This is a genomic window from Loktanella salsilacus (assembly GCF_024206795.1).
In the GTDB taxonomy this organism is placed as follows: Bacteria; Pseudomonadota; Alphaproteobacteria; order Rhodobacterales; family Rhodobacteraceae; genus Loktanella; species Loktanella salsilacus.
Genome location: NZ_CP072994.1, coordinates 1,842,742 through 1,899,352, shown reverse-complemented (window position 1 = coordinate 1,899,352; position 56,611 = coordinate 1,842,742). Strand labels below are relative to the sequence as shown.

Sequence of the window (56,611 nt, the reverse complement as noted above, 5' to 3'; positions counted from 1 at the left end):
TGCACACCCGCGACATCGACGCTTATGGCGGTCTGGTGAACCGGATGCCGGCCTATGCGCTGATTTTCATGTTCTTCACCATGGCCAACGTCGGCCTGCCGGGCACATCTGGCTTCGTGGGTGAATTCTTGGTCCTGATGGGCATCTTCCAGGTGAACACCTGGGTCGCCGTGATCGCCACCTTTGGCGTGATCCTGTCGGCGTCTTACGGTCTGTGGCTGTATCGCCGCGTCGTCATGGGCGATCTGATCAAGGAAAGCCTGAAGTCGATCACCGATATGACAACCCGCGAGCGGGCGATCTTTGCCCCGCTGGTGGTGATGACCTTGTTGCTGGGCGTCTATCCCAGCCTTGTTACCGATATCATCGGGCCGTCGGTTGGCGCGCTGATCGATCAATACGACACGGCGACCGCGGCGTTTACCGCAGCCACTCAAGTCGCTTTGCACTAAGGAAACGGACCCATGATTTCTGCCGATATCCAGATTGTCCTGCCGGAAATCGCACTGGCGGTCTATGCGATCATCGCCTTGCTGGCGGCCGTTTACACCGTCAAAGACGGGGCGGCGTCGCTGCTGGTCTGGCTGACCTCTGGCATCTTTGTGCTGGTGGCCGCTTGGCTGATGACGAACGGCGCTGATGCGCAGACAGCGTTTGACGGCATGTTTGTCGCCGACAGCTTTTCGCGCTTTGCCAAGGTCACGATCCTGCTGTCCGCCGCCGCCGTCTTGGTGATGAGCGAGCAATACATGGTCGCGCGTAACCTGTTGCGGTTCGAATATCCGCTGCTGGTGGTCTTTGCCGTCGTCGGCATGATGGTCATGGTTAGCGCTGGCGATCTGATGTCGCTTTACATGGGCCTAGAGCTGCAGTCGCTGTCGCTTTATGTCGTCGCGTCCTTGCGCCGTGACAGTGTCAAATCGACCGAAGCTGGCCTGAAGTACTTTGTGCTGGGCGCGTTGTCTTCTGGTCTGCTGCTTTACGGTGCCTCGCTGACCTATGGTTTCACTGGCACGACTTTGTTCTCTGGCATCATGGCCGGCGTGCAGGATCAGCCGTCGCTGGGTCTGCTGTTCGGCCTCGTGTTCCTGATCTCGGGTCTTGCGTTCAAGGTCAGTGCCGCGCCGTTCCACATGTGGACGCCGGACGTTTACGAAGGCTCGCCCACGCCGATCACTGCGTTCTTTGCAACGGCCCCCAAGGTCGCGGCCATGGCGCTGTTTGCCCGCCTGATGTTCGATGCCTTCGGCGGCATCACGGGCGACTGGCAGCAGATCATTGCCTTCTTGTCCGTGATCTCGATGTTCCTTGGATCGATCGCGGCGATTGGCCAGCGCGATATCAAGCGTCTGATGGCTTACTCGTCCATCGCGCACATGGGCTATGCTTTGATGGGTTTGGCGGCTGGCACTGCGCTGGGTGTGCAGGCGATGCTGATCTACATGGCGATCTATGTCACCATGAACATCGGTACCTTTGCCTTTATCCTTGGCATGCAGCGCGATGGTCGCCCGGTGACGGATATCCAAAGCCTGAAGATGTACGCCAAAGACCAGCCCACTCGGGCATTGGCCATGCTGGTGCTGATGTTCAGCCTTGCTGGTGTGCCGCCGATGGTCGGCTTCTTTGGTAAGCTGTATGTGCTGCGTGCCGCCTATGACGCGGGCCTTGCGTGGCTGGCTGTGGCCGGTGTGGTCGCATCCGTGATCGGCGCGTATTACTACCTGCGCATCGTCTACTACATGTACTTCGGCGAAGAGACCGAAAAGCTGGACGCCCCGTCGCAGCCCATCCTTGGCGCGTTCCTGATCGCCTCTGCGCTGATCATGGTCGTCGGCGTGGTCAACCTGTTCGGCGTAGAGCCGATTGCGGCTGCTGCCGCTGCGGCCCTTGTCAACTGATCCAACACAGCACGCCCTCTGGCCAGAGGGCGTGCTGTGCCACCACCTGACGCAGGTGGATAGCACGATGGCAGAGGCGGTGCGCATTGCGCCAACCCTGCAAGCGCCGACTTGGGTGATCGCTGATATCCAGACCGGCGCACGCGGTCGCCGGGGCCGCGCATGGCAAAGCCCGCCGGGCAACTTTGCCGCCACCCTGATTTACCGCCCCAACTGCACCCCGCAACAGGCCAGCCTGCGATCCTTTATGGCCGCCGTCGCCCTGTTCGAGGCGCTGGCGATGTATATTGACCGCACCAAGCTCAGCCTAAAGTGGCCCAATGACGTGCTGCTCAACGGCGGCAAGATCGCTGGCATTCTGCTGGAAACCAGCGGGCAGGGGCCTTACGTCGATTGGCTGTCTGTTGGCATCGGCGTTAACCTTGCTGCTGTGCCCGACGACGTCCGCGACGCGGCCTTTGCGCCCGTGTCCCTGCGCGGCGAAGGCGGGCCAGAGGTCACGCCGGGTGATTTCCTTGTGCGTCTTGCCAATGACTACGCCACGCAAGAGGCGAAGCTGTGGGAATTCGACTTTGACATTATCCGCAGTGACTGGCTCCGCCATGCGGCCCGTCTGGGCGAGGTGATTACCGCCCGCACCAGCCGTGAAGAGATCACCGGCACATTTGACACCATCGACACCGACGGCAATCTGATCTTAACCACCCCCGAGGGGCGCAAGGTCATTCCTGCCGCCGACATCTATTTCTAAAGGGGCGCTGCCCATGCTTCTGGCCATCGACTGCGGCAATACGAATACGGTGTTTTCCATCTGGGACGGCACCCGCTTTTTGGCGACCTGGCGGACCAAGACGGACTGGCAGCGCACGGCTGACCAGTATTTCGTCTGGCTGACGTCCCTGATGCAGATGCAAAAGGTTGATGTGACCATCAACGAAGTCATCGTCAGTGCGACAGTGCCGCGCGTGGTGTTCAACCTGCGGGTTCTGGCCGACCGCTATTTCAACTGCCGCCCCATTGTCGTGGGCAAGCCTGAATGCAAACTGCCCACGCTGCCGCGCGTCGATCCCGGCACCGCCGTTGGTCCGGACCGGCTGGTGAACACGGCTGGTGCCTTTGATCGCCACGGCGGCAACCTGATCGTGGTGGATTTCGGCACGGCGACAACGCTGGATGTGGTCGACGATGACGGCGCCTATGTCGGCGGCGTGATTGCCCCCGGCGTCATGGTCAGCCTAGAGGCATTTCACATGGCCGCCGCCGCGCTGCCGCACGTCGATGTGACCAAGCCAGAGCGCGTGATTGGCACGAATACCGTCGCCTGCATGCAGTCTGGTGCGTTCTGGGGTTACATTGGCCTCGTGAAAGAGATAACCGCACGGATCAAAGCCGAACGCGGCAGACAGATGACCGTCATCGGAACTGGTGGACTGGCCTCTCTGTTTGCACAAGGCGACCAATTATTTGACCGGGTCGAGGATGACCTGACGATGCACGGGCTGACCGTGATTCATCAATACAACAAGGACCTTACATGAGTGCTGCAAAAGCAAACGACCGACTGATCTATATGGCGCTTGGCGGCGCCGGTGAAATCGGCATGAACTGCTACGTCTACGGCTATGGCCCCAAAGGCAAAGAGCGTCTGATCGTCATCGATCTGGGCGTCACCTTTCCCGACATGGATGGCACGCCCGGCGTTGACCTGATTTTCCCCGATATCACCTGGCTGAAAGAACGCCGGGCGCAGATCGAGGGTATTTTCATCACCCACGCCCACGAAGACCACGTCGGCGCGGTTGGCCTGCTGTGGGAACAGCTGGGCGCGCCGATCTATGCGCGTAAATTCACCGCGAACATCGCGCGGCGCAAGCTGCAGGAAAAGGGCCACCCCGACAACGTCGTCACCGTGGTTGAACCTTATCCTGCCGTGATCGACTGCGGCCCGTTCAAGGTATCCTACGTCCCGATCAGCCACTCGATCCCCGAAAGCGCGGGTCTAGTGATCGACTCGGCCGCTGGCCGCATTGTGCACACCGGCGACTTTAAGGTCGACATGACCCCCGTGGTCGGCGACCCGTTCAACACCGCCCTATGGGAAGAGATTGCCAAGGACGGCGTCAAGGCGCTGGTCTGCGACAGCACGAATATCTTCTCTCCGCACGCGGGCCGTTCGGAAATGTCCATCGGTCCAGCGATCACGGAACTGATGCGCAATGCCACCGGCATGGTCGCGGCGACGACCTTTGCGTCGAACATCGCGCGCCTAAAGACACTAGCTGACGCCGCTGTGGCCGCTGGCCGCACGGTTTGCCTGCTGGGCCGGTCGATGAACCGCATGGTCGAAGCGGCCAAGGAAACCGGTCTGCTGACCAATTTCCCCGCCACGATCGGGCCAGAGGATGCGGTCAACGTGCCGCGCAATCAGCTGATGTTGCTGGTCACCGGCTCTCAGGGTGAACGCCGCGCTGCGTCTGCCCAGCTGTCGCAAGGCAGCTATCTGGGGCTGAAGCTGAAAGAAGGCGACACCTTCCTGTTCTCGTCCAAGACGATTCCGGGTAACGAAAAGGGTGTGATCCGCATCATGAACCAGCTGAGCGAGCTGGGCGTGGATATCGTCGACGACGATGGCGGCAAGTATCACGTCTCTGGCCACGCGAACCGACCCGATCTGGAAACGATGCACCAGATCATCAAGCCGCAGTTCCTGATCCCGATGCACGGCGAGCACCGTCACCTGCGTGAACACGTGAAGGTCGCAGGTCAGTTCGGCCTGCCCGGTATCGTGGCCGTCAATGGTATGATGATCGACCTGTCGGGCAACCAGCCCACCGTTGCTGAATACGTCGAAACCGGTCGCACCTATCTGGACGGCTCGGTTCAGATTGGCGCGATGGACGGCGTTGTACGTGACCGGATCCGGATGGCCTTGAATGGCCTCGCCGTGGTCACGGTGATCATCGACGAAAACGATGAACCGCTGGGCGATCCTTGGGTCGAACTGTCGGGTCTGACGGAAACCGGACGCTCCGACTCTGCCCTTGCAGAAATCATGGAGGCCGATCTGGCGCAATTCATTGGCCGCGCAGACGCCAAGACGATCCGCGATGATGTGAAGCTTGAAAAAGAGCTGAAGAACGTCGCGCGCCGCTCTGCCCAAGGTGAGATTGGCAAAAAGCCCGAAGTCATCGTTGTGATCAGCCGTCTGGGCTGATCACCGCATCAGGTAAAGCAAAAGGGCGCTGGATCAGATTGATCCAGCGCCCTTTTTTATGTCCGAACAGACCGTTGCTGTCCTTCATTTCCTCGGTTGAAAATATATCGGGTGGCTGTTTGGTACGCCAATGGTTCATGAACCAGCCAGCGATGGGCAGCGCCCCGGCGGATCGACTGGGCAAAACCCAGTCGATCCATTTTGCTTAACCGTTGCTACGCTCTTGAAAGCTTTTCGCAATGAATTCAGGTGTGTCGTCACCCATACCAATCACATTGTCAGCGCGCCCGCCACGGTCGCGGTTGCCGCGGTCGTTACCATTGCGATTGTTGTCATGCCGTTCGTTCCGGTCGTTTCCGTTCCGGTCCGATACATTGCGATCTTGCGGCCCGCGATCTTGGGGGCCACGGTTGCGGCCGCCACGGCGATTGGCTTGCGCCGCGTCAGGCGCTTGCGCAGGTTCTTGCTCTGCAACAACGACCGGCGTTGGTGTTGCAACAGCTTCTGCGACAACTTCTGGCGCTGCGGGCACTGGGTTTACAGCCTCTGGCGCAGTGTCCCGGCGCGTGCGGCTGCGCCGTGTGCGGCGTTCGGGGCGCGGTGCGTCGGTTGCTTCTGCCGCAGGTGCGGCTTCGGCTTGCGGTGCAGCCTCGGTCGTTTGATCTGCAACCGCTTCTACCGGGGCAGTGGCTGCTTTGCGTGGACCGCGTGTGCGCGAGCGGCGCGGCTTTTCCTCGCGCGGGGCATCAACGTCGTCAATCGGGGACGTCGTCGTCGGCGGTGTCACATCGCCCATCAGGTTTTCAAGCCGCGGGATCGGGGCTTGTACCAGACGTTCGACGTCAGCCAGGTTCTTTTCATCGCGCGGCGCGCAAATCATGATCGCAACGCCGGACCGACCAGCACGGCCGGTGCGGCCAATCCGGTGGACGTAATCCTCGGCGTGGCTGGGCACGTCGAAGTTAAAGACGTGTGTCACGGCGGGAATATCAAGCCCGCGTGCGGCGACATCGGATGCCACCAGAAAGCGGATCGACCCATCGCGAAAGCCGTCCAGCGTACGCGTGCGGTGCGACTGGTCCAGATCGCCGTGGATCGGTTCGGCGTTCATGCCGTGCTTTTTCAGCGACTTGGCGACCACGTCCACGTCGGACTTGCGGTTGCAAAAGATGATCGCGTTGGAACAGGCGTCGCCTTCGGCGGCGATCAGGCGGCGCAGCAGCTCGCGCTTTTCCGCATCGGCCTTGGTCTTGTTGGAACCTTGAAACAGCACCACGCCTTGCTTGATATTCGCACCAGTCGAGGCTGCACGTGCGACTTCGATCTTGGCAGGATTGGACAAGAAGGTATTGGTAATGCGCTCGATCTCCGGTGCCATCGTGGCCGAGAAGAACAGCGTCTGACGCGTGAAGGGCGTCATTTGGAAGATACGTTCAATATCCGGGATGAAACCCATGTCCAGCATGCGGTCAGCTTCGTCGACGACCATGATTTTCACGTCGGACAGAATCAATTTGCCACGCTCGAAATGGTCGATCAGGCGGCCGGGCGTCGCGATCAGCACATCGACACCTTTGTCGATCAGCTGGTCTTGCTCTTTGAACGAGGTGCCGCCGATCAGCAGCGCCTTCGTCAGCTTGGTGTATTTGGCATAGGCGTCAAAGTTTTCCGCAACCTGCGCCGCCAATTCCCGCGTTGGGGCCAGCACCAGCGACCGGGGCATCCGCGCCCGGGCACGTCCGCGGCCCAGCATGTGGATCATCGGCAGGGTGAAACTGGCGGTTTTGCCGGTGCCCGTCTGGGCGATCCCAAGCACATCGCGCCCTTCAAGGGCGGGGGGAATCGCGCCAGCCTGAATCGGCGTCGGCGTCTCGTAGCCCGTATCGGCAATTGCCTTGAGCACTTTGGGATCGAGGTTAAGGTCAGAAAACTTGGTCATGTAGCCCTTTCAGAAATGCGGCTTATCCGGCCGCAGAACTGCGCGGCCCGCCCGACCGGATTGTCGGGGCGTTCGACAGGCATCGCGTTACGCCAATAATGCCCAATCGTCAAGGTTTAGGCGGAACAGCACCGTCTTTGAAGGCGTTGAGGTGCAAATAACACCGAAAGGACACGACATGATCAAGAAGCATGGCACGGCAAACTGGCAGGGCACGCTGAAAGATGGAATCGGCAAGGTGTCGACTCAGACGGATGCGTTGAACGATCATCCCTATGGTTTCAAGGCCCGGTTCGAAGATGGCCCCGGCACTAATCCCGAAGAACTGGTCGGCGCAGCCCATGCCGCGTGTTTCGCGATGGCGATGTCGCTTAACCTTGGTGAAAAGGGTTATACAGCAGATAACATCGACGCCAAATCAACGGTGTCGCTCGAAGAGGTCGATGGCGGTTTTGCTGTCACAAAGGCACATATCGAGGTCACTGCGACAATCCCCGGAATTTCGGACGCAGACTTTTTGGCTGTTGCGCAGGCTACGGAAAAAGGCTGCCCAATCAGCAAGTTGCTGAATGCTGAAATCACGATGGATGCCAAGCTCGTCTGATTTTCGACTTTGTGCGTATGATGATGGGGGCAGCATATTGCTGTCCCTTTTCGTTGGGACGGTCCCACTATCCGTCATCCACTTTCGCTAAAACGCGGGCAAATGCCTCTGCCGGGACGGTGCCGTCATAGCGTCCACGCAGTCCCCAAACGCGCAGCGGCAGGCCGGTTTGCGCGGCAATGCTGAACGCAGTTTCGCTGAGTGTAATCACGCCCACTTCGGCCGGTTGGCAGCCGTCTATGCAATGGGTCAGAAGGCGATCATGGGCGGTATAATCCAGCGTATGCCCGCCAGAGGTTATGCGGTCGATCCGCGGGCCATTCGCGTCCCGCCTTCGGACATTGGTGAAAACGCCAAAGGCACGCCCATCCGGCCCCAGGGTAATGACCGGCCGCGCGGTCATCAGGCCATTGCCATCCGCGCCGCGGAACACTTCCCTTTCCTGCGTTGTAAATGTCGTCGTGCCGCGCCAGCCATCGTAGGATTGCAAGACGTCATCCCTGATCGGGATGCAGGCGGACAAAAACAGGATCAAACACAACCATCGCATACCGTCACTTTGGACGTATCGGGTTAACTATTACTGAACGAATCTAAGACAAAAAGGTCGTGTGATAGGCGACCAGCCGATCGAAATGAGCTTGCAAAGAGCGTTTGAGGTGCCGCTCGTCCTTAACGGTTTGAATATAGTCCACCAGCGATAGGTAATGCGCGATCTGGCGGGGCAGGCGCTGCGCGGGGCGCAGGCGGTCTTGGCGTTCGTCTTCGGCGATGACCTGCACGATCTGCGGCGCGGGCAGGTCGGCGGACAGGTCGGTGTCGCTGGTCATGGCCTTGCCATTCATCAGCTGGTTCTGGGCGTCGAATGTTGCGAATAGATAAGCCTCTAGCGCGGGAATGGCGCTTGGGTCCGCGACGGGCCACGCCTTGACATAGGCGATTTCCCAGACGTCGATCATGCGGTTGGCGATGATGTCTGACCGAGCAGATGTCAGGTGTCGCCGCACGCGGGACCGGATGCCGTCAACGGATTGGCCGACGTAGATCGGCACGCCGTCCAGATCGCACAGGGCGTAGACGCCGATTTGGTCGGTCAGATCCTTGATCTGGCGCGCGCGGTAAGCCTTGGGATCGATCACGCGGCGGACCGGATGCGACGCGTATGGCGGATCAGCGGCTGGAAAATATGGGTGTCCAAATGGCGCACGACGGGCACAGCCACGCCGTCACCGGACAGGCGGTAGGCGTCGTTAAACCGCGCGGGCAGGCGGTAACTGTCGGGCAGGCCCATCAGGCGCGCGGCCTCGCGTGTTGAGAGCAAGCGGGCGGTGACAGTGCCGTCGCGCACGATCAGGACAGTCTGCCGGGATGATCCGCCACCCGGCGTGCGCAGGCAGCCTGCGATGCCGTCAAAGCGGACCTCTGCCCGCTGCACGGTTTGGCCCAGCCCATCAGGACGGCCGCGTTTATAGACGGTGCCGACGTGCAAGCCGCCCGCGTCGACCGCATCTTGCACGCGGGCGCGGTGGGGGGCGGTCATCAGGCTCAGCAAGCGGTCCAGGCTGGTGGGCGTCATCACGTCGGGCGCGGCGGTGTCGATCAGGTCGGCCAGCGCTGCATTAGGACGTGCGGGGTCGGGCAGGGTCCACCAGATCCAGCGCTGCGCCAGTTTGCGTGGCAATGCGGCATGGGCGGCGCGGATGCGGTCCGTATGAAAGGTGCCGCTGGGGGCATCTTGGGTCAACCCGGCGGGCAGGTCCAGATCATCGCGCACGGCGATGACAAAGACGCGGGGACGGCTTTGCGGTAGGAAATGGCGAGCGTCAATCTCCATCGCGCCGCAGCGATAGCCGCAGGCAGCGAAGGCGTCGACGACCGCCTGAAAATCCCGGCCCCCGTGGCTGGACAGCAGGCCCGTGACGTTTTCAAACGCAAGAATGCCGGGCGCAAAGCCGCCCGCGCGCGCCGCGCGAACGTGTTCGATCCATGCAAAAAACGTCGATGACCGCGCACCCGCAAGGCCGGACCGGTGGCCAGCAAGGCTGAGGTCCTGACAAGGGCTGCTGGCCCAATATAAATCAATCGGTTGTTGCAAAAGGGCAGGGTCAAGCGCCGCGATATCACCGCAGATCAAACCATCCGGCCCCCAATTTTCCGCATAGGCTGCGCATTTGCCCGCATCAATGTCATTGGCAAAAGCTAAATCCCAGCCGTCCGACAAGGCCGCCCTGACCATGCCCGCACCCGCGAAAAATTCGGCAAATCTGGGGGTGGGCGGGGTCATTTCTGTCCTTTCAGCTTCGAACAGAATAGGAACGGGGCGGGTTTTTCACAAGGCAAAACCCGCCCCAATCGATGTCCTTTAGACCATCATTTCCTTGGTCGCCGACAGCTTGATATCCGGGTAATCGCGGCCCACGCGGTCGATGTCCCATTGTAGGCGGGTCAGGAACACGGTGTCGCCGTCGTTATCCAGCGCGATGTGCTGTTTGTTGGCGGCGGCGAATTTATCCACCGCGTCGCGTGTGCCGTGCACCCAGCGGGCCGATGTGAATTGCGAGCCTTCAAAACGGACGGGCAGGCCGTATTCCATCTCGATCCGGCTGGCGAGCACTTCGAACTGCAGGGCACCGACGACGCCGACGATAAAGCCGGAACCAAAGGTCGGTTTGAACACCTTGGCCGCGCCTTCTTCGGCAAACTGCATCAGCGCCTTTTCAAGGTGCTTGGCCTTCATCGGGTCGCCCGCGCGGGCGGTTTGCAACAGCTCCGGCGCAAAGGACGGGATGCCAGTCACTTTCAGCGCTTCGCCCTCGGTCAGGGTGTCGCCGATGCGCAGCTGGCCGTGGTTGGGGATGCCGATGATATCGCCGGCCCAGGCCTCTTCGGCCAACTCGCGGTCGGCGGCGAGGAACATCACCGGGTTGGTGATTGCCATCTGCTTTTTGCTGCGCACGTGGGTCAGCTTCATCCCGCGTTCAAAGTGGCCCGACGACATGCGGACAAACGCCACGCGGTCGCGGTGCTTTGGGTCCATATTGGCCTGCACCTTAAAGACAAAGCCGGTGACAGGCGTCTCCTCTGGCGCGATCATGCGGGGTTCGGCGCGCTGGATCTGCGGCTCTGGTCCGTAGGTCGCGATTCCTTCCATCAGTTCCTTAACGCCGAAAGAGTTGATGGCAGAGCCGAACCAGATCGGGGTCATGGTGCCCGCCAACATCGCGTCGTGATCCAGCTTTGGCATCAGTTCTTGCGCCATCTCGATCTCTTCCAAGAAGGTACCAAGCAGCTCTGCGGGGATCAGTTCCTTGAGTTTCGGATCAGACAACCCGCTGATGCGCACGGATTGCGCGACCTTGTTGCGGTCGGCGCGGTCCATCAGGTCCAGCCGGTCGTTCAGGATGTCATAGGTGCCGATGAATTCACGGCCCTTGCCGATTGGCCAAGACGCAGGCGTCACGTCAATCGCAAGATTTTCCTGAATCTCGTCAATGATTTCAAAGGTATCGCGGCTTTCGCGGTCCATCTTGTTACAGAACGTCAAGATCGGCAGATCGCGCATGCGGCAGACTTCGAACAGCTTTTGCGTCTGGCTTTCCACGCCCTTTGCGCCGTCGATCACCATGACGGCGGCGTCCACGGCGGTTAGCGTGCGATAGGTGTCTTCGGAAAAGTCAGAGTGGCCGGGCGTGTCCACCAGATTGAACCGGTAGCCGTCAAAATCGAACGACATGGCAGAGGCCGAGACGGAAATGCCCCGGTCCTTTTCCATCTGCATAAAGTCAGAGCGCGTGCGCCGTGCTTCGCCCTTGGCGCGCACCTGTCCAGCCATCTGAATAGCGCCGCCATACAGCAGGAATTTTTCAGTCAGCGTCGTCTTACCAGCGTCCGGGTGCGAGATGATCGCAAAGGTCCGGCGGCGGGCGATTTCGGGCGGAAGGGCAGGGCGATTTGTCATGGCTGATCCTGTAACCTGCGGCAGGGGTAAGGGCAATGCGGGGCTGTGGATCACGCGCTGCATCCCTGTCATGCAAAGAAGTTAGCCTAAATCAACCTGTGGGCTGCTTTCGCCATATTCTTGCCGAACCATTTTGTGATTAATCATTTAGCAACTATTGGAAGAACCAAGAGAGATTCTTTGATGAAATTAGTAATGAGTGCGATCGCTTTGGCTAGCCTTGCAGCCTGCGGCGGAGCCGGGACAGACTTGTCACCGCAAGTGCCGACATTATCGCAGTTTGAAACCAGCGTCCGCAGCTTTGGCGCGACGGCTGACAATATCGACAGCATGACGGATACGGTGCCGCGCAATATTCCCTCTACGGGCACGTCGACGTTCAGTGGTCCCGCGCTTTTGTCGGTGGACGGGTTCACAAACAGCTATGCCATGACGGGCGATTCGCGTTTGACCGTCAACTTTGCCAATGACGACATGAGCGGCGGTGTCACGAACTTCAGGGGCGTGGATGAAAACGGTCGCGGTGTGAATGTCGGGGGGCAGATCGCCTTTACCGATGGTCTTGTCGGCTCGGACGAGACGTCCGGGCTGTTTGCGGTCGATTTCAACGGCAACCTGACCGCCGGTTCAGACCGGATTGCACTGGACGGGATTGCCATTGGCTATTTCGAAGGCAACCGCACGTCAGGGTCCATCCGCACGCGGGCTATTCAGGCCTTCAGCGGCACCAGCGGCTCCTTCTTCGCCGACCAGGGGTTTCGACCGTCGATGACCGCGACGATGAACGGCAACTCTGCGGTTGCCGACTTTGCTTTCGTGGGCGAAAACTAAGGCCGCTATACGATAGCACACCCCCCGTCATCGCATGACGGGCCGGGTCTGGTGCAAGGATTGGGGCAAGGCCGCGCGGTTTGCGGGGCTTTGCCCTTTTTGTTTTCAACAGGATCACTGCCATGACCGTCAATCCCCTTCGCACCGCGATCAGCGTAACCGCCCTTGCCGTCATGACAGCCTGCGGCGGCGCTGGCGTGCCCGTGACGACCTTGCCGCAGGTGCCGGATAATAGCCGGCTTAGCCTTGCGGAAATTCAAAGCGTGCAGGAGCAGATTGCGCCCGCCTACGATAGAAACGACCCGACACTAAAGCAGCAGGTGCCGGTCAGCGGCGGGTCCAATTATCTAGGTTATGTGACCGGCGATCTGAGCGTGCCGGGCCGCCGCACCGATGTTGCTGGCGTCATGCAGATGGGCGTTGATTTCAGCACGGACCGCGTGGGCGGCACGGCGGGTAATTTTGTGACCTCTCAAGGGGCCCCGATTGACGGCGTGCTGACCTTGTCGAACGGCCGGCTTGACCGCGATTTGAACCGCTCTCAGGTGACGATCCGGTCCGACGTGGATGGCACGCTGCGCACTGGCGCAGGAGAGACGGTCCGCGTTGACGGCGTCATAACCAACGGCGGCTTCAAGGGCTCCAGCGGTCAGTTCATCGGCGCGCCAATGTATGGCGATATCACTGTCAGCAATGGCAATGCGGTCGAAGGCGGCACCTTTGGCCTGACCGGCATTCTGGCCCGCGAATAATCCTGCGGGGCTTGGCGGATTAATCTTTGATTAACCGCGAGGCGTCAGTTTAGCCCCCATCAGATCATGGGGGCTGAACAGATGATCACGCGGTGCTTGGGCGGTGCGATGCTGCTGTGTTTAGCCGGTTGCGGTGGTGGCGGGGGCGGCAATGAAAACGGCGGGCCGACGCCGGGGCAGATTGACGGCCAAATTGACGGACAAGATGTCAGCGACCCGAGCTTGCTGCCGACGACAGGCCGCGCCAGCTATGACGGTTATATGCGCGCCGCCCTGCCAACAGGAGAGGACGGCGCGCGCGTCGAATACCTCGCCGATCTGACGCTGGCGATGAATTTTGGCGCGGGCTTTGACCAGATCCGCGGCCAAGCCAGCGGGTTCGAGGCGCGCGACGGCGTCCCTTTGTCCGGCGGTCTGGCGATTACCGATGGCAGCATTTTTCGCGGCACGGACAGCAGCGCCGCTTATAGCTTTGACGCTGATTTGGACGGCACCCTGTCGGACGGCAGGGCCAGTTATACCATCGATGCCAGTATGGACGGCGAGTTTATCAACCAGACCCAAACCGCCGTGCGCGGGCTGGTGTTTGGCGATATCACAGGACCGGCAGGGCAGGATATTTTTGACGGCACCTTTGCCGGAACGCGCATTCCAGAGTGATCAGTCGCGCGACGCCTGGCGCAGCAACGACACCGCATCGCCTGACGACAGCAAGGACTCGCGCACTTCATAGTCATGATGCGGCCGGTGCCCATGCCCCCGGCGCACTTCTTCGTCCAGATGGTCGGGCAGGGCCGCGCGGGTGCGCGGGTCGATCAGCAGGGATTCTGCGGCGATCCCCTCGGCATAGATGATCTGGTGCTGATCAAACAGCAGCTGGAAATAGTCAACAAAACCGCCGGCTTGCTGGAATACCGTCTCTCCGTTGATCAGGTGGCGGACCTTGACCAGCACCTCGTTCCGGCCCGCGCCTAAACGGTCTTGCCGTTGGTAGACGAACAGGCGGTGGTCGGGGCTAAGGATCAGGTCATTGGCGTTATGCAGCGCGCCCCTGCGGATCACGACGGGGGCAAATTCACCGACGGCGCGCAGGGTCGATTCGCCGACCCAGCGCACGGGCTGGGGGCCGTCATCGCGGGTCAGAACCTTGTCGCCGACGCGGACGTCTTCAATCGGAACCTGCGCACCCGATGACATGGTGATCCGGGTGCCGCGGGTAAAGGATACGCTGGCGACCTCTGCAAAGCGCATGGGCGCGATCTGCCGGTCGACGCCGACAAGGCGATAAGGCGTGCCCGATTTCAGGTTCGCAAGCGGCAGCATATAGACGGCTTCGACACCGCCAGCGACCACCTCGACCAGGATAAGCGCCTCGTAGGTTTTGCCATCGACGGCCATCAAGGTGATGCAGCAATCCAGAAACACATCGCTGTCCGGCATCCCGGTTTGCCCGCCCGGTGCGACCTTAAACTGCCCGCTGACGTCCGTCGCGCTAAGCGATAGGGCCAAAGCGCGCGATACGGGTGACATTTCATAGATGTCGTCCAGCACCAATTCGTCAGCAAAGGTCAACGGCTCGCCAAAGGCGACGCCATCAGTCACGCAAAACGTGGTGGCAGAGAGCACCTGCACGCTTTGAACCTGGGCCGTTTTTTGCGTCATGGACAATCTTAAACAATTAGATGCAAGTTAACGAGTCTGCATCTGGGGTCAATGTTATCGCAGTCAATCTATGATCGCCGAGCGATTGCTGTATGTTAACCGATGTAGTGTTAATAAACCGGCTTATTGCTGGATAGGGAGTGACAGGATGGACCTGAACATCAAGGGGAAAACCGCGCTGGTTTGCGCATCTTCGCGTGGACTTGGGCGCGGCTGCGCCGAAGCCTTGGCCGAGGCTGGTGTTGATCTGGTGCTGAACGCTCGCGGCGCGCAGGCGCTAGAGCAGACCGCGCAAGAGATCCGCGACCGCTGGGGCGTCAAGGTGACAACCGTCACAGGCGATGTGTCGAACGAGGACGACCGCGCCGCATTGATCAAAGCGGCGCAGGGCGTTGATATCCTTGTGAACAACGCTGGCGGCCCGCCCCCGGGCCTGTGGTCCGATTGGAACCGCGACGATTTCATCAAGGCGCTGGACGCCAATATGCTGGCCCCCATTGCGCTGATGACGGCCCTGCTGCCAGGCATGATCGACAAGGGCTGGGGCCGGGTCGTGAACATCACCTCTGGTTCGGTCAAGGCACCGATCCCGCAACTGGGCCTGTCCAACAGCGCCCGCGCGGGCCTGACCGGCTATGTCGCCGGCACCTCGCGGCAGGTTGCGCCATTTGGCGTGAACATTAACAACCTGCTGCCCGGTATCCACGACACCGACCGCGCCGCATCGCTTGATGGTGGCGTGTCCAAGGCGCAGAACATCTCGGTCGAAGATGCCCGCGCGCAGCGGATCGCGACGATCCCGGCCCGCCGCTACGGCACGGCCGAAGATTTCGGCGCGATGTGTGCGTTCCTGTGCTCTGACCGGGCGCAGTTTATCGTCGGGCAGAACATCCTGCTGGACGGCGGCGCGGTCAACGCGACGCTGTAAAACATTTGGCATGCGCGGCGCTTTGACAGTGCCGCGCGTGCTGCCTTGCCCTTGGGGGCAGGGATTGCTAGGCCATGCCTTAGTATTTCGCTAGAGTATGCCATGACCGCCACGCCGCGCCTTGAAATCAGTCACATCGCCAAAAGCTTTGGCGGCCAAAAGGTCGTCGATGATGTCAGCCTGAGCGTGATGCCGGGGCAGGTGACCTGCCTGCTGGGCCCCTCTGGCTGCGGCAAATCCACGACATTGCGGATGATCGCTGGGGTGGAATCGCCCGATGCGGGGCAAATCCACGTCGATGGCCAGCTGATTTGCGGCGACGGGCGCGACGTGCCGCCTGAAAGCCGGTCGATCGGTCTGATGTTTCAGGATTTCGCCCTGTTTCCGCACCTCAGCGTCGCGCAAAACGTGGCTTTCGGCCTCAAGCTTGACCGCCGCGCGGCCCGCGCCCGCGTCGAAGAATTGCTGGGCAAAGTCGGCATGGGCCGCCATATCGACCGCTTCCCGCACGAGCTGTCGGGCGGCGAGCAACAGCGCGTTGCACTGGCCCGCGCACTGGCACCGCGGCCCAAAGTCATGCTGATGGACGAGCCGTTTTCGGGCCTTGATGACCGTCTGCGCGATGACATCCGGGATGAAACCTTGGACGTGCTCAAGGCCGAAGGCACCGCCGTCCTGCTGGTCACCCACGAGCCGGGCGAGGCGATGCGCATGGCGGACGAGATTGCGTTGATGCGCGATGGCCGGATCGTGCAGCGCGGCGCGCCTTACAACATTTACAACACGCCGGTTGATCGCAAGGCGGCTGCATTCTTTAGTGATATCAACGTGATTCGGGGCGAAGTGCGCGGGGCGTTGACCGACACGCCCTTCGGCCAATTCCTTGCCCCCGGTGTGCCGGACGGCACGGCGGTCGATATTTGCATTCGTCCGCAGCACCTGAAAATCGACTTTGACCGCGCGGGCCGTGGCCCGAACCCAACCCCGATGGAAGGCACACCCGCGCGCGGTGTCGTGCAGCGGGCGCGGTTCATGGGATCAGAATCCTTGGTGGAATTCCGCATGGATTACGATGGCACGATCTTGCGGGCGCAAATCCCGTCGGTGTTCCTGCCCAAACCGGGCACGCCGCTATGGATCATGATCCGCCGCGATCGGTGTTTTGTGTTTCCGGCAGCAGCGTAAAAAGTCTTCGTCCAAAGTCGTTTAAGGCCCTAAGGCTTTTCGCCTGACATATCTTTGCCCAGCCGCGCCGCGCGCCCGCCGCGCCGCTGGGTGATCTGACCGGACCTGTTTGGCAGCTCTTCCATCACAGCGCGCCGCGCGTCAGGCATCATGCGCGACCACGATCCGATTTCGTCGATCGTGCGCAAACAGCCGGTGCACAGCCGGCTGGCCGGGTGGATGACGCAAATCTTGATGCAGGGGCTGTCGATTTCGTCGCGTTTCCAGACATCGTCGGTCATGGGTTAGCCTTCATATGGGTGATCCGGTCCAGCGCGCCTTGCAGGATATAGGCGGCGGCGACGTGGTCAATCACTTCGGCGCGGCGCTTGCGGGATGTGTCGGCTTCCAGCAGGGCGCGGGTGGCGGCGACGGTGGACAAACGCTCGTCCCAATAGGTGATTGGCAGCGGTGTCAGCCGTTCCAGATTGCGGGCAAAGGCGCGGGTGGCTTGGCAGCGCGGCCCTTCGCTGCCGTCCATGTTCAGCGGCAGGCCCAGCACCAATCCGGTGATCTGGCGCTTTTCGCACAGCGCAAGCAGCGCGGCGGCATCCAGCCCGAATTTCTTGCGCTTAATCGTTTCCGTCGGGGTGGCCACGCCGCGCATCACGTCGGACACGGCAACGCCAATCGTCACGGTCCCAAGGTCCAGCCCCGCCAGTGCGCCAAAGGCGGGGACGTTGCCCAAAAAGCTGCTGACGTCTTCGCAGATCATTCCGCGACCCCAGCAGATTGCGCTGCGGTTTCAATTGTTTGCAAGGCGATGTTGTCACCGGCAAAGGCGGTTTGCGCCTCCGTATAGACGGTGCGCGCTTCCTCGGTCTGGCCCAGCACGCCGTAGGCAGAGATCAGCCGCGCCCAGTCCGCAGCAGGCCCGCCTTCGGCGGCCAGACGGCCTGCAAGTTGTGCCACCATGCCGCCGATCATCGCGGTGCGGTCTTCTTCTGTCATGTCTTCGGCGGCTGCGATATCCGCCGCGCCGGGACCGCGCAGATCGGGCAATTCATATTCCACACCCGCGCGGGCGGCGGCACCTGCAATCTGGGACCGGATTAACTCGCCGTGAAAGGACGTGTCGCCGCTGTTGGCAATGGGGCGCCAAAAGCGCAGCGCAATGTCGGATCGTCCGGTTTGGTCATAGATCGCGCCGATGTAATACCGCCCAGCGACGTTTGCTTCGTCCCGGGTCAGGATCGCGCGGGCGACGGTTTCAGCCTCTGGCGACACGATGCCATTCGCGGCGGCCACCATCAGGTCAATTTCGCGTTCCAGGTCTTCCATCGGAACGTCGTCACCCTTCAGCGCAACCACGCGCGCCTGTGCGCGGGCCGCCGCGCCATAGTTGCCAAGACGGGTTTCGTGAAAGGTCAGCAGCGTCCAGCCTTGCAGATCATCGGGACGGGTCGGGACCATCGTGCGCAACTGGTTGATCTGCTCTAGGTAGTCGGTGGGTGCATCGACCGGGGGCAGGGTCGGGGCTGCAGCCTCGAGCGCGGCCTGATCGGGGCGGGTGTCCCGCATCACCTCGGCCTCGGCAAGGCGGGCAGCGAGGGGCTGATCGGGATCGCCGGGCGCACCCAGTTGCAGGTAGGTGTAGCCGCCAACGCCAAGCAACATGACGCCCACAACGCCCGCAACCGCGATGTTTGCACTGCGCGGCGCGGTGCCTGTGACCTGATGCGTGCGGCTGACGGCCAGCAGACGGCGGGCGATCTCGGCGCGGGCGCGCTCTGCCTCATCGGCGTTCAGCACGCCGCGGGTGATGTCGCGGTCGACCTCTTCCAGCTGGCCTTTGTAGATCGCCACCTGCGGGTGGTCATCGCGCGCAACTGCCGGGCGCAGTAACGGCGCCGCAAGTAGCGACGCAAGGCCAAGCGCCATGACAATGCAAATGATCCAGAACATGCTGTTCCCCCTTGGGTTCGCGCCTTACCTAAGCGGTCACGGCCCCTGTGAAAACCCCGCGTAAGGCCCCCTGCGACAACGCGGGCATTGCCCAACCGCAGGGGATGTCGCAAACCTCGTCTGTCTTGCCGCTGGCGCACAGCTTCGGTATGTCTGTTTTGTTCAGGAAAGGCGGGTAAGACCCGCACAGGCCTTGAAGGATTCGAGCCTCATGAAACGCTATTCCGCCTTTGCCATCGCCCGCGAAGCTTTTCGTCAGCACAGCGGCTGGACCCGCGCATGGGGGCAGGCCGAACCAAAGCCGCGCTATGATGTGATTATCGTCGGTGCTGGCGGCCACGGGCTGGCGACGGCCTACTACCTTGGCAAGAATTTCGGCATCACCAATGTCGCGGTGCTGGAAAAGGGCTGGCTGGGCGGCGGCAATACGGGCCGCAACACGACGATCATCCGCAGCAACTATCTGCAGGACCCCTCTGCCGCGATCTATGAAAAGGCGCGCAGCCTGTACGAGGGGCTGTCTCAGGACCTGAACTATAACGTCATGTTCAGCCCGCGCGGCGTGATGATGCTGGCGCAAACCCAGCACGAAATCCGCGGCTATCAGCGCACGGTGCATGCCAACAACTTGCAGGGCGTGACGACGGAATGGATCAGCCCCGCGCGGGTGAAAGAGCTGTGCCCGATCATGAACATCGACGGCCCGCGCTATCCGGTGCTGGGCGCACTGTGGCAAGCGCGCGGCGGCACGGCGCGCCATGACGCGGTCGCGTGGGGCTATGCCCGCGCCTGCGCCGATATGGGCATGGATATCATCCAGCAGTGCGAAGTCACGGGCGTCACGACTGAGGCTGGCAAAGTCACCGGCGTGAACACCACGCGCGGCGATATCAAATGCGGCAAGCTGGGCATGGTCGTCGCAGGCCACGCCAGCGTTTTGGCGCAAAAGGCGGGCTTTCAGCTGCCCATCGAAAGCGTCGCGTTGCAGGCCTTGGTCAGCGAGCCGATCAAGCCTTGCATGGATGTCGTCGTCATGGCGAACACGGTCCACGGCTATATGTCCCAGTCCGACAAGGGCGAGATGGTCATCGGCGGCGGCACGGACGGCTATAATAACTACACCCAGCGCGGCAGTTTCCATCATATCGAAGAAACCGTCCGCGCCTTGGTCGAAACATTCCCCATCGTCGGGCGGCTGAAAATGCTGCGCCAGTGGGGCGGGATCGTGGATGTGACGGGGGATCGGTCGCCGATCCTGTCGAAAACCCCGGTGGAAGGCATATTTGTCAACTGCGGCTGGGGCACGGGCGGCTTTAAGGCGATCCCGGGCTCTGGTTGGGCCATGGCAGAGCTGATGGCCAAGGGCGCATCGCCGCTGACCGAAGAGTTTTCGATGAACCGTTTCCGTCATGGCAAGTTCATCGACGAGAGCGTCGCCGCTGGCGTGGCGCATTAATCATGCAGTTTAAGAGCATGACGCAAGATCAGCCTGATATTTGTGCAAACCATGGGAACCAATGGCAAGGTTGCGACGTTTTGTCGCCAAATAGACCTTATCAGGAGCCCGCAACATGTCGGACTACAACAACAACACTGACCCAACCCGCCCGAACACGACAAACATCCACAACACGACCCCTGTCGTGGAAAAGTCCGGCAGCGGCACAGCCGTCATTCTGGGCATCGTGGTCATCGTTCTTGCCGTTCTGGCATTCTTGTTCTTTGGCGGCGACGGCGCTGGCACAACAGCCACGACCGACACCTCTGCTGCGGCCACGGCTGATGCAGTTGGCGATGCAGCGGCTAGCACCGCTGACGCAGTTGGCGACGCTGCTGCTGGCGCAGCCGAAGCGACTGGCAATGCTGCCGAAGGCGCGGCTGACGCGACGACTGGCAACTAAGACACCACAGATTACCCGCGACGCATTGGCCGCTCGGTTCCCCATGGGACCGGGCGGCCTTTCGTCGTTTTCGGCCCTCACTTCAAAGGTTATCCCATGCTGATCCTGCATTGCCCGCACTGCGACCGGATGGTCGATGAAACCGATCTGCACGCCGGCGGAGAGGCGCATGTGAAACGCTTTGGGCCCGGATCAGAGGCGGAGGAGTTCGAGAACTACCTCTTCATGCGCGAAAACCCAAAGGGTGTGCATTTTGAACGCTGGCGTCATGTTTACGGCTGCGGCAAGTGGTTTCTGGCCGCCCGCAATACGGCGACGCTAGAAGTCTACGGCACCTATTCCGCGCAAACGACGGAGCCGCCGCAAGCGATCCGCGACGCGATATCCGCAAAGCAACCGGGCTGGTCGTGGGGGACATTCCAATGAGGCTGCGCACAAACGGCAGGCTGGTCGCCAAAAACCGGCCAGTGCATTTTACCTTTAATGGCAAACGGTTGCAGGGCTATTCTGGCGACACGCTCGCCTCTGCCTTGTTGGCGAACGATCAACTGCTGGTCGGCCGCTCATTCAAATACCACCGCCCGCGCGGCCTTGTCGCCGCTGGCGCAGAAGAGCCGAACGCGCTGGTGGAACTGGGACGCGGCGACCGGCAGGAACCCAATGCGCGTGTCACGCAGGTCGAGCTGTTTGACGGCCTCGCTGCCCGCAGCCAGAACCATTGGCCAAGCCTTGAATTCGACGTCGGCGTCATCAACGCAAAGCTGTCGCGCTTTCTGCCCGCAGGTTTCTATTACAAGACCTTCATGCAGCCGCAGGCGTTCTGGAAACATGTGTACGAGCCGATCATTCGCGCCTCTGCCGGCCTTGGCCGTGCGCCGGAAACCGGCGACGATCACACCTACGAGCACTTTAACGTCACTGTGGATGTCCTTGTTGTTGGGGGCGGAATTGCGGGTCTGGCTGCGGCGTTGTCTGCGGGCCGTGCGGGTGCGCGGGTGCTGCTGGTGGAACAAACCTCTGGCTGGGGTGGCCGGGCTGTTGTGGACCGGCCCAGCATTGAAGGCATCAGTGCGCAGGACTGGGTGAATGCGACGCTGGCAGAGCTGCACGCCATGCCCAACGTCGATATGCGACTGCGCTGTCAGGGCGCTGGCGTGTTCGATCACGGCTATGCGCTGGCGCACGAACGTCTGACCGACCACGCGCCCAAACAGGGCGGTCCGCGTCAGCGGCTTTGGCGGATCAGGGCCGGACGCATCGTCACAGCGACGGGCGCGATTGAACGGCCTTTGTCCTTTGCTTACAACGATGTGCCGGGCGTTCTTCTTGCGGCTGCCCTGAGGGATTACGTCGTAAACTTTGGCGTCGCTGTCGGCGAACGCACTGTGATTGTCACCAATAACGACGATGCCTACCGCACCGCGATTGCCCTGCATGACGCAGGGCTAGACGTGCCCGCCGTGATCGACGCACGCACATCTGCGAAGGGCGAGCTGCCAGAGCAAGTGCGCGCCCTTGGCATTAAAGTGCTGACAAACAGCGGTATCGCAGCCGTCGATGGCGGTAAGCGCGTCACCGGGGTGCAGGTCTGCGCGCAGGACGGCGAAGGCACGGTCACGGAAACGATCCCCTGCGACTGCGTTGCCATGTCGGGCGGCTGGTCCCCCGTGGTGCACCTGTGGTCCCACTGCGGCGGCAAGCTGGTCTGGGACGAGCCGCATGCCTTTTTCCGCCCCGACGCGGATCGCCCGCCGCTGGGCGCGGACGGCGAAGGCTTCGTCATCGCGGTTGGCACTGCCAACGGCCATTTGTTCACCGCCGAGGCGATTGCCGACGGCTTTAGCGCCGGGCGCAAGGCAGCCAAGGTGGCGGGTCATACGCGCAAACCGGGCCAAGCCCCGATGGGCGACGATGTGGCAGAGGATGCGCTGACCCCGGTCTGGATCATGCCCGCGCAGGCCCCGTACAAGCTGCGGTCCAAGATGTGGCTGGATTACCAAAACGACGTCAAAGTCAGCGACGTGCAACTGGCCGCGCAAGAGGGCTTTCAATCCGTTGAGCACGCCAAGCGATACACCACGCTAGGCATGGCAACGGATCAGGGAAAGCTTAGTAATATCAATGGACTCGCGGTGCTTTCTAATGCATTAGGTGAAGCAATCCCGCAGGTCGGCACCACGACCTTCCGTCCGCCTTATACGCCGCTGCCGCTGGCCGCGATCACAGGTGTGGCGCGCGACGAGCTGTTCCAGCCGATCCGCAAAACGCCGGTCCACGCATGGCACGATGCGCAGGGCGCAGAGTTCGAGCCGGTCGGCCAGTGGCGCAGGCCCTATGCCTATCCGCGCGGGGACGAGACCGCCCATGACGCGGTCACGCGCGAGGTGGTGAACACCCGCGAAAACGTCGGCCTGCTCGACGCGTCCACCCTTGGCAAGTTGATCGTCAAAGGGCCGGACGCGGGCAAGTTTCTGGACATGATGTATACCAACATGATGTCCAATCTGGCCGTCGGCAAATGCCGCTATGGTCTGATGTGCAGCGAAAACGGCTTCTTGATGGACGACGGTGTTGTCGCCCGGATGGATGACGACACCTGGCTTTGCCACACTACCACCGGCGGCGCCGATCGTATTTTGGCGCATATGGAAGACTGGCTGCAGTGCGAATGGTGGGATTGGCAGGTCTATGTGGCCAATGTCACCGAGCAATACGCCCAATTCGCCGTTGTTGGCCCAAAGGCACGGCAGCTGTTGCAGGCGATTGGCGGCATGGCGCTGACCAAGGATGACCTGCCGTTCATGCAATGGGCAAGCGGGCAGATCGGCGGCTTTGACGTGCGGGTGTTCCGCATCAGTTTCTCTGGCGAGCTGTCGTATGAAATCGCCGTCGCCGCGGGCCAAGGGGCTGCGTTCTGGGATCTGCTGGTCAAGCAGGGCGAGGCTTTCGGCCTGATGCCCTACGGGACAGAGGCGCTGCACGTTCTGCGGGCCGAAAAGGGCTTTATCATGATCGGTGATGAAACCGATGGTACGGTCATTCCGCAGGACTTGAACCTGAACTGGGCGATTTCCAAGAAAAAGGACGACTTTTTGGGCAAGCGCGGCCAGCTGCGCAGCCATATGGTCGACCCGGATCGCTGGAAACTGGTCGGGCTGGAAACGGTGGATGGCTCGGTCTTGGCAGATGGCGCTTATGCGATGGCAGAGGGCGTCAATGCCAATGGCCAGCGCAACACGCAGGGGCGCGTCACATCGACCTATTATTCGCCGACGCTGAAAAAGGGCATCGCGATGGGGCTGGTGAAACACGGCCCCACCCGTATGGGCGAAGTGATCGCCTTTACCAAAGAAGACGGCGGGTTTGTCGATGCGCGCATCGTCGATCCAGTGTTCTATGACAAGGACGGAGAGAAGCAGAATGTCTGATCCCATCAGCGCCCTCAGCCTGCGGGCCACGCACGGCAGCGTCCAAGTCAGCGATACCGGCGTGCACGGCATGATTACCCTGCGCGGCGATCTGGCGTCCTCGAAAATCCGGTCGCTTTGCAAGGATCTGGTGGGCTTGCCAGCCCCTGCGCCGCGTGAAGTGCAGGTCAAAGGCGACGCCGCCGTGCTGTGGATGTCCCCGGACGAGCTGCTGTTCGTGCTGCCTTATGTCAGTGTGGCCGATAGCTTGGCCCGCATCGCCAAAGTGCTGAAAGGCCAACATCATCTGGCGGTCGACGTCTCTGATGCGCGCACCATGCTGCGGGTGGACGGGCCGTTCGCCCGCGAAGTCATCGCCAAGCTGGCCCCCGTTGATCTGTACCCCGGCGCATTCGGCGAAGGCCAAGTGCTGCGGTCCAGACTTGGGCAGATCGCGGCGGCTTTTTGGATGAGCGGTCCGCAAACGTTTGAAGTCATCTGTTTCCGCTCTGTCGCCGAATATGCCTTTGATTTGCTGGCTGCATCGGCGGCTGCGGGGCCAGTTGGGCACTTTCCACGCGGAACTTGATCCGCTTTCAGGGGTTGACCCTGCAGCTAATCGCGCTTCCATTCGCGGCAGCGAAATACACTTTATAAAAGGGGTCACATCATGGCTTTTGAACTTCCCGATCTTCCCTACGCCCACGACGCGCTGGCATCCAAGGGTATGTCCGCAGAGACGCTGGAGTATCACCACGATATCCACCACAAAGCCTATGTCGACAACGCCAACAAGCTGTTGATTGCCTCTGAATACGAAGGCATGTCGTTGGAAGACGCGATTACCAGCACCTACCAGTCCGGTGCCGTGGCGCAGAGCGGTCTGTTCAACAACCTGTCGCAACTGTGGAACCACAACCAGTTCTGGGAAATGATGACCCCCGACACTAAGGCAATGCCAAGCGAGCTAGAGCTGGCACTGGCCGAAAGCTTTGGGTCCGTCCAGAAGTTCAAGGACGAGTTCGCGGCTGCTGGCGCGGGTCAGTTCGGCTCTGGCTGGGCATGGCTGGTCAAGGACACCGATGGCGGCCTGAAGATCACCAAGACCGAAAACGGCGTGAACCCGCTGTGCTTTGGTCAGACCGCGCTGCTGGGCTGCGACGTGTGGGAACACTCCTACTACATCGACTTCCGCAACAAGCGTCCGGCTTACCTGACCAACTTCCTCGACAACCTGGTGAACTGGGAAAACGTCGCAGGCCGGATGTAATTCGCCTGCACTTAGACTAACAAGGGCCCGCGTTTTGTGCGCGGGCCTTTTGCTTTGGATGATGCCATGACCGACGTAAGCCTGCCCACCTTTGATCAAATCGCCGCTGCCGCCGCCGACATCGCGGCAGAGACGATCCGCACGCCTGTGCTGGCGCTGACCTCTGACCGCTGGCGCGGGATTTTGCCGGATGCGGCCAGCATCACGGTCAAGCTGGAACTGTTTCAGCAGGCCGGATCGTTCAAGGCGCGCGGTGTTTTGCTAGGGCTGCGCCGGCTCGACGCGGTGCAACGGCAGGTTGGCGTGGTGGCGGCGTCGGGCGGCAATCACGCGCTGGCGGTTAGCTGGGCGGCGCAGGCGGCAGGCGTTAGTGCCCGCATCGCCATGCCATCGACGGTGGACCCGCTGCGTATCGAAGGCTGCCGCGCGATGGGGGCCGAAGTCACGCTGTGCGACGACATGCCCGCCGCCTTTGCCGAAATGGACCGCGTTGTCGCGCAGGAGGGACGCGCGATCCTGCATCCGTTTGACGGCGCGCATATGACCCTTGGCGCAGCCGTCTGCGGCGCGGAATACGCGGCCCAAGCCCCCCAGATTGACACGCTGGTCGTGCCTGTCGGCGGCGGCGGCTTGATCGGCGGGCTGGGGCATGGGTTTAAGCTGGCGAACCCTGCTGTGCAGGTCATCGGGGTGGAACCGACCGGCGCTGACAGCATGACTCGCAGCCTTGCGGCAGGCCATCCTGTTGCGCTGGACAAGATCGCCACGATTGCTGACAGCCTGAGCGCGCCCAAGGCGATGCCTTATTCCTTTGCCGTGGCGCAGCAAGTTGTGGACCGCATGGTGCATGTGACTGACGCGCAGATGCGCGCCGGCATGGGGCATTACATGGACGTGCTGCGCCTGCTGGCGGAACCCGCCTGCGCCGCATCCCTTGCCGCAATCTGCGGGCCGCTGCGGGATGAATTGGCTGGAAAGCACGTGGGCATCATCGCCTGCGGATCCAACGTGTCTGTGGCGCGGTGGCAGACGGTGATGGCCGGGTAGGGCGGAACAATGCGCCCGCGCGGATCGTTGGTTTCCCAAGTGATAACCAAAGGAGATCCGAGCATGACACAGATCAAAAATGGCACATGGGTTGTGGTGGCTGACGGCGAAAAGGCACTCTTTTTGCGCAACATCACCGACGGGACCAACCCAAACCTAGAGGTGATCCGCAAAGAGGAGCAGGATAACCCCAAGGATATCGACCAATCCGCCAACCGCCCCGGCCGTGTTGGCCAATCCGCCAATCCGGGCAAGTCGGCCTATGACGACACCGATTGGCACGAGCTGGCCAAGGACCGCTTTGCCGCTGATCTGGCAGATATCCTGTATGAGCGCGCCCATAAGGGCAAATTCGACAGTCTTGTGCTGGTCGCCAGCCCCGGCGTGCTGGGCGAATTGCGCGGGCAGTTGCATCAGGAAGTCACCGACAAAATCGTCGGAGAGATCCCCAAGACCCTGACCAACCATCCGGTCAAGGATATCGAGGACATCGTGAAGGCCGACCTCGTCGCCTAATCCGACCTTGTCGCACCAACAGATCAGAGGCCGCCTGCGAAACACGCGGGCGGCCTTGTCGTTTCGCCTTGTGACCGCCGCCGATTTCGAAGCAGATGGGCGCGACTGATCAAGGCCGTTCCCATGCGATTTTCCCCAAGCGTTCAAGGCGTGCTCGCCCTTATTCTGGCCTGCACGGTCTGGGGGCTGTCACCGCTGTATTATCACCTGCTGGCCCATGTCCCCCCGCTAGAGGTGCTGTGCTATCGCACGGTCTGGTCGCTGATCTTTCTTGGCGCATTGCTGGCGGTGCAGGGGCGGCTGGGTCTGGTCGCGGCCGCATTGCGCGACCGGCGCACCATGTTGCTGATCGTGGCCTCTGCTGTGACCATCTCTTTGAATTGGTTCGGCTTTATCTACAGTATTTCCATCGGCAACGCGCTAGAGGCGTCACTTGGCTATTACATTTTTCCGCTGGTCGCCGTCGTGCTGGGCTGGCTCCTGTTTCGCGAAAGCCTAAGCCGGGCGCAGATCGCGGCCGTCCTGCTGGCCGCTGTCGCCGTGATCGTGCTGACAATCGGCCTTGGCGTCGCGCCGTGGATCGCGCTGGGGCTGGCGCTGACCTTTGGTGCCTACGGCGTGCTGAAAAAGGGCCTTGATCTGGGCGGCGTGGTGTCGGTCACGGCAGAGGTCGCGGTGCTGGCCCCGCTGGCGCTGCTTTGGCTGATCTTTCGCGGCACCGAAATTGGCAATCACGCGATGAACTGGCCCGATATGGCGCTGCTGGCCTTATCGGGCATCCTGACCGGGGTGCCGCTGATCCTGTTCAGTTTTGCCACGCGGCGGCTGCGGCTGTCGACGGTCGGCCTGCTGCAATACCTGAACCCGACGCTGCAATTTGGCTGCGCCGTGCTGTTCTTTGGCAATGTGCTGACGCCGTGGCACGCCATCGCCTTTCCGATGATCTGGGCGGCGTTGGCGCTGTATTCGGTGTCCACTATCGCATCGGATCGCCGCGCACGGCGGCGGGCGCGGGCGGTGATCTGACCGCGCAAATGTGTGTTGCGCGCGCCATCGCTTGAAATCCTTGCACCGACGGACGCTTGCAGCGGCCAGCGCTTTGCGCCAGCCTGTCTTTGGGCGGGATTCCGCCAAGACGGGATCGCTGGGGGGCGAAGGATTATGGCAAATAACACAGCACGGTTGATTGGCGGCGCAGGGGCGGCGGTGGCGCTGGCCGTCTTCGTGATTGCGCTTTTCCCCCGCGATGTGCCGCAGGTGGACGATGTGCCCGCTGCCGCGCCAGCTCAAGCGGCAGACACCGTTCCAGAGGCCGCGCCTGTGATGCAGGCGGCTGGCCCCACCGTCGATACCTTTTTGCTAGGCCCGGACGGGGTCGCGGTTGTCGCTGGCCACGCCGCGCCCGGCGCTGAAGTCACCTTGCTGCTAGAGGGAGAGGCGATTGCAACCGCGACCGCCGACGGCGCGGGCAGTTTTGCCACCACGGCAGAGGTCACGGCATCGGATACGCCCCGCAGCCTGACATTCGCTGAAAACGGCGCGGCCCCCAGCGGTGAAGCTGTGCTGGTCCGCCCCGGCACCGGCGCACCAGTAGAGCCAGTTGTGGTCGCAGAGGCTGAGGCTGCAATTGTCGAAGCGCCGGTCGCGGAAATTGCGGTGCCATCAGAGCCAGCAGAGGCCGCCGTCGCTGAGGCCGCGCCAACCGCGACTGAAACGCCCGCCATCGCCAGTGCAGATGCGCCTGCCGCAGCAGAGGCGACAGCGGCCGTCGCAGAGGCCCCCGCGCAACCCACCGTCGTCGTCGATAATCAAGGCGCGCGGGTCTTAGGGCCGGGGCCGCAGGTTATGGACCGCGTCGCGCTGGACGCGATCACCTATGACACGGCTGGCGGCGTGCAATTGGCGGGGCGTGCGCCCGGCGATGGGAACTTGCAGGTCTACGTCGATAACGAACCTGTCGTCGCTGGCCCCGTGGGCCCGCAAGGCGACTGGCGCGTGACCCTGCCGGACATCAACGCTGGCACCTACACGCTGCGTATCGACGAGGTTGCACAGGACGGCACCGTCGCCAGCCGCGTGGAGACGCCATTCCGGCGCGAGGAGCCGGGCAATGTTGCCGCGCTTCAGGGGGATACGGGCGCTGCCACGCAGACTGTGCAGCCGGGCAATACGCTTTGGGCGATTGCCCGCGACAACCTTGGCGACGGCATCATGTATGTCGATCTTTTTGCGGCGAACGCCGATCAAATCCGCGATCCTGACCTGATCTATCCGGGGCAGGTCTTTGTCATCCCGGGCCGCTAGGGCGCTGGCCATCGCCCGCCCACCTGCCTAGGTAAGGGCATTAGCCAAGGAATTTTCATGCGCCGCCTGTCCAAAACCGATGCCAATTTCGACCCTAACGCCAAAATCGAAGGCTGGAACGTCATCAGCCGGGTTGCGCCATACCTTTGGCCCGCGGGCGACAAGAACACCAAAATCCGCGTCGTTGCCGCCATCAGCGTTCTGTTGGTTGCCAATGCCATCGCAGTCGGCACGCCGTTTTTATACAAAGCCGCCGTCGATGCGCTAGCGGCAGAGGCGCGGGATGATACGTGGCTGATCGCCCTAGGGGCCGTTTGGTTGACCGTGCTTTACGGCGTATCGCGGCTGGCCACGACAGGCCTGACGCAGTTGCGCGACGTGATTTTCACCCCGGTTGGCCAGCGGGCGCTGCGCACATTAGCGCTGGAAACCTTCACCCATATTCACCGCCTCTCCATGCGCTATCACATCACGCGCAAGACGGGCGGGCTGTCCCGCATCATCGAGCGGGGCGTCAAAGGCGTTGATTTCCTGATGCGATTCCTCATCTTCTCGATGGGGCCGCTGCTGTTGCAGCTGATCATGATTTCCGTGGTTTTGTTCTTTAATTTCGACGTCTGGTATATGGTCGTCGTTGTGGTGACGATCGCGCTTTACGTTTGGTTCACCTTTGCGGTGACAGAATGGCGCGTGAAGATCCGCAAGGTGATGAACGATCAAGACACCGACGCCAACCAAAAGGCGATCGACAGTCTGCTGAACTTTGAGACTGTGAAATACTTTGGCGCAGAGCGGTGGGAAGCCGCGCGCTATGACGGCGCGATGAAGCAGTATGAAACCGCTGCAGTACGCACAAACTATAGCCTCGCGTTTTTGAACTTTGGCCAATCGCTGATTATCACAGCGGGTCTGGTGATCGTTATGGTGATGGCCGCGATGGGCGCGCAGGCGGGCAATCTGACCGTTGGCGATTTCGTCATGGTAAACGCCTATATGATCCAGATCACGATGCCGCTGAACTTCCTCGGCACCGTTTACCGCGAAATTCGCCAAGCCTTGATCGATATGGGCGGCATGTTCGACCTGCTGGAACAACCAGCAGAGGTCGTGGACAAGCCCGGTGCCGCCGCGCTGAAGGTCACCGGCGGCCAAGTCACACTGCGCGATGTGCATTTTGGCTATGACGCGGCGCGCCCCATTCTAAAGGGCGTCGATCTGGATGTGCTGCCGGGGCAAACCGTGGCAATTGTCGGCTCTTCTGGGTCTGGCAAGTCGACGATTGGGCGGCTGCTGTTCCGGTTCTATGACGTGACCGGCGGGGCCATGCTGATCGACGGGCAGGACGTGCGCGACGTGACGCAGGAAAGCCTGCACGCGCAGATTGGCGTCGTGCCGCAGGATACGGTGCTGTTTAACGACACGATCCACTACAACATTGCTTACGGTCGCCCGGCGGCGAGCGAGGCTGAAATCCGAGAGGCGGCGCGGGCGGCCAATATCCACGACTTTATCATGAGCCTGCCCGACGGCTATGACACGACCGTAGGCGAGCGCGGGCTCAAGCTGTCGGGCGGCGAAAAGCAGCGCGTTGGCATTGCGCGCACCTTGCTGAAAAACCCGCCGATCCTGCTGCTGGACGAGGCGACGAGCGCCCTTGATACCGATACAGAGCGGGAAATTCAGCGCGAGCTGCGTCAGATGGGGCAGGGCCGCACGGTCATCACCATCGCGCACCGCCTGTCCACCATTCAGGACGCCGACCGCATTGTTGTCCTTGAGGATGGCGAGATCGTCGAGACCGGCACCCACGACGCGCTGCTGGCGCAGGCTGGCCGCTATGCCCATCTGTGGAATCGCCAAAGCGAGGAAGAGGACGCGGCGTGAGCGCCAAAGACTATCCCACAACACCGGACGGGCGCTATTTCGTGGCCAAAGGGCGGATGTGGCGCAAAACGAACCCGGCGCTGGATGACACCGCGCGGCGGGCGGCGGTCAAGGCGCTTATGCAGGCGCGCCGCGGCGTGGGGCAGGCGGATAACGAAGATGCCACCCGCGCGGCCCGCGATAAGGTGGACGCGGCCAAGCGGGCCTTGGGCGAGCGCGGGCCGGTCTGGTGGGACGACGGTGCCCCGGACGAGGGCGGCAAACACCCCAAAAATACCAGCTATGCGGATTGGTGGGCGGGGCTGGATGCGGCGACGCAGCAGGTTGGCCTAAGCTGACCCTGTGCGCTATCGCGCAGAGCGGCCGCAGGCGCGGGCGATTGCGCGGCGCGGGGACGCAGCGTAGCTATGGCAAAACCACCCATAGATCAGGACGTTTCCATGTCACTTTTTCATATGGCCCTGATCCTGGGCCTTTTGTCTGCTGTCGGCCCCTTTGCGATCGACATGTATTTGCCCGCGATGCCCGCCCTTGCGGCATCGCTGGGTGTCACTGAAACCGCGGCCCAGCTGACATTAACCAGCTATTTCGTCGCCTTCGGTTTGGCGCAGCTGGTCTATGGCCCTTGGTCGGACCAGTCGGGGCGCAAGCGGCCTTTGTACGCGGGTCTGGCCATTTTCATCGTCGGCAGCACCATGGCGGCGCTGGCACCGACAATCGGCGCTTTGGTCGCGGCCCGCGCGGTGCAAGGCATCGGTGGCGCAGTGTTGATGGTCGTGCCGCGCGCCGTGATCCGCGATTCTGCGACCGGCACTGACGGGACCAAGATGATGGCCATGGTCATGCTGGTGATCTCGGTCTCGCCGATGCTGGCACCGTTGGCGGGCTCTGGCCTGATCCAACTGGGCGACTGGCGCCTGATTTTCTGGGTGCTGTGCGGCGCGGCGGTTGTCGCCTTGCTGATCACGGGATTTGCCTTGCCTGAAACGCTGGCCCCGGCGCAGCGTCAGAAGATCCACATGGGATCATTGCTGGCCAGCGCTAAGGTGCTGTTGACGGACCCGGTGTTCATGGGGCTGACCTTCATCGGCGGCTTTGGCATGGCGAGCTTTTTCGTCTTCATCGCCTCTGCATCCTTTGTTTACGTCGACCAGTTCGGCCTGACGCCAACCGGCTTTTCGCTGGCCTTTGCGATCAACGCCGTGGGCTTCTTTTCCGCTAGCCAAGCCGCGGGCCCGCTGGGCGAACGGTTTGGCATCGTGCGCCTGATGCGCTGGGGCGTGATGGGCTTTGCTGGCTTTGCGGTCGCCTTGCTGGCGCTGGTGCTGGCTGGTTTTGTGTCGCTGCCGATCATCGTAGCGGGCCTGTTTTTGGCGAACGCCTGCCTTGGCCTTGTGATCCCGACGACGATGGTCATGGCGCTGGACGCCCATGGCCGGATCGCGGGCCTAGCATCCAGCCTTGGCGGCACGCTGCAGATGGTGGCTGGCGGCGTGATGATCGCGCTGACGGGGCTGTTTTTTGACGGCACCGCGCTGCCGATGGTCGCGGCGATTGCGCTGTGCGCTGTCGCGGCCTTGGTGCTGGCGCTGATGACACTGGGCCGGGTGTCGCGCGCGCAGATGGTCTGACCCCACGCCTTAACCGCAACTTAAAGGCCCGGGCGCAAATCGCGTCCGGGCCTTCTTGCTGAGTTATTCGGCGGCGCGCACCGTCTTCGGGCGGGGCTTTGGTTCGTCGTCCAGCCAGATCAGCTCGGTCGAGGTCATCTTGGCCGCCGAACGGGCCAGCGCCCAGTCCTGCGCCGCGCGGCCCGACCGCCCGCCGGTCAGCGCCGCAATCCCGCGTCCGGCCATGGCAACGTAGGTGGATAGCCAGACCCGCAGCGCCAGCATCGCGGGGGTAAAGACCAGCGTCAGCACTGTCGCGATGCCAAGACCAAAGACGACGGCCGTCGCCAACTGTTTCCACCACAGCGCCGTTGGGCTGTCGATGGTATAGCCGCCTTGCATAAAGTCGAGGCTGAGGCCGAACATCATCGGCGCAAGGCCCGCCATGGTGGTGATCGTGGTCAGCAGCACGGGCCTGATCCGATCCTCTGCTGTGCGAACGATAGCGGTTTGGCGCGGCATATAGGCGGCGTATTCTTGGTAAGTGTCGATCAGGATGATGTTGTTGTTCACCACGATCCCCGCCAGCGCGACGATGCCCGTGCCGGTCATGATGATCGAAAACGCCTGATCCATCACCAGCATGCCCACCAGCACGCCGGCCACGGACAGAACGACCGCCAGCAGCACCAGCACGGCGTTATAAACGCTGTTGAACTGCGCCAGCAGGATGATGAACATCAGCATCAGCGCGCCGGAAAAGGCGGTTTGCAAGAAGGCGCCGCTTTCGGCCTGATCCTCTTGATCGCCGGTCCATTCCCAGGCCACACCAGCTGGCAGGGGGGCGGTGTCCAGCCAGTCGGTCAGGGTGGCAATGCGTTCGTTCGCGGTCAGCACTTGCAGGGTCAGATCGCCCTCTGCCACCAAGGCCTGCGCGGCCTCGTCAGCGTCATAGCGCGCCTGCGGCATGGCGGTGACGACGCCGTCGCCCCCCGTCAGCACGACCATGTCGGATGCCACGCCGGCCTTGACGTCAAAGTAGCGCTGTTGGTCCACGCGGTCGATTTGCGCCAGTTTTGGCACCGGCTGGCGCGTGGTAAAGTTGGACAGCGGCACGAGCCCCTGATCGGTGCGGACTTTCAGCGTATCAAGCGTGGACAGCACGCGGTCTTTCTCCGGCAGGCGGGCGCGGATCTCGATCTCTTCATCAGAGCTGTCGACGGGCATCGTGTCCAGCAGGATGCCGCGCGTGACCAGTTGCACCATGCCGCCGACGGCCATGACGTCCGCGCCGTAACGGCCTGCGGCGCGGGTATCGACGTCGATCTGCCAGTCGATACCGGGCAGGGGGCGGGTGTCTTCGACCTGCGTCAGGCCCGGCGTTGCGTCGAACTTTTCCCGCACGACGGCGGCGGCGCTGCGCAGGGCGTCCCAATCGTCGCCTTTCAGGCGCAGGTGCACGGGCTTGCCCGATGCGGGGCCACGCGCTTGGGCCAGGATTTCGGTCTGGATGCCGGGGATCAGGGCAAGCTGGGTTTCAAGTTCCGAGATCACCAGATCGCCGTCCAGTTCGGGGCGGTCGGCGCGGTCCTCCCACGGGATCGTCTCGAACTGGACTTGGCCGATGGTGTCGCGGGGGGCGGTTGCGCCGCCAGTGTTGGAGTTCAATCCCCCTTCGCCCGCGAAGGCAAAGGCGGTGTCGACGCCGGGGTGGGCAAGGACGACCTGTTCGACCTGCGCGACCAGACCGTCCTTTTCGTTCAGAGACAGGTTGCCGCGTGCGCGGACATAGACGATGGCCTGTTCGGGTTCGGATTCGACAAAGAATTCAACGCCGTTGTTGTTTTTGCCAAAGTAGCCAAAGGTCCAGATGACAAAGCCCAGAACGGCGGCAATCGTGACCAGCGGCATGATCGGATTGCCGGTCAAAAGGGCGATCAGGTGGCCAAAGGGCGTGCGGCGATAGCCGGCGTTGATGCGTTTTGGCGCGCGGGTGATCTTTGCCGCGCCCATGGTGATCGCCAGCGCCATTGCGCCAAAGGTGAACAGCACCATGCCGGGCAGGGCAGCGGACAGTCCAGCGACAGGGGATGCGTCGCCGGACAAGTACCCGGGGTTCAGCGTCAGCATCGCGCCGGTAAAGACGATCAGCATCGCCACTGGCACAAGGCCCGCGCGGACCATCCACGGCAGGGGCCGCAGGCGGGCAGAGGCGTGGTCAAAGGCACGGCTGACGCGCCCCGTGACGCCGCCCAAGACGGGCAGATAGACCAGCGTCACGACCAGCGCGGCGGACAGCACAAAGATCAGCGTGACGGGCAACATGCCCATGAATTGCCCCGGCACACCGGGCCAAAACAGCATGGGCAGGAACGCGCAAAGCGTTGTCGCGGTTGATGAAATGATCGGCCAGAACATGCGTTTGGCCGCTTCCGTATAGGCGTGCATCGGGCCGGTGCCTTCGGCGATGCGGCGGTCGGCGTATTCGACTACAACGATGGCCCCGTCCACCAGCATACCGACGGCCAAAATCAGGCCGAACATGACGATGTTGGAAATGGTGATGCCCATGACCGCCAGCAGCGCAAAGCACAAAAGGAACGACGTCGGGATCGCAAAGCCGACCAGCAGCGCAGGCCGTGTGCCAAGGGCGGCAAGGACCACGATCATCACCAGCGCGATGGCTGTCAGAACCGACCCTTCAAGCTGGCTGACCATAGAGGCCACGCCGCGTGACTGGTCGTTGCTGGCACCCACATCGACGGCTTGCTGCACGGCCTCTGGCCAGGTGGCACGCTCTGCCGCGATGGCTTCGCGCACCAAAGCGGCGGTGTCGATTAGGTTAAAGCCTTTGCGTTTGACGACCTGCAAGGCGACGGTGGTGACGCCGTTGAACCGGGCGGTGCCGGCGCGATCCTCAAACGTCAGGCGAATGTCGGTCAGATCGCCCATCGTCACGACGCGGTCGCCGTTGCGCTTGACGGGCAGCTCATACACATCGGCGGCTTCGGTAAAGGACGACGGGATTTTGACGGCAAAGCTGCCTTGCGCGCTTTCAACCTCGCCAGCCGCGATCAGCAGGTTGTTGTTGTTCACCACGCTGATCAGCTCGCCTGCGGTGACGTCGTAGGCTTCTAGCCGCAGGGGGTCGATCACGACCTCCAGCATCTCGTCCCGTTGGCCGGCAAGGCCAGCTTCGAGCACGGCGTCGATACCTTCGATGCGGTCTTGCAGGCTGCGGGCAAGGCGCAGCAGGGTGCGTTCGGGCACGTTGCCGGTCAGGTTGACGATCAGGATCGGAAATTCGGAAAAGTTGATTTCGTTGACGGAATATTGGTCGGCGCCTGCGGGAAACTTCGCCTCTGCCGCGTTCATCGCGTCGCGCACGTCAGCGAGGACCTGCGTTTTGTCCCAGCCGAATTCGAATTCCAGCGCGACCCCGGCGTAGTTTTCCGACGCGGTCGAGGACATGGTTTTCAGACCGTCCAGCGAGGACAGCTCTGTCTCCATCGGTTTGACCAGCAGGGTTTCGCTGTCGGCGGCAGAGATCCCGGGGAAGGGGACAGAGACAAAGATCGCCGGGATTTCGATATCCGGCTCACCCTCTTTCGGCAGGCTGGCATAGGCGAAACCGCCCGCCAATAGGGACAGCGCGATAAAGGCGATGACCATGCGCGCCCGGGCTGCGGCCCAGTCGACAAGGCCGATCATGGCTGAACCTGCGCATAGGTTGGCAGGACCGCGACGTCGTCGCTGACGAAATCTTGGCCAACGGTGATGATGTTGACCGTGTCCGGCAGATCGGTCAGCCAGACGCCGTCCACCGTGTCGCGCAGCAAGGTGACGGGGGCGAACTGCGCGGTGCCGTCAGCGGCCACGGTGCGCACGCCAAGGTCCCCGTCGTCGTTCAGGGTCAGCGCCGATTGCGGCACCAGATGCGCCAGCGCGCCGTTCGATGCGATGATGATTTCCGCCGTTTGCCCATCGCGGATCGCAAGGTCGGGGTTCGGCACGGTGACTTCGACGCGGAACGTGCGCGTAGTTTCATCCGCGACGCGCGATACAAAGGTGACCTTGCCCTGCGCTGCGCCGCCAGAGGCAAGCTGCGCGCGCACATCAGCGCCCATGGTGACGCGGTCGACGTCCAGTTCGGGCACGAAGCCGACCAGCTTGATCGGGTCGATCTGCACGATGGTAGCGCAGGCATTGCCGGTTTGCAGCAAGGTGCCAAGCTCTGCCGTGTCGGTGTCCAGCAGGCCCGCGAAGGGCGCGGTGATGGTCAGGCGGTCGATGTCGCGGGTGACAACGGCGACGGCGGCAGTTGCAGCCTCGATCCCGGCTTCGGCGCTGGTGATGGCGGAATTGGCGCGCTGGATGCCCGCGCTGGCGGCTTCGCGCTGCGCCTCTGCACTGACCAAACGGGTCTGGGATGCGAATCCGCCCTCGTTTAACTGGCGTGCTGCATTCACATTGATGTCAGCTTCGCGGATGCGGGCCTCTGCTTCGGCGAGCGAGGCTTGCGCCTCTGGCACGCGGCTTTGCGCTTCTGACAGGCGGGCCTGCGCCTCTGCCAGCTGGCTGTCGCGGGTACCGGGATCAAGGCGGCACAGGGTGTCGCCAGCGGTGACAAAGGTGCCCTTGCGCAGCGGATCAGAGGTGACGCGCCCTGCGGTTTCGGTGGCGATGGTGACCTGGCGTGCGGCCTCTGTCCGGCCGCGCAGGATCACGGCGCTATCGACGGTCTGGGCCGTTGATTTCATGGCGACAACGCGCACGCCGCTGGGGGTGTCTTGGACGGGTTCGGCCTGCGGCGCGGGGGCCGCTGCTTCGGGTGCGCGGCCTGCAAAAGTCAGAAGGGTATCGCGTTCAAACACGACGAAATACAAAGCGATAGAGACGATAATCGCGATCAGCACTGGCACGAGTTTCATTGTGGTCCTTTACCTCTGAAACAGGGCGGCAGCGATGCAAGATCATATGCCGCCGCTACGTTAAGGGACAATGAACGCCGCCTCAAGTCTGCTGGATGGCCCCGCAAGCGGCACATTCACGCAGGCGGCAACGGCGCGGGTCTTGGCAATCCGGGGCGCTTCACGTTAAGAAGCTGCCAACATCACCGCCCCAACGGGCGGCGGACGCGGGGGACGGTCATGAGCGATAGCGACAGTTTTATCAATGAAGTCAGTGAAGAGGTGCGCCGCGACCGCCTGTTCGGCCTGATGAAACGCTATGGCTGGATTGCCATCGTGATCGTCGTTCTGCTGGTGGGCGGCGCGGCGTGGACCGAATACAGCCGTGCGCGCGACGCGGCGCAGGCAGAGGCCGCTGGCGATGCCTTGCTGGATGCCCTGTCCAATAGCGATCCAGAGGCACGTGCCGCTGCGCTGGACGGCCTGTCGCCGGACGGCGGCGCAGGGGCTGTCAGCCTGCTGATCGCTGCGGCCGCACAAGAAGAATCTGGCGATTTGGACACCGGAGTTGCGTCGCTTGATGCGCTGGCAGCTCGCACGGATGTGCCGGCCATTTACCGCGATCTGGCCAGCTTTAAGGCGGCCATGCTCGACGCTGGCACTGATCCTGCTGCACGCCGCACGCGGCTAGAGGCGCTTGCGAACCCCGGTAAGCCTTTTGCGCTGCTGGCGCAGGAGCAGCTGGCTTTGGCCGATCTGGCGGCGGGCGAGCGTGATGCAGCCATCACACGCCTGAACGAGATCATCCAAGACGCGGGCGTCAGCCAAGGCTTGCGTGACCGCGTCCAAACCCTGATGGTATCGCTGGGGGCCCCGCTGCCTGACGCACTTCCATCCGGCGATGCGGCTGCCATTGCGGCCCCTGACGCTACTTCGACCAACCCGTGAAAGGGAACCGCGCCGTGACATCCAAGACCCTGTCGATCAGCCTTTTGGCGCTTGTTGCCCTGTCCGCCTGCGGCGAAAAGGATATCATCCTGCCCGGCATGCGCGAGCCGATCCGCGCCGAGGCGACGCAAGTCAACCGCGCGTTGCCGATCAGCTTTGCGGCGCCTGTGGCGAATGCCAACTGGACCCATCGCAATGGCGGGGCCGACCACAATAGCGCGCAGCCGGCGCTTGCCGCATCGCTCAGCCAGATTTTCGCTGTCGATATCGGTGAAGGCGACAGCAAGGGCGCGCGTATCACGGCGGACCCGGTTGTCGCGAACGGCATCGTTTATACGCTGGACGCGCGCAGCCATGTGACGGCGACCACGACCGGCGGCGCTGCTGTGTGGAGCGCGGATATCACCCCGCCGACAGACACGCGCAGCGATGCATCGGGCGGCGGTCTGGCCTTTGGGTCGGGGCGTTTGTTTGTGTCCACCGGCTACGGCACGCTGACCGCGCTGGACCCGGCCACGGGCGGCGTGATCTGGGTGCAGGAACTTGATGCGCCGGGCACATCTGCGCCAACGGTCGTGGGCGATCTGGCCTATGTTGTCAGCCGCGACAGCCGCGCTTGGGCGATTGATGTGACCAACGGCCGGATTCGCTATCAGCTCAGCGGTATTCCGTCGACCACGTCCTTTGCGGGCGGCGCTGGACCGGCGGTGACGGATGATCTGGCGGTTTTCCCGTTCTCGTCTGGTGAAGTCATGGCGGTCTTTCCGCAGGGCGGCATTCAGCGTTGGTCTTCGGTGATCAGCGGCGACCGTCCCGGTCAGGCTGTTGGCGATCTGTCGGACATCGGCGGCGATCCGGTGATTGACGGTGACCGCGTTTACGTCGGCAACTTTTCCGGTGTGACCGTCGCGCTGGATAGCGCTTCCGGCGAACGGATCTGGACCGCTGGCGAAGGCGCAGCAGGTCCGGTGTGGCCAGCGGGCAATTCGGTGTTCATGGTCAACGACCTGAATGAACTGGTGCGCCTAGACCGCGACACGGGCGAATCCATTTGGCGCACAACCCTGCCGGACTTTGTCGAAACCGGATCGTTCCTGCGCAAAGGCCGCACGGTCTATGCGCATTTCGGGCCGATCATGGCGGGCAACCGGCTTGTTGTGGCGTCCTCTGACGGGCAGCTGCGGTCGTTCGATCCGACCTCTGGCGCGTTGCTGGGCAGCGTCGCTTTGCCGGGCGGTGCGGCCTCTGCTCCTGCGATTGCGAACGGCGTGCTTTACGTCGTAAACAAGAACGGGCAACTGCTGGCTTTCCGTTAAGGGCAAAGCGGTGTATGGCCCGCCTCTGACTATAGCCGGAGCCTGTGCGCCATGACCTTTACCCTTGCCCTTGTGGGCCGACCCAATGTCGGCAAATCCACCCTGTTCAACCGTCTGGTGGGCAAAAAGCTTGCCTTGGTGGATGACCAGCCCGGCGTGACACGCGATTTGCGTGAAGGGCCGGGGCGCATTGCCGACATTAAGTTCACGGTGATCGACACCGCCGGTCTGGAAATGGCCACGGACGAATCGCTGCAGGGCCGGATGCGCAAGCTGACGGAACGCGCGGTCGAAATGGCCGATGTCTGCCTGTTTATGATCGACGCCCGCGTCGGCGTTCTGCCGGCCGACCGGATTTTCGCCGACATTCTGCGCAAGAAAAACGCCCATGTCATCCTTGCCGCCAACAAAGGCGAGGGCCGGGCCGCTGATATCACCATCCTAGAGGCTTATGCCTTGGGACTGGGAGAGCCGATCCGCCTGTCCGCCGAACACGGCGAGGGCATGGGAGAGCTGATGGACGTGCTGCGTCCGTTGTCGGAAGAGTTCGAGGAACGCGCCAAGGCCGATCTGTCCTTTGCGCCGGAAACTGATGTGGGCGTCGATGACGAAGACCCCGATGCGCCCCGCGTGCCAACCCGCGCCAAGCCGCTGCAAATTGCCGTTGTGGGCCGCCCGAACGCAGGTAAATCCACGCTGATCAACAAGATCATCGGCGAAGAGCGTCTGCTGACCGGGCCAGAGGCCGGGATCACCCGCGACGCGATTTCGGTCATGACCGAATGGGCCGGGCCGGACGGTGTGGGCGTGCCGATGCGGATTTTCGACACCGCTGGTATGCGCAAAAAGGCGCGGATCAACGAAAAGCTTGAAAAGATGTCGGTCAGCGATGGCCTGCGTGCGGTCAAGTTCGCCGAGGTCGTGGTCGTGCTGCTGGACGTGGATATTCCGTTTGAACAGCAGGACTTGCGCATCGCCGACCTGGCAGAGCGTGAAGGCCGCGCCGTCGTGATCGGGGTCAACAAGTGGGACACCGAGGACGACAAGCAGGACAAGCTGCGCGAGCTGCGTGAAGAATTCGCCCGGCTGCTGCCACAGCTGCGCGGCGCGCCGCTGGTGACTGTGTCCGCGAAAACGGGCAAGGGTCTGGACCGTCTGCAACAGGCGATCATGAAGGCCTATGACGTTTGGAACCGCCGCGTGACGACCGCGCAGCTGAACCGCTGGCTGACGGGCATGCTGGAACAGCACCCGCCACCCGCACCGGGCGGAAAGCGGATCAAGATGCGTTATGCGACTCAGGTGAAAACCCGTCCGCCGGGCTTTGTGGTCATGACCTCGCACCCTGATTTGGTGCCGGCGTCTTATTCGCGCTATCTGGTCAATGGCCTGCGCGATGACTTTGACATGCCGGGTGCACCGATCCGCCTGACGCTGCGCGATCAGGGCGACAAGAACCCCTATAAGGGCAAAAAGTCGTCCCAGCCGTCACGTCTGAGCAAGCACAAAAAAGCGCCCGGCCCTGATCGGTAGGACCTAATTGGTTATGACAGGGTCCGCGGTGTGCGCGGGGCCTGCATCGCCATCACACACAGCAGAATAACGATGCCTGTGATGGCCAGCGCGGTGACGACAAAGTTCGCCATGCCGTTGGCCACACAAATCCCCACCAGCGCCCAGACGACGGCCACGATATAGGTCGACGATGCGACGCGGCGATAGGTTGCGATCGCCACAATCAGCGCTGCGATGATCCCGGTGATGGCCCAGCCATAGCTGTCAAACCCGATGTTGTAGCCCGCCAGCGTTGTCGCCAGCGACACAAAGCTGGCCGCTGTCAGCCACCCTGCATAAAGCCCGACCGGCCCGCGCACCCACCAGCGATCCTGCACGGGGCTGCGGATCAGCGCCGCAATCGCAGCGCCCGCCATGATGAAAATCGTGATCGTCGCCCAGATCACGCTGACCTGCGCGATCAGCAGCCATGGCACGCCAACCGCAAGGCTGATGCACAGCGGCAACCGGGCCGCGTCCCAGTCCACGTCGTCCTTGCGATACATCACGCCATAAATCGACGAGGCGATAAGCCAAAGGTAAATCGGCCCCCAGATGGCAAAGGCATAACCCGCCGGTTGGACCGGCGGGTTGATCTGCGGATTGGGCAGCATGTCCGATGCAAAGCCTGCAAAGTCGCCCGAAAAAAACGGGGCGACCGCGAAGGCAAGGCTCAGTGCGAACGTGAGATAAGCAAGACTATGTTTCATACTCAGCCAACGCGGCCCGCGCCCTTATTGTTCAGCGCGGCGTTAGATTAAATCGCCTGTTGCCGAAATCGTGTTTTTCCCGCCCAGATAGGGGTGCAAAACGGCGGGCAAAACAACCGACCCGTCAGCCTGCTGGCCGTTTTCCAGCACTGCGATCAATGTGCGTCCCACAGCAAGGCCAGAGCCGTTCAGCGTGTGCACAAATTCCGGCTTGCCGCCATCCACAGGCTTGAACCGCGCGTTCATGCGCCGCGCCTGATAATCGCCGCAGGTCGAGATGGAGGAGATTTCGCGGTAGGTGTCCTGACCGGGCAGCCACACTTCTAGGTCATATGTGCGGCGCGCGCCTGCGCCCATATCGCCAGCGCACAGCAGCATGGTGCGGTAGGGCAGTTCCAGCTTCTCTAGGATCGCCTCTGCGCATTGGGTCATGCGGGTATGTTCGGCGTCGCTTTCGTCCGGGTGGGTAATGCTGACCATCTCGACTTTTTCGAACTGGTGCTGGCGCAGCATGCCGCTGGTGTCACGGCCCGCGCTGCCCGCCTCTGAGCGGAAGCACAGGGTGTGCGCGACATGGCGACGGGGCAGGGTGCCCGCGTCGACGGTTTCGCCGTTCACAAGGTTGGTCAGCGTCACCTCTGCCGTGGGGATCAGCCACCAGCCGTTGGTGGTCTGATAGCTATCCTCGCCGAATTTGGGCAGCTGGCCGGTGCCATACAGCATTTCTTCGCGCACGATGACGGGTGTGTTCGTCTCGGTCAGGCCATGTTCGTCCACATGGGTGTCCAGCATGAACTGCGACAGCGCCCGGTGAACGCGGGCCACCGCGCCGCGCAGCACGACAAAGCGCGAGCCGGACAGCTTGGCCCCAGCGGCAAAGTCCATGCCGGGTTGCACGGCGGGGATGTCGAAGTGTTCGACGGGCTTGAAATCGAACTGGCGCGGTGTGCCGGTGCGCTTTTGCTCGACGTTGTCGTGTTCATCCTTGCCAGGCGGCACATCGGCGTAGGGCAGGTTGGGCAGGGCAATCAGCATATCACCGAGCTGGGCGTCCAGCTCTTTTGCGCGCTCGTTCAGGGCGGCGATTTCAGCCTTTTTGTCGGCCATCAAGGTGCGCAGACGGGCAAATTCAGCCTCGTCGCCGCTGGCTTTGGCTTTGCCGACGTCTTTGGCGGCGGCGTTTGCGGCAGCTTGCGCATCCTCGGCCTGTTTGATCGCGGCGCGGCGGTCGGCATCAAGGGCCAGCAAAGCGCCGGACACCGGTGCGAGGCCGCGCAGGGAAAGGGCGGCGTCAAACGCGTCTGGAGTGTCGCGGATCATGCGAATGTCATGCATGTGTCTGGTCCTTGTTGTCGAAGTGTTCAGAGCGGGTATGCACCATTGGGGGCCTGCGTTGAAGGGGTGAAAGCCGCCCGCGCCCCCGCGATTGTGACCGCATAGGGGGGCATTCGCGCCGCCCGCCATTGACGCAAGGCATGATCGCCCCGATATCGCGGCAGACGTGCGCGGGTTGCGGTTGCCAATCGGGTGGCCCAGACCTAATGTGCCGCGACTTTGATGCGGGGCCATTGCCCTGCGCGACGAATAGAAAAGGAACCGCCATGCAGGGCAGCCAATCGCTTATTTTGATGATGATCATCTTCGGGATCATGTATTTCCTGTTGATCCGTCCCCAGCAGAAAAAGCTGAAAGAACATCAGGCGATGGTGAACGCGCTGCGCCGGGGTGACCGCGTCATCACGCAAGGCGGGATCATGGGCAAAGTGACTGCGGTGAACGAGGCCGACAAAGAGGTCGAAGTCGAAATCGCAGCCGGTGTGAAGGTCCGCGTCATCCGCTCGACCATCGCAACCGTCTTGAACAAGACCGAACCGGCAAAGTAAGCCGCGACACCTTTGGCCCAAGGGGCTTTGCTACATGCTGCACATTTCTGCTTATAAGCAGGTCATGATCTGGCTGACCGTTGTGGTTGGTCTGGCGCTGGCCCTGCCGAATGCCTTTTACTCTAGGGTTGAAACCCACAACGACGCGTTGGCGCAGGGGCAGGATGATACATCCTGGCCCGGCTTTATGCCGTCGGGGTTGGTGAACCTTGGGCTTGATCTGCGCGGCGGTGCGCATCTGTTGGCCGAGGTGCAGACCGCTGACGTCTATGCCACGATCATGGATGCCACCTGGCCAGAGGTGCGCGACGCGCTGGCGGCCGACCGGGACACGGTCGGTTTCGTCACCCGCGAGGCAAGCCGCCCGGACCAGCTGATCGTGCGGATTTCTGAACCCGCAGGGGCGGCGCGTGCGCTGGAAATCGTGCGCGGCTTGGCGCGGCCGATCACATCGCTGACCGGCGTTGGATCGACCGACATCGAAGTGGCTGGTAACGGCCCGATGCTGACGATCAATCTGTCGGACGCGGAAAAGCTGGCGGTCGATGACCGCACCATGCAGCAGTCCCTTGAAATCATTCGCCGCCGCATCGACGAAGTCGGCACGCGAGAGCCGACAATCCAGCGTCAGGGCGACACCCGTATTCTGGTCGAAGTCCCCGGCGTCGGATCTGCGCAGGAAGTCAAAGACATCATCGGCACCACCGCGCAGCTGACCTTTCAGCCTGTCATCGGCGGCGCAGGCAGCACCAGCGATCCGGTCAGCGCCGGCCAAGAAATCCTGCCAAGCGTAGATTCGCCCGGCACCTTCTATCTGCTGGACACAGCCCCCGTCGTCAGCGGCGAAGAGCTTGTGGATGCCCAGCCGTCGTTCGACCAGAACGGCCGCGCTGCGGTCAGCTTCCGCTTTAACGTCAGCGGCGCGCGCAAGTTTGGCGACTATACGCTGGACCATATCGGCGAGCCCTTTGCCATCGTGCTGGACAACGAAGTCATCAGCGCGCCGACCATTCAAAGCCATATCCCCGGCGGCTCTGGCATCATCACCGGCAATTTCACGGTCGAGGAATCGACCAACCTTGCCGTGCTGCTGCGTGCAGGCGCCTTGCCCGCCAAACTGAACTTTCTAGAAGAGCGGACCATTGGCCCGCAGCTGGGGCAGGATTCGATTGATGCGGGTAAAAAGGCCGCGATGGTCGGTTCCGTGCTGGTCGTCGGCTTTATGTGGATGACCTACGGGCTGTTCGGCTTCTTTGCCAATATCGCGCTGATCATCAACATGGGCCTGATCTTTGGCGGCTTGTCGCTGCTGGGGGCCACGCTGACCTTGCCGGGTATCGCGGGCATCGTTCTGACCGTCGGCATGGCGGTGGACGCGAACGTGCTGGTGTTCGAGCGGATTCGAGAAGAGCTAAAGACCGCAAAGGGCCCCGCCCGCGCGATCGAGCTGGGCTATGAACGCGCCCTGTCGGCCATCGTTGACAGTAACGTCACCACGCTGATCACCGCATTCATCCTGTTCTACATGGGCTCTGGCCCGGTGCGCGGCTTTGCTGTCACGCTGGGACTGGGTATCATCACCTCGATCTTTACCGCGATTTTCGTCACGCGGTCGCTGATCGTCATCTGGTTCGCCTGGCGGCGTCCGAAAACAATCGAGGTCTAAGGCTATGCGTCTGCGTCTGATTCCCGACGATACCAAGATCAACTTTTTCGGCTTTGCCAAGGTCACCTTTGGCGGGTCCGTCGTGCTGCTTGTGCTGTCGATCGTCGCCTTTCTGGCCTTTGGCCTGAACTACGGCATCGACTTTAAGGGCGGCACCACGATCCGCACCGAAAGCACGCAAAGCATTGATGTCGGTGCCTACCGCGCTGCGCTGGAACCGCTGAACCTAGGTGATGTCGCCATCACAGAGGTGTTCGATCCCGGCTTTGGCGCCGACCGCAACGTCGCAGAGGTCCGCATCCAGGCCCAAGGCGACGCGGAAAGCATCGCGCCAGAAACCATCGCAGCGATGGAAGCGGCGCTGACGGCTGTTGATCCCAACGTGACCTTCGCCTCTGTCGAAAGCGTCGGCCCGAAGGTGTCAGGAGAGCTTATTCAATCTGCGATCCTGTCCGTCGTCGGCGCGATCGGTGCCATCGTGATCTACATCTGGCTGCGCTTTGAATGGCAGTTCGCCGTGGGCGCGATTGTGGCGCTGGTGCATGACGTGGGCCTGACCATCGGTTTGTTTGCGCTGCTGCAGATCAAGTTCGATCTGGCGATCATCGCGGCGCTGCTGACCATCGTGGGTTATTCGATCAACGATACCGTGGTCGTGTTTGACCGGGTCCGCGAAAACCTGCGCAAGTACAAGATCATGCCTCTGATCGACATTCTGAACCTGTCCGCAAACGAGACTCTGTCGCGCACCATGATGACATCGGGCACAACACTGCTGGCGCTGATCGCGCTGCTGGTGCTGGGCGGCGATGTGATCCGGGGCTTTGTGTTTGCGATTACTTGGGGCATCGTTGTCGGCACCTATTCGTCGATCTACATCGCGAAAAACATCGTGCTGATGCTGGGTGTTAAGCGCGATTGGTCCAAGAAAGACCCGCGCACCGTGGGTCGCTATGCCGACGTGGAAGGCAAATAAATGCGTCTGACCGAGATCACTTACGACAACGCGAAACCCATCGACGGCTATGGCCCCGGTTTCTTTCGTATTGGCGGCAAGGTGATCGAGGGGGCGGTGACCGTCATGCCGTCCGGCATCGCCAGCTGGGGCGGCTATGACGACACTGCCGCGCTGCTGGCGATGGCGGACAAGGTCGACGTGATCTTTGTCGGCACCGGCGCGGAAATCGCCCATCCGCCCGCCGCCTTTCGCGAAACGCTAGAGGCGGCGGGCCTTGGCGTGGAAACCATGGCATCCCCCGCCGCCTGCCGCACCTATAACGTGCTGCTTAGCGAAGGCCGCCGCGTCGCGCTCGCGCTGTTTCCGGTCTGACTGCCTTGCTGCAAGTCCGCGCCCTGCGCTGCGCGCGCGGCGGTGTGCCGGTGCTGGACGGCGTATCCTTTGACGTGAAAGCAGGCGAAGCGCTGATCTTGCGCGGCCCCAATGGCGTCGGCAAAACGACCCTTTTGCGCACGCTTGCAGGCCTGCAGCCCGCGCTGGATGGGACGGTTGAATATCCGGGCGCCACCGGCGCTTACGCCAGCCATGCCGACGGGATCAAGACGGCGCTGACCGTCACGGAAAACCTGACCTTTTGGGCGCAAGTCTACGGCCGCGATGTGCCCGGTAGCGTCTATGCCGCCTTTGATCTGGACGCATTGCGTACCCGCGCCGCTGGCACCCTGTCGGCTGGGCAAAAAAGGCGCCTTGGCCTTGCGCGGCTGGGCGTCATTGGCCGCAGCGTGTTATTCCTAGACGAGCCGACGGTCAGCCTTGACGGCTTTTCCGTGCGCATGTTTGCCGATTGGATGCGCGATGTGCATCTGGCGGGCGGCGGCTGCGCCGTGATCGCGACGCATATCGACCTTGGCCTTGATGCGCCCGCGCTGGACCTGACGCCCTACGTGGCGCAGCCTGATGCGGATGGCGGCGCGGACGAGGCGTTCTTGTGATTGCCCTGCTCCGCCGCGATCTGGCTTTGGCCGTGCGGGCAGGCGGCGGCTTTGGCCTTGGCCTTGCGTTTTTCCTGATCGTCGTCGTGCTGGTGCCCTTTGGCGTCGGCCCGGACCGCAGCACGCTGACGCTGATCGCGCCCGGCATCCTTTGGGTCGCGGCGCTGCTGGCGGCGCTGCTGTCGCTGGACCGGATCTTTGCGCTCGATTTCGAAGACGGCTCGCTGGCGTTGCTGGCCACCGCGCCGCTGCCGCTGGAAGGCATCGCGCTGATCAAGGCGCTGGCCCATTGGATCACCACAGGCCTGCCGCTGACGCTTGTCGCCCCGGCGCTGGGATTTTTCCTAAACATGGCACCCGACGCCTACGGCTATCTGCTGATCAGCCTTGCCCTTGGCACCCCGGCGCTGTCGATGATTGGCAGCTTTGGCGCGGCGCTGACGGTGGGCCTGCGGCGGGGCGGGTTGCTGCTATCACTGTTGGTGCTGCCGCTTTATGTGCCCACGCTAATTTTCGGGGCAGAGGCAGTGCGCCGCGGCGTCGATGGCACAGGGGCGACAGCGCCGCTGATGCTGATGGGGGCGATCACACTGGGCTGCTTTGCGCTGCTGCCCTTCGCATCTGCGGCGGTATTGCGCATCAACCTGCGGTGATCAGGGATTGAGGGGCGCGGGGCGCCGGGGTAGGGATAACACATGTCGATTTGGGAATATGCGAATCCGAAAAGGTTCATGGATTGGACCGCGCCTGTCATGCGCGTGGCCTTTGCCGTGGCTGCGGCCTGTTTGATGGTTGGCCTGATCTGGGGCTTCTTTTTCACCCCGGACGAGACGCGCCAAGGATCGACGGTCAAGATCATCTACTTGCACGTGCCAAGCGCGCTGATGGCGATTAACGCATGGTTCATGATGCTGGTGACATCGCTGGTCTGGCTGGTGCGCCGGCACCACGTCAGCGCACTGGCCGCGCGCGCCGCCGCTCCGATCGGCCTTGCGATGACCGTGATCGCACTGATCACCGGCGCGATCTGGGGCAGCCCGATGTGGGGCACCTATTGGGCGTGGGACCCGCGCCTGACATCGTTCCTGATCCTGTTTTTGTTCTACCTCGGCTACATCGCCCTTTGGGCCGCAATCGAAGACGCTGATACCGCCGCCGATCTTACATCCGTGCTATGCCTTGTCGGATCAGTCTTTGCGATCCTGTCGCGCTATGCGGTGAACTTCTGGAACCAAGGTCTGCACCAGGGGGCATCCCTGTCGCTGGACAAAGAGGAAAACGTCGCCGATGTGTTCTACATCCCGCTGCTGATCTGCATCGCAGGCTTTGTCGCGCTGTTCGTGGCCCTTGTTTTGCTGCGTACCCGTACCGAAATCCGCGCCCGCCGGACAGCCGCCCTGATCGCAAGGAGCCAACGTGCCTGATCTTGGAAAATACGCTTTCGAAGTGCTGACCGCCTATGCCGCCAGCATTGCCGTGCTTGCGGTGCTGATCGGGGCAAGCCTGCGCCGGTCGCGCAGGGTGAAAGCCGCGCTGGAGGCTGTTGAACGTGGCTAAAATTTCGCCTCTGCTCGTCGTCCCGCCGTTGATCTTTGCCGCGCTTGCCGGATTGTTCTGGGGCGGGCTGATGCGCGAAAACGCTGGTGAGCTGCCGTCGCAATTCATCGGTCAGCCCGCGCCGAACCTGCCGACCGAAGCGGTCGCAGGCACCCAACTGCTGACCGCCGCCGACCTGAATACGGGCGAGATTACGATCGTGAACTTCTGGGCCAGCTGGTGCCCACCTTGCCGCGCCGAACACCCAACACTTCAGGCGCTGTCCGATCAAGGCTACCGCGTCGCGGGCGTAAACTTTCGCGACCAGGCTGACGATGCGGCTAGCTATCTGGCAGACGAAGGCAACCCGTTCTTTGCCACAGGCTTTGATCTGCGCGGCCGCGTCGCCATCGACTGGGGCGTGACCGCGCCGCCTGAAACCTTCATCGTCGGCCCCGATGGCAAAGTGCTTAGCCGTTTTATCGGACCGCTCATTGGCTCCGACTATGAGCAGCGCTTCCTGCCGATGCTTGAAGCCGCCGCCGCCGAATAGCGACCCTCCTTCTTCTGGTTAAAAATACCTCGGGGTGCGGGGCAGCGCCCCGCGTGCCGAATTTTCTACGAAAATTCGGTGATCGCCATTGCCTTGCAATGGCGAAGCCTCCGGCGGAGGTATTTTTAACCGGAAGAAGATCGGACATGAAAAAGGCCGCGCTGGGAGGCGCGGCCTTTTGTCGTACTATGTTTTAGGGATTACTTCGCCTTGGCGAGATCGCGCAGCACGTAGTGCAGCACGCCGCCGTGTTCGATGTATTCGATCTCGATCGCGGTATCGATGCGGCACTTGATGTCGATGGTCTTGGTCGTGCCATCGGCCATCGTGATGTGCGCTTTCACGACTTCCAGTGGCTTGATCGTGTCGAGGCCGTCGATGCTGACGGTTTCTTCGCCGGTCAGGCCCAGCGTCTTGCGCGTGTCGCCGTTCGTGAATTCGAACGGGATGACGCCCATGCCGACGAGGTTGGAGCGGTGGATGCGCTCGAAGTTCTCGGCGATGACAGCTTTGACGCCCAGCAGGGCTGTGCCTTTGGCTGCCCAGTCGCGGGAGGACCCTGCGCCGTACTGCTCGCCTGCGAAGATGACCAGCGGGGTGCCGGCGTCCTCATAGGCCATGGCCGCGTCGAAGATGGAGGTCTGGTTGCCATCGGGGCCTTTGGTGTAGCCGCCTTCGACGCCGTCCAGCATCTCGTTCTTGATCCGGATGTTGGCGAAGGTGCCGCGCATCATGACTTCGTGGTTGCCGCGGCGCGAGCCATAGGAGTTGAATTCGCGCACGGGGACCTGATGATCGAGCAGGTACTGACCAGCAGGGCTGCTTTCGGCGAACGAGCCAGCAGGGCTGATGTGGTCGGTGGTGACCATGTCACCCAAAACGGCCAGGACTTTCGCGTCCTTGACGTTGTGGATCGTGCCGGCGTCCTTGGACATTCCTTTGAAGTAGGGCGGGTTCTGGACGTAGGTCGACTGCGGTGGCCAGTTGTAGGTTTCGCTGTCGACGACTTCGACAGCCTGCCACTTTTCGTCGCCTTTGAAGACGTCGGCATACTTGGACTGGAACGCTTCGCGCGTGACGGTCTTTTCGACAAGCGCGTTGATCTCGTCGGAGGTTGGCCAGATGTCTTTCAGGTAGACGTCATTGCCGTCGTGATCCTTGCCCAGCGAGTCCTTGGTGATGTCGACGTTCATGTCACCGACCAGCGCATAGGCCACGACCAGCGGCGGGCTTGCCAAGTAGTTCGCGCGCACGTCGGGGGAGATGCGGCCTTCGAAGTTGCGGTTGCCCGACAGGATCGACGTCGCGATCAGGTCACCTGCCGAAATCGCTTCGGAGATTTCCTTTTGCAGCGGGCCAGAGTTGCCGATGCAGGTAGTGCAGCCATAGCCGACAAGGTTAAAGCCGATGGCGTCCAGATCCTTTTGCAGATCAGCCGCTTCCAGATAGGCCGACACGACCTGAGAGCCGGGCGCGAGGGATGTTTTTACCCAAGGCTTGCGGTTCAGGCCAAGGGCGGCTGCCTTACGGGCCACCAGACCTGCGCCGATCATGACGTAGGGGTTGGATGTGTTGGTGCAGGACGTGATCGACGCGATCACGATAGAGCCGTCGTGCAGGGTGTAATCCTCGCCCTCGACCTTCTGCGACTTGTGGTGGCCTTCGTTGCCGGGGATGTGATGCGGGGCAGGTGCGCCGCCTTCCTCAGTCCAGTCGGCTTTTTCATCCTTGGGCACGGACTTTTCAGACCGCTGACCAGCGATGTACTTGCCAAATGCGCCGGCCGCGTCCGTCAGGGCGATGTAGTCCTGTGGGCGCTTGGGGCCGGAGATGGCAGGGACGATGGTGCCCATGTCGAGGTGCAGGGTCGAGGTGTAGACCGGTGCATAATCCGCGTCGCGCCAGAAGCCGTTCGCCTTGGCGTAGGCTTCGACCAGTGCGATCCGGTCTTCGTCGCGGCCCGTGTTGCGCAGGTAACGCAGGGTTTCGTCGTCGATGGGGAAGTAGCCGCAGGTTGCGCCGTATTCGGGCGCCATGTTGGCAATCGTCGCACGGTCGGCCAGTGGCAGCTTATCAAGGCCAGCGCCAAAGAATTCGACGAACTTGGACACAACGCCGTGGGCGCGCAGCATTTCCACAACCTTAAGCACAAGGTCGGTGCCGGTGGTGCCTTCGACCATCGCGCCGGTCAGCTCAAAGCCGACGACTTCGGGGATCAGCATGGAAATCGGCTGGCCCAGCATCGCGGCCTCAGCCTCGATCCCGCCGACGCCCCAACCCAGAACGGCAAGGCCGTTGACCATGGTGGTGTGGCTGTCGGTACCGACAAGCGTGTCAGGATATGCGACCATGTCGCCGTTCTGGTCGGTGTCGGTCCAGACGGTCTGGGCCAGATATTCCAGGTTTACCTGGTGGCAGATGCCGGTGCCTGGGGGGACGACGCGGAAGTTGTTAAACGCGTTCTGGCCCCACTTCAGGAACTGGTAACGCTCCATGTTACGCTCGTATTCACGGTCCACGTTCATCTGGAACGCACGCGGGTTGCCGAATTCGTCGATCATGACCGAGTGGTCGATGACCAGATCGACAGGGGCCAGCGGGTTGATCTGCTGTGCGTCGCCGCCCAGTGCCTTGATGCCGTCGCGCATGGCGGCAAGGTCAACCACGGCGGGCACGCCGGTGAAGTCCTGCATCAGCACGCGGGCAGGGCGATAGGCGATTTCGCGCGGGTTCTGGCCGCCCAAGGTGGCCCATTCGGCGAAAGCTTTGATGTCATCCACGGTGACGGTCTTGCCGTCCTCGAACCGCAGCATGTTTTCCAGCACGACCTTCAGCGCGGCGGGCAGCTTGCTGAAATCGCCCAAACCGGCCTGCGTGGCCGCATCAATCGAGTAGTAGGAGACCGACTGGTCGCCGACCGTCAGGGTCTTGCGGGTTTTTGCGGTATCTGTGCCGACTGTGACTGTCATGGCTATCCCTTTAGGGTTGAGGACTATGGCTTGTGTCACTTTTGCCCCAAGCTGCGCACGCGTTCAAGGGGTGCCTGCGAAAAAAGGTATACAATTGTATACCGCCGTGCGAGCGGCGTGGCGCGTGTGGGTTGCTATGGCCGGCAAGACGTTGCGACACCCTCGTCGCAAATGCTTGATTGGTCATTACAAAGTCTTTTTCTTACACCATAGAAATAGAAAATGTCTGGAAAGTGCTGCCATGCGTCATGTCTTTGCTGCCTCTGTTATCGGAGCGCTCTTCGCCGGATCCGGGTTGGGTGCGCAGGACCGGGGCATTCAAGATTGGGGCACGGTGGTAGAGCTTTACACCTCTCAGGGCTGTTCCAGTTGTCCGCCTGCCGACCGCATTTTCGAACAGATCGCAGACCGCGATGACGTGATCGCCTTGGCGCTGCATGTGGATTATTGGGATTATATCGGCTGGAAAGACGATCTGGGCAGCCCCGCCTATACCGCCCGCCAGCGCAGCTATGCGCAGGAGTGGCAGGCGCGGAATGTTTATACGCCGCAAATGGTTGTGGCTGGGGTCAAGGAATTTGTCGGCAGCCATCCGGTCGTAGCAATGGACGCGATTGCGGCCCATCCGGCGCAAAATAATCCGGTTCAGGTGTCACTGCGCCGCACTGGCGATGTGGCGACGATCAGCGCCACTGCCGTTGGCGCTGTGCCTGCCCGCGCACTGGTGCAGATCGTGCGCTATACGCCCCGTATCACGCGCGAGATTCATAAGGGCGAGAATGCTGGCAAGACGGTGGTATACCGCAATGTCGTGACCAGCTGGGCCGAAGCAGGAGAGTGGAACACGTCGCAGCCGCTGTCATTGCAGGTCAACGTGACGGGCGACGAGCCTGTGGTGGCCATTATCCAAGACGGCCCTGCGGGCGCGGTGTTGGGCGCAGTTCAGCTGCGCTAGCGCCTTATTTCCAACGGCGATGCACCCAGAACCACTGTTCGGGGTGATCTGCGATCCGCGCCTCTAGCCGTTTTGTGGCGTCAGTCATCATGGTCAGGGGATCGCTGTGCGGAATGGGCGATTCGACGACCACGTCAAAGGACAGGCCATCGGGCTGGCGGATACCGAAATAGGGCACCAGCAGCGCGTCAAAGCGCAGCGCCATTTCCGCAGCCGCCATTGACGTCAGCGCCGGGCGGTGCAGGAAATCAATCGCCGGCGCGCCGTAGACATGGACGTCAAACAATAGCGTGCCCATGCCGCCGCCCTTGATGTGCCGGGCAAATCCCATCGTGCCGCGCTTGCCTTGGGCAAAGACAGGGCCGCCCCAACTGGTCATGGTTTCGCGGTAGTGCGCATCGACATAGGCGTTCGCCATGGGGCGATAAAGTCCGCCAATCCGCGTGCCATCGCGGGTCAGGACGTGACGCGGCGCTTCGAAGTTGCCGAAATGCGCGGTCAGAAAGATGATCGGGCGGCCTGCGGCCTGCGCCGCGCGCACGGCCTCCACGCCGTCGCCGCGCGGCATCGTCTGCGCCAATTGCGCGGCAAAGTCGCGGTTGGCGTAGTTTTCCATCAACGTCCGGCCAAAGTTATCCAGCACGCGGGTTGCCAGATCGCGGCGGGCGGCTTTGTCCATGTCCGGATAGGCATCGGCCAGATTAATCATGGCGCGGCGGCGATAGCCTGCCAGCGGGCCGATCACGCGGGCCACAATGGCCCCGGTGCCACCGATCCGCATGGGGTAAGGCAGCAGGTTCATGCCGCCAATCAGGGCGCGCAGCACCAGATTTTGCAGCCATTGGCCACGGCTGCCGCTGGGGGCGGCCTGCGGGTCGGTCGGATCGGTTTGAGCGTTATCGGTCATATCAGTCAGGTAGTGCCCAAGCGCGACTTTGAAAAGCCCCGCAGCTTGCGTCCTGCGTTGGGGCAGGGCCGCCATATGGGCGGGCCGGGCTGAGATGCCTTAACCCTCTTCCTCGGCGTCTGGATCTATCAGGCTGATGGTGCCGTCGTCGGCAAGTGCGCGGATCGCGGCGCTGACGGCGTTCATCGCCGCCTCGCCGTCCACGGTTTTGGGGGTGCCGCGTTCGGCGGCTTCTTCTTTCATGCTGGATGCCATGCGCTGGGAAATACAATCGAGGATGAAATTCGCCGCCTCTTCGCGTTTGCCGCCGTTGCCAAGGGCAAAGGCCATGGCGGTCGCCAGGTCGCTTGCTTCGATCACGCGCAGGCAACCGGGGACGTGGATGGGGCGCACGCGGGCTGGGATGTCTTCGAAGGTAAAGATCGCCTTGCGCACATCCTTGGCAAAATCGGCGTCGGATTCGTCAAGGCCAACCAACACATCGTCGCGGGTCAGCGCCGGGCTAGAGTTCAGGATCGCGCCCACCCGTTCAACCGGGGCCTTTTCAAAGGCGGTCAGGCGGGTGCGGCAATAGTCGGACACCAGCGCATGCCCGATCCGCGTGACGGCGTCCGGGGCGATATCAGCGGTCTGGCGCACGGCAAAGGTGATGCGCCGGGCGCGTTCGCCGGGCAGTTTGCCCAGCACTTCTGCCGCGCGGGCCACGGGCAGTTTGGACAAAAGAACTGCCCCGATCTGTATGCTTTCATTCGATAAAACTTTGACCACCTCATCCGTGGTCAGGTTTTGCAGCCGGATAAACGGATCGCGCCCGGTGCGGTTATCAAGCTGATCGCGCAGTTTATCCGCGAGATGCGGAGAGATATGACCGGCCAACGCCTCTAGCGCGGCATCGACGTTGCCGGGGGCGGATAGGCCGATGGCGTCCAGCAGGTCGGCAAATTCGGTGGCCACTGCGTTCACCGTATCCCGGTCCACCAGCCTGATCGCGCCAAGTTCGCGGGCCAAATCCTCTTGCACATGATCGGGCATGCTGGACAGCGCCAGTTTATTGCCGTCGCTGATCAGCAATTGCACAATCAGCGCCGCCTTACGCTTGCGCGTTAACCGCAGCGTGCCAGAGGGACTGGGCGCACCAAACGGCGCAGAATCGGGAAGGGGATCAAAGGCATTCAGCATGCCCCGACATTAGCGTCAGAGCGGTCAATGAATGGTAAACGTGCCTAGCCCTTGGCGTAGTTAATCGACATACCGCGCAGCGCTTCGATCGCTTCTGGCGACAGATCCTCTACGGATTTGGTCGCGTCGTGCAGTTCGGATAGCACTTCGGACAGCTCGTCGATTTCGTCTTGGGTGAATTCGCGGTCCGCCCGTGCAAAGCTGCCAAAGCTGCGGCTGCCGTCGGTTTCCAGCGCGCAAACGATGCCATAGTTCAGACCATGCTGCGCCGCACGCTGCATCACCCGCGATGGATCATCGGTCAAATCAGACCAGCGGCAGCTGCCGTCGTTGCTAAAGCCCCATGACACGGTCGGATCGGCCATGACCAAAGCATGCAGCGAATAATAGGTCGTCCACGCCTTAGGGTAGGCCTGTAGCAATAATGTCGGTGTTGTGTAACGAATGTGAAAAGCCAGCGCATAACCTGCAGGTGCAAGACCCGAAGCATGTTCTAACCGTTTCAGCATCTGCGTAACGTCTGACATTTTTCACAATCCTGTGGCTTGGTGGTTCAGGTTTCACTAACAGCGAAAAGCTGATTTTCTTTCACGGTCGGGTAGCTTACTATCCAAAAGTGTAATGCGCAGTTTAACTATAAGGCGACGTTAACTGATGGTCCGACAGATGACGCCTCAGGACGTTGAACGTGTTTCTCCATCCGGGCACTATATCGCAT

General features: G+C 62.0%; 55 protein-coding genes (2 of these 55 running past the window's edge). 38 read left to right on the top strand and 17 right to left on the bottom strand.

The window, feature by feature from the left end; all coding sequences use genetic code 11:
- The 5 genes in view from KBW81_RS09350 to KBW81_RS09330 are tightly spaced (at most 13 nt apart) and all read left to right on the top strand, a layout consistent with a single transcriptional unit that may run on beyond the window.
- Positions 1-452, top strand: partial view of an NADH-quinone oxidoreductase subunit M gene (locus tag KBW81_RS09350; protein WP_254246975.1) — the 3' end only. The gene continues 1,090 nt to the left of window position 1, outside the view; only the last 452 of its 1,542 coding nucleotides appear in the window; its start codon lies beyond the left edge, outside the window; the stop codon is at positions 450-452.
- Positions 453-464: 12 nt separating this feature from the next.
- Positions 465-1,901 (top strand): NADH-quinone oxidoreductase subunit NuoN, encoded by a 1,437-nt coding sequence (gene nuoN / locus KBW81_RS09345; RefSeq protein WP_254246974.1) that lies wholly within the window; start codon positions 465-467, stop codon positions 1,899-1,901.
- Positions 1,891-2,652 (top strand): biotin--[acetyl-CoA-carboxylase] ligase, encoded by a 762-nt coding sequence (locus KBW81_RS09340; RefSeq protein WP_090187744.1) that lies wholly within the window; start codon positions 1,891-1,893, stop codon positions 2,650-2,652. Before nuoN ends, KBW81_RS09340 begins: the two co-directional genes overlap by 11 nt.
- A gap of 13 nt (positions 2,653-2,665) precedes the next feature.
- Entirely contained in the window at positions 2,666-3,439 is a 774-nt protein-coding gene (locus KBW81_RS09335) for a type III pantothenate kinase (RefSeq protein ID WP_254246973.1), read from the top strand.
- Positions 3,436-5,115, top strand: coding sequence for a ribonuclease J (locus KBW81_RS09330; protein ID WP_090187338.1), 1,680 nt, complete (start codon positions 3,436-3,438; stop codon positions 5,113-5,115). The genes KBW81_RS09335 and KBW81_RS09330 overlap by 4 nt, the downstream gene beginning before the upstream one ends.
- Positions 5,116-5,320: 205 nt before the next feature.
- Here the strand turns inward: KBW81_RS09330 and KBW81_RS09325 are convergent, their stop codons facing one another.
- On the bottom strand, positions 5,321-7,054 hold the full coding sequence (locus KBW81_RS09325) for a DEAD/DEAH box helicase (protein ID WP_254246972.1): 1,734 nt from the start codon (positions 7,052-7,054) through the stop codon (positions 5,321-5,323).
- Between the two features lie 178 nt (positions 7,055-7,232).
- Between KBW81_RS09325 and KBW81_RS09320 the strand changes: the two genes are divergently transcribed.
- The gene (locus KBW81_RS09320; protein ID WP_090187343.1) at positions 7,233-7,658 is read left to right on the top strand and encodes an OsmC family peroxiredoxin; all 426 of its coding nucleotides are present in this window, start codon (positions 7,233-7,235) and stop codon (positions 7,656-7,658) included.
- Positions 7,659-7,725: 67 nt separating this feature from the next.
- On the opposite strand, the gene KBW81_RS09315 is transcribed toward KBW81_RS09320, so the two are convergent.
- The 4 genes from KBW81_RS09315 to KBW81_RS09300 form a co-directional block, all read right to left on the bottom strand.
- Positions 7,726-8,148 (bottom strand): hypothetical protein, encoded by a 423-nt coding sequence (locus KBW81_RS09315; RefSeq protein ID WP_254246971.1) that lies wholly within the window; start codon positions 8,146-8,148, stop codon positions 7,726-7,728.
- Positions 8,149-8,251: 103 nt separating this feature from the next.
- On the bottom strand, positions 8,252-8,797 hold the full coding sequence (locus tag KBW81_RS09310) for a GIY-YIG nuclease family protein (protein WP_090187347.1): 546 nt from the start codon (positions 8,795-8,797) through the stop codon (positions 8,252-8,254).
- Positions 8,794-9,942, bottom strand: a complete 1,149-nt coding sequence (locus tag KBW81_RS09305; RefSeq protein ID WP_254246970.1) for a DNA cytosine methyltransferase — start codon at positions 9,940-9,942, stop codon at positions 8,794-8,796. The genes KBW81_RS09310 and KBW81_RS09305 overlap by 4 nt, the downstream gene beginning before the upstream one ends.
- A 78-nt stretch (positions 9,943-10,020) precedes the next feature.
- The gene (locus KBW81_RS09300) at positions 10,021-11,616 is read right to left on the bottom strand and encodes a peptide chain release factor 3 (protein ID WP_090187351.1); all 1,596 of its coding nucleotides are present in this window, start codon (positions 11,614-11,616) and stop codon (positions 10,021-10,023) included.
- A gap of 183 nt (positions 11,617-11,799) precedes the next feature.
- Here KBW81_RS09300 and KBW81_RS09295 point away from each other — a divergent pair, with 183 nt between their 5' ends.
- The 3 genes from KBW81_RS09295 (at position 11,800) to KBW81_RS09285 (ending at position 13,859) form a co-directional block, all read left to right on the top strand.
- A complete protein-coding gene (locus tag KBW81_RS09295) occupies positions 11,800-12,447 on the top strand; it encodes a hypothetical protein (RefSeq protein WP_254246969.1) in 648 nt (215 codons plus the stop codon).
- A 122-nt stretch (positions 12,448-12,569) separates the two neighbouring features.
- Positions 12,570-13,199: a hypothetical protein gene (locus tag KBW81_RS09290; RefSeq protein ID WP_254246968.1), complete on the top strand. Its 630-nt coding sequence runs from the start codon at positions 12,570-12,572 to the stop codon at positions 13,197-13,199.
- Between the two features lie 81 nt (positions 13,200-13,280).
- Positions 13,281-13,859: a hypothetical protein gene (locus KBW81_RS09285; protein WP_254246967.1), complete on the top strand. Its 579-nt coding sequence runs from the start codon at positions 13,281-13,283 to the stop codon at positions 13,857-13,859.
- Here KBW81_RS09285 and KBW81_RS09280 read toward each other — a convergent pair whose 3' ends face one another.
- On the bottom strand, positions 13,860-14,861 hold the full coding sequence (locus tag KBW81_RS09280; protein ID WP_254246966.1) for a Hint domain-containing protein: 1,002 nt from the start codon (positions 14,859-14,861) through the stop codon (positions 13,860-13,862).
- A gap of 148 nt (positions 14,862-15,009) precedes the next feature.
- Here KBW81_RS09280 and KBW81_RS09275 point away from each other — a divergent pair, with 148 nt between their 5' ends.
- Both KBW81_RS09275 and KBW81_RS09270 read left to right on the top strand, forming a co-directional pair.
- Positions 15,010-15,789: an SDR family oxidoreductase gene (locus KBW81_RS09275; protein WP_254246965.1), complete on the top strand. Its 780-nt coding sequence runs from the start codon at positions 15,010-15,012 to the stop codon at positions 15,787-15,789.
- Between the two features lie 102 nt (positions 15,790-15,891).
- Complete coding sequence (locus tag KBW81_RS09270) at positions 15,892-16,974, top strand: ABC transporter ATP-binding protein (RefSeq protein WP_090187366.1); 1,083 nt, start codon at positions 15,892-15,894, stop codon at positions 16,972-16,974.
- Between the two features lie 29 nt (positions 16,975-17,003).
- On the opposite strand, the gene KBW81_RS09265 is transcribed toward KBW81_RS09270, so the two are convergent.
- The 3 genes from KBW81_RS09265 to ccmI are packed head-to-tail and all read right to left on the bottom strand — an operon-like array spanning position 17,004 to position 18,918.
- A complete protein-coding gene (locus KBW81_RS09265) occupies positions 17,004-17,255 on the bottom strand; it encodes a DUF1289 domain-containing protein (protein ID WP_254246964.1) in 252 nt (83 codons plus the stop codon).
- On the bottom strand, positions 17,252-17,728 hold the full coding sequence (gene ruvX / locus KBW81_RS09260; RefSeq protein WP_090187371.1) for a Holliday junction resolvase RuvX: 477 nt from the start codon (positions 17,726-17,728) through the stop codon (positions 17,252-17,254). The genes KBW81_RS09265 and ruvX overlap by 4 nt, the downstream gene beginning before the upstream one ends.
- A complete protein-coding gene (ccmI, locus tag KBW81_RS09255) occupies positions 17,725-18,918 on the bottom strand; it encodes a c-type cytochrome biogenesis protein CcmI (protein WP_254246963.1) in 1,194 nt (397 codons plus the stop codon). Before ccmI ends, ruvX begins: the two co-directional genes overlap by 4 nt.
- Positions 18,919-19,129: 211 nt before the next feature.
- On the opposite strand from ccmI, the gene KBW81_RS09250 reads away from it, so the two are divergent.
- The 13 genes from KBW81_RS09250 (at position 19,130) to KBW81_RS09190 (ending at position 32,878) form a co-directional block, all read left to right on the top strand.
- On the top strand, positions 19,130-20,374 hold the full coding sequence (locus tag KBW81_RS09250; protein ID WP_090187377.1) for a sarcosine oxidase subunit beta family protein: 1,245 nt from the start codon (positions 19,130-19,132) through the stop codon (positions 20,372-20,374).
- Between the two features lie 115 nt (positions 20,375-20,489).
- Complete coding sequence (locus tag KBW81_RS09245) at positions 20,490-20,819, top strand: hypothetical protein (protein ID WP_254246962.1); 330 nt, start codon at positions 20,490-20,492, stop codon at positions 20,817-20,819.
- A 96-nt stretch (positions 20,820-20,915) separates the two neighbouring features.
- Positions 20,916-21,245 carry a sarcosine oxidase subunit delta gene (locus KBW81_RS09240; RefSeq protein ID WP_090187382.1) on the top strand — a complete coding sequence of 110 codons (330 nt, stop codon included), beginning with the start codon at positions 20,916-20,918 and terminating at the stop codon, positions 21,243-21,245.
- Positions 21,236-24,247 carry a sarcosine oxidase subunit alpha family protein gene (locus KBW81_RS09235; protein ID WP_411914386.1) on the top strand — a complete coding sequence of 1,004 codons (3,012 nt, stop codon included), beginning with the start codon at positions 21,236-21,238 and terminating at the stop codon, positions 24,245-24,247. Before KBW81_RS09240 ends, KBW81_RS09235 begins: the two co-directional genes overlap by 10 nt.
- Complete coding sequence (locus KBW81_RS09230; RefSeq protein WP_254246960.1) at positions 24,240-24,815, top strand: sarcosine oxidase subunit gamma; 576 nt, start codon at positions 24,240-24,242, stop codon at positions 24,813-24,815. Before KBW81_RS09235 ends, KBW81_RS09230 begins: the two co-directional genes overlap by 8 nt.
- A gap of 81 nt (positions 24,816-24,896) precedes the next feature.
- Entirely contained in the window at positions 24,897-25,496 is a 600-nt protein-coding gene (locus KBW81_RS09225; protein WP_090187391.1) for a superoxide dismutase, read from the top strand.
- A gap of 66 nt (positions 25,497-25,562) precedes the next feature.
- Positions 25,563-26,543 carry a threonine ammonia-lyase gene (locus KBW81_RS09220; protein ID WP_254246959.1) on the top strand — a complete coding sequence of 327 codons (981 nt, stop codon included), beginning with the start codon at positions 25,563-25,565 and terminating at the stop codon, positions 26,541-26,543.
- Positions 26,544-26,606: 63 nt separating this feature from the next.
- On the top strand, positions 26,607-27,059 hold the full coding sequence (locus KBW81_RS09215; RefSeq protein WP_090187393.1) for a host attachment family protein: 453 nt from the start codon (positions 26,607-26,609) through the stop codon (positions 27,057-27,059).
- 123 nt (positions 27,060-27,182) lie between these two features.
- Positions 27,183-28,085: an EamA family transporter RarD gene (gene rarD / locus KBW81_RS09210; protein WP_254246958.1), complete on the top strand. Its 903-nt coding sequence runs from the start codon at positions 27,183-27,185 to the stop codon at positions 28,083-28,085.
- Positions 28,086-28,220: 135 nt separating this feature from the next.
- Positions 28,221-29,363: a LysM peptidoglycan-binding domain-containing protein gene (locus KBW81_RS09205; protein WP_254246957.1), complete on the top strand. Its 1,143-nt coding sequence runs from the start codon at positions 28,221-28,223 to the stop codon at positions 29,361-29,363.
- A 57-nt stretch (positions 29,364-29,420) separates the two neighbouring features.
- Entirely contained in the window at positions 29,421-31,247 is a 1,827-nt protein-coding gene (locus tag KBW81_RS09200) for an ABCB family ABC transporter ATP-binding protein/permease (RefSeq protein ID WP_254246956.1), read from the top strand.
- Positions 31,244-31,585, top strand: coding sequence for a hypothetical protein (locus KBW81_RS09195; RefSeq protein ID WP_254246955.1), 342 nt, complete (start codon positions 31,244-31,246; stop codon positions 31,583-31,585). The genes KBW81_RS09200 and KBW81_RS09195 overlap by 4 nt, the downstream gene beginning before the upstream one ends.
- 102 nt (positions 31,586-31,687) lie before the next feature.
- Complete coding sequence (locus tag KBW81_RS09190) at positions 31,688-32,878, top strand: multidrug effflux MFS transporter (protein ID WP_090187407.1); 1,191 nt, start codon at positions 31,688-31,690, stop codon at positions 32,876-32,878.
- 63 nt (positions 32,879-32,941) lie between these two features.
- Here the strand turns inward: KBW81_RS09190 and KBW81_RS09185 are convergent, their stop codons facing one another.
- A complete protein-coding gene (locus tag KBW81_RS09185; protein WP_254246954.1) occupies positions 32,942-36,568 on the bottom strand; it encodes an efflux RND transporter permease subunit in 3,627 nt (1,208 codons plus the stop codon).
- A complete protein-coding gene (locus KBW81_RS09180) occupies positions 36,565-37,788 on the bottom strand; it encodes an efflux RND transporter periplasmic adaptor subunit (protein ID WP_090187415.1) in 1,224 nt (407 codons plus the stop codon). Before KBW81_RS09180 ends, KBW81_RS09185 begins: the two co-directional genes overlap by 4 nt.
- A gap of 219 nt (positions 37,789-38,007) precedes the next feature.
- Between KBW81_RS09180 and KBW81_RS09175 the strand changes: the two genes are divergently transcribed.
- The 3 genes from KBW81_RS09175 to der are packed head-to-tail and all read left to right on the top strand — an operon-like array spanning position 38,008 to position 41,564.
- Positions 38,008-38,715: a tetratricopeptide repeat protein gene (locus KBW81_RS09175; RefSeq protein ID WP_254246953.1), complete on the top strand. Its 708-nt coding sequence runs from the start codon at positions 38,008-38,010 to the stop codon at positions 38,713-38,715.
- A gap of 14 nt (positions 38,716-38,729) precedes the next feature.
- Positions 38,730-40,031: a PQQ-like beta-propeller repeat protein gene (locus KBW81_RS09170; RefSeq protein WP_254246952.1), complete on the top strand. Its 1,302-nt coding sequence runs from the start codon at positions 38,730-38,732 to the stop codon at positions 40,029-40,031.
- A 51-nt stretch (positions 40,032-40,082) separates the two neighbouring features.
- A complete protein-coding gene (gene der, locus KBW81_RS09165) occupies positions 40,083-41,564 on the top strand; it encodes a ribosome biogenesis GTPase Der (RefSeq protein WP_090187425.1) in 1,482 nt (493 codons plus the stop codon).
- Positions 41,565-41,575: 11 nt separating this feature from the next.
- Here der and KBW81_RS09160 read toward each other — a convergent pair whose 3' ends face one another.
- Both KBW81_RS09160 and serS read right to left on the bottom strand, forming a co-directional pair.
- The gene (locus KBW81_RS09160) at positions 41,576-42,295 is read right to left on the bottom strand and encodes a hypothetical protein (protein ID WP_254246951.1); all 720 of its coding nucleotides are present in this window, start codon (positions 42,293-42,295) and stop codon (positions 41,576-41,578) included.
- A 42-nt stretch (positions 42,296-42,337) separates the two neighbouring features.
- A complete protein-coding gene (gene serS / locus KBW81_RS09155) occupies positions 42,338-43,630 on the bottom strand; it encodes a serine--tRNA ligase (RefSeq protein WP_254246950.1) in 1,293 nt (430 codons plus the stop codon).
- Between the two features lie 266 nt (positions 43,631-43,896).
- Between serS and yajC the strand changes: the two genes are divergently transcribed.
- From yajC to KBW81_RS09110, 9 genes are read left to right on the top strand one after another with little or no spacing between them, the layout of a single operon-like run.
- On the top strand, positions 43,897-44,178 hold the full coding sequence (gene yajC, locus KBW81_RS09150) for a preprotein translocase subunit YajC (RefSeq protein ID WP_090187434.1): 282 nt from the start codon (positions 43,897-43,899) through the stop codon (positions 44,176-44,178).
- Between the two features lie 34 nt (positions 44,179-44,212).
- Positions 44,213-45,844, top strand: coding sequence for a protein translocase subunit SecD (gene secD / locus KBW81_RS09145; protein WP_090187438.1), 1,632 nt, complete (start codon positions 44,213-44,215; stop codon positions 45,842-45,844).
- Between the two features lie 4 nt (positions 45,845-45,848).
- Complete coding sequence (gene secF, locus KBW81_RS09140) at positions 45,849-46,820, top strand: protein translocase subunit SecF (RefSeq protein ID WP_090187440.1); 972 nt, start codon at positions 45,849-45,851, stop codon at positions 46,818-46,820.
- Entirely contained in the window at positions 46,821-47,174 is a 354-nt protein-coding gene (locus KBW81_RS09135; protein ID WP_090187442.1) for an Mth938-like domain-containing protein, read from the top strand.
- A gap of 5 nt (positions 47,175-47,179) precedes the next feature.
- Positions 47,180-47,794 carry a heme ABC exporter ATP-binding protein CcmA gene (ccmA, locus tag KBW81_RS09130; protein ID WP_090187445.1) on the top strand — a complete coding sequence of 205 codons (615 nt, stop codon included), beginning with the start codon at positions 47,180-47,182 and terminating at the stop codon, positions 47,792-47,794.
- Entirely contained in the window at positions 47,791-48,447 is a 657-nt protein-coding gene (ccmB, locus tag KBW81_RS09125) for a heme exporter protein CcmB (RefSeq protein ID WP_254246949.1), read from the top strand. Before ccmA ends, ccmB begins: the two co-directional genes overlap by 4 nt.
- 42 nt (positions 48,448-48,489) lie before the next feature.
- On the top strand, positions 48,490-49,218 hold the full coding sequence (locus KBW81_RS09120) for a heme ABC transporter permease (RefSeq protein ID WP_254246948.1): 729 nt from the start codon (positions 48,490-48,492) through the stop codon (positions 49,216-49,218).
- The gene (gene ccmD / locus KBW81_RS09115) at positions 49,211-49,351 is read left to right on the top strand and encodes a heme exporter protein CcmD (protein ID WP_254246947.1); all 141 of its coding nucleotides are present in this window, start codon (positions 49,211-49,213) and stop codon (positions 49,349-49,351) included. The genes KBW81_RS09120 and ccmD overlap by 8 nt, the downstream gene beginning before the upstream one ends.
- Positions 49,344-49,883 carry a DsbE family thiol:disulfide interchange protein gene (locus KBW81_RS09110; RefSeq protein WP_090187457.1) on the top strand — a complete coding sequence of 180 codons (540 nt, stop codon included), beginning with the start codon at positions 49,344-49,346 and terminating at the stop codon, positions 49,881-49,883. Before ccmD ends, KBW81_RS09110 begins: the two co-directional genes overlap by 8 nt.
- A gap of 200 nt (positions 49,884-50,083) precedes the next feature.
- Here the strand turns inward: KBW81_RS09110 and acnA are convergent, their stop codons facing one another.
- Complete coding sequence (gene acnA / locus KBW81_RS09105; protein ID WP_254246946.1) at positions 50,084-52,852, bottom strand: aconitate hydratase AcnA; 2,769 nt, start codon at positions 52,850-52,852, stop codon at positions 50,084-50,086.
- A 241-nt stretch (positions 52,853-53,093) separates the two neighbouring features.
- On the opposite strand from acnA, the gene KBW81_RS09100 reads away from it, so the two are divergent.
- The gene (locus tag KBW81_RS09100) at positions 53,094-53,807 is read left to right on the top strand and encodes a DUF1223 domain-containing protein (protein ID WP_254246945.1); all 714 of its coding nucleotides are present in this window, start codon (positions 53,094-53,096) and stop codon (positions 53,805-53,807) included.
- 4 nt (positions 53,808-53,811) lie between these two features.
- Here the strand turns inward: KBW81_RS09100 and KBW81_RS09095 are convergent, their stop codons facing one another.
- The 3 genes from KBW81_RS09095 to KBW81_RS09085 are packed head-to-tail and all read right to left on the bottom strand — an operon-like array spanning position 53,812 to position 56,420.
- Positions 53,812-54,789: a lysophospholipid acyltransferase family protein gene (locus KBW81_RS09095; protein ID WP_254246944.1), complete on the bottom strand. Its 978-nt coding sequence runs from the start codon at positions 54,787-54,789 to the stop codon at positions 53,812-53,814.
- Between the two features lie 24 nt (positions 54,790-54,813).
- Entirely contained in the window at positions 54,814-55,893 is a 1,080-nt protein-coding gene (locus KBW81_RS09090; protein ID WP_090187465.1) for a FliG C-terminal domain-containing protein, read from the bottom strand.
- Between the two features lie 44 nt (positions 55,894-55,937).
- Complete coding sequence (locus KBW81_RS09085; protein WP_254246943.1) at positions 55,938-56,420, bottom strand: autoinducer binding domain-containing protein; 483 nt, start codon at positions 56,418-56,420, stop codon at positions 55,938-55,940.
- 139 nt (positions 56,421-56,559) lie between these two features.
- Between KBW81_RS09085 and KBW81_RS09080 the strand changes: the two genes are divergently transcribed.
- Positions 56,560-56,611, top strand: the 5' end (the start) of a protein-coding gene (locus KBW81_RS09080) for a helix-turn-helix transcriptional regulator (protein ID WP_245754156.1). The gene runs 545 nt beyond the window's last position; only the first 52 of its 597 coding nucleotides appear in the window; the start codon lies at positions 56,560-56,562; the stop codon falls past the right edge of the window.

What these genes read in the sequence shown, in the direction of transcription:
- nuoN (WP_254246974.1), top strand. Translation starts at nt 465, where the DNA reads ATGATTTCTGCCGATATCCAGATTGTCCTGCCGGAAATCGCACTGGCG.
- KBW81_RS09335 (WP_254246973.1), top strand. Translation starts at nt 2,666, where the DNA reads ATGCTTCTGGCCATCGACTGCGGCAATACGAATACGGTGTTTTCCATC.
- KBW81_RS09330 (WP_090187338.1), top strand. Translation starts at nt 3,436, where the DNA reads ATGAGTGCTGCAAAAGCAAACGACCGACTGATCTATATGGCGCTTGGC.
- KBW81_RS09325 (WP_254246972.1), bottom strand. Translation starts at nt 7,054, where the DNA reads ATGACCAAGTTTTCTGACCTTAACCTCGATCCCAAAGTGCTCAAGGCA.
- KBW81_RS09320 (WP_090187343.1), top strand. Translation starts at nt 7,233, where the DNA reads ATGATCAAGAAGCATGGCACGGCAAACTGGCAGGGCACGCTGAAAGAT.
- KBW81_RS09305 (WP_254246970.1), bottom strand. Translation starts at nt 9,942, where the DNA reads ATGACCCCGCCCACCCCCAGATTTGCCGAATTTTTCGCGGGTGCGGGC.
- KBW81_RS09300 (WP_090187351.1), bottom strand. Translation starts at nt 11,616, where the DNA reads ATGACAAATCGCCCTGCCCTTCCGCCCGAAATCGCCCGCCGCCGGACC.
- KBW81_RS09295 (WP_254246969.1), top strand. Translation starts at nt 11,800, where the DNA reads ATGAAATTAGTAATGAGTGCGATCGCTTTGGCTAGCCTTGCAGCCTGC.
- KBW81_RS09290 (WP_254246968.1), top strand. Translation starts at nt 12,570, where the DNA reads ATGACCGTCAATCCCCTTCGCACCGCGATCAGCGTAACCGCCCTTGCC.
- KBW81_RS09285 (WP_254246967.1), top strand. Translation starts at nt 13,281, where the DNA reads ATGATCACGCGGTGCTTGGGCGGTGCGATGCTGCTGTGTTTAGCCGGT.
- KBW81_RS09280 (WP_254246966.1), bottom strand. Translation starts at nt 14,861, where the DNA reads ATGACGCAAAAAACGGCCCAGGTTCAAAGCGTGCAGGTGCTCTCTGCC.
- KBW81_RS09275 (WP_254246965.1), top strand. Translation starts at nt 15,010, where the DNA reads ATGGACCTGAACATCAAGGGGAAAACCGCGCTGGTTTGCGCATCTTCG.
- KBW81_RS09270 (WP_090187366.1), top strand. Translation starts at nt 15,892, where the DNA reads ATGACCGCCACGCCGCGCCTTGAAATCAGTCACATCGCCAAAAGCTTT.
- KBW81_RS09265 (WP_254246964.1), bottom strand. Translation starts at nt 17,255, where the DNA reads ATGACCGACGATGTCTGGAAACGCGACGAAATCGACAGCCCCTGCATC.
- ruvX (WP_090187371.1), bottom strand. Translation starts at nt 17,728, where the DNA reads ATGATCTGCGAAGACGTCAGCAGCTTTTTGGGCAACGTCCCCGCCTTT.
- ccmI (WP_254246963.1), bottom strand. Translation starts at nt 18,918, where the DNA reads ATGTTCTGGATCATTTGCATTGTCATGGCGCTTGGCCTTGCGTCGCTA.
- KBW81_RS09250 (WP_090187377.1), top strand. Translation starts at nt 19,130, where the DNA reads ATGAAACGCTATTCCGCCTTTGCCATCGCCCGCGAAGCTTTTCGTCAG.
- KBW81_RS09245 (WP_254246962.1), top strand. Translation starts at nt 20,490, where the DNA reads ATGTCGGACTACAACAACAACACTGACCCAACCCGCCCGAACACGACA.
- KBW81_RS09240 (WP_090187382.1), top strand. Translation starts at nt 20,916, where the DNA reads ATGCTGATCCTGCATTGCCCGCACTGCGACCGGATGGTCGATGAAACC.
- KBW81_RS09230 (WP_254246960.1), top strand. Translation starts at nt 24,240, where the DNA reads ATGTCTGATCCCATCAGCGCCCTCAGCCTGCGGGCCACGCACGGCAGC.
- KBW81_RS09225 (WP_090187391.1), top strand. Translation starts at nt 24,897, where the DNA reads ATGGCTTTTGAACTTCCCGATCTTCCCTACGCCCACGACGCGCTGGCA.
- KBW81_RS09220 (WP_254246959.1), top strand. Translation starts at nt 25,563, where the DNA reads ATGACCGACGTAAGCCTGCCCACCTTTGATCAAATCGCCGCTGCCGCC.
- KBW81_RS09215 (WP_090187393.1), top strand. Translation starts at nt 26,607, where the DNA reads ATGACACAGATCAAAAATGGCACATGGGTTGTGGTGGCTGACGGCGAA.
- rarD (WP_254246958.1), top strand. Translation starts at nt 27,183, where the DNA reads ATGCGATTTTCCCCAAGCGTTCAAGGCGTGCTCGCCCTTATTCTGGCC.
- KBW81_RS09205 (WP_254246957.1), top strand. Translation starts at nt 28,221, where the DNA reads ATGGCAAATAACACAGCACGGTTGATTGGCGGCGCAGGGGCGGCGGTG.
- KBW81_RS09200 (WP_254246956.1), top strand. Translation starts at nt 29,421, where the DNA reads ATGCGCCGCCTGTCCAAAACCGATGCCAATTTCGACCCTAACGCCAAA.
- KBW81_RS09190 (WP_090187407.1), top strand. Translation starts at nt 31,688, where the DNA reads ATGTCACTTTTTCATATGGCCCTGATCCTGGGCCTTTTGTCTGCTGTC.
- KBW81_RS09185 (WP_254246954.1), bottom strand. Translation starts at nt 36,568, where the DNA reads ATGATCGGCCTTGTCGACTGGGCCGCAGCCCGGGCGCGCATGGTCATC.
- KBW81_RS09180 (WP_090187415.1), bottom strand. Translation starts at nt 37,788, where the DNA reads ATGAAACTCGTGCCAGTGCTGATCGCGATTATCGTCTCTATCGCTTTG.
- KBW81_RS09175 (WP_254246953.1), top strand. Translation starts at nt 38,008, where the DNA reads ATGAGCGATAGCGACAGTTTTATCAATGAAGTCAGTGAAGAGGTGCGC.
- der (WP_090187425.1), top strand. Translation starts at nt 40,083, where the DNA reads ATGACCTTTACCCTTGCCCTTGTGGGCCGACCCAATGTCGGCAAATCC.
- KBW81_RS09160 (WP_254246951.1), bottom strand. Translation starts at nt 42,295, where the DNA reads ATGAAACATAGTCTTGCTTATCTCACGTTCGCACTGAGCCTTGCCTTC.
- serS (WP_254246950.1), bottom strand. Translation starts at nt 43,630, where the DNA reads ATGCATGACATTCGCATGATCCGCGACACTCCAGACGCGTTTGACGCC.
- yajC (WP_090187434.1), top strand. Translation starts at nt 43,897, where the DNA reads ATGCAGGGCAGCCAATCGCTTATTTTGATGATGATCATCTTCGGGATC.
- secD (WP_090187438.1), top strand. Translation starts at nt 44,213, where the DNA reads ATGCTGCACATTTCTGCTTATAAGCAGGTCATGATCTGGCTGACCGTT.
- secF (WP_090187440.1), top strand. Translation starts at nt 45,849, where the DNA reads ATGCGTCTGCGTCTGATTCCCGACGATACCAAGATCAACTTTTTCGGC.
- KBW81_RS09135 (WP_090187442.1), top strand. Translation starts at nt 46,821, where the DNA reads ATGCGTCTGACCGAGATCACTTACGACAACGCGAAACCCATCGACGGC.
- KBW81_RS09120 (WP_254246948.1), top strand. Translation starts at nt 48,490, where the DNA reads ATGTCGATTTGGGAATATGCGAATCCGAAAAGGTTCATGGATTGGACC.
- acnA (WP_254246946.1), bottom strand. Translation starts at nt 52,852, where the DNA reads ATGACAGTCACAGTCGGCACAGATACCGCAAAAACCCGCAAGACCCTG.
- KBW81_RS09100 (WP_254246945.1), top strand. Translation starts at nt 53,094, where the DNA reads ATGCGTCATGTCTTTGCTGCCTCTGTTATCGGAGCGCTCTTCGCCGGA.
- KBW81_RS09095 (WP_254246944.1), bottom strand. Translation starts at nt 54,789, where the DNA reads ATGGCGGCCCTGCCCCAACGCAGGACGCAAGCTGCGGGGCTTTTCAAA.
- KBW81_RS09090 (WP_090187465.1), bottom strand. Translation starts at nt 55,893, where the DNA reads ATGCTGAATGCCTTTGATCCCCTTCCCGATTCTGCGCCGTTTGGTGCG.
- KBW81_RS09085 (WP_254246943.1), bottom strand. Translation starts at nt 56,420, where the DNA reads ATGTCAGACGTTACGCAGATGCTGAAACGGTTAGAACATGCTTCGGGT.